The organism is Thalassotalea sp. Y01 (genome assembly GCF_012932945.1).
GTDB lineage: Bacteria > Pseudomonadota > Gammaproteobacteria > Enterobacterales > Alteromonadaceae > Thalassotalea_A.
The window spans coordinates 1-57,671 of the sequence record NZ_JABBXG010000012.1 but is presented as its reverse complement, the minus strand read 5'-3'; the positions used below and the strand labels follow the sequence as shown (position 1 = coordinate 57,671).

At 43.8% G+C, this 57,671-nt stretch carries 49 protein-coding genes and 3 tRNA genes (1 of these 52 running past the window's edge); 44 read left to right on the top strand and 8 right to left on the bottom strand.

The window, feature by feature from the left end; translation table 11 throughout:
* The 5 genes from HII16_RS15210 to HII16_RS15190 form a co-directional block, all read left to right on the top strand.
* A protein-coding gene (locus tag HII16_RS15210; RefSeq protein ID WP_169131456.1) for a PilT/PilU family type 4a pilus ATPase crosses the window boundary here: on the top strand, nucleotides 1-142 show its end. It extends 974 nt beyond the left edge of the window; the window shows 142 of its 1,116 coding nt (coding positions 975-1,116); its start codon lies beyond the left edge, outside the window; it ends in the stop codon at nucleotides 140-142.
* A gap of 276 nt (nucleotides 143-418) precedes the next feature.
* On the top strand, nucleotides 419-1,609 hold the full coding sequence (metK, locus tag HII16_RS15205) for a methionine adenosyltransferase (protein ID WP_169131454.1): 1,191 nt from the start codon (nucleotides 419-421) through the stop codon (nucleotides 1,607-1,609).
* A gap of 156 nt (nucleotides 1,610-1,765) precedes the next feature.
* The gene (rsmE, locus tag HII16_RS15200) at nucleotides 1,766-2,494 is read left to right on the top strand and encodes a 16S rRNA (uracil(1498)-N(3))-methyltransferase (protein ID WP_169131452.1); all 729 of its coding nucleotides are present in this window, start codon (nucleotides 1,766-1,768) and stop codon (nucleotides 2,492-2,494) included.
* A gap of 29 nt (nucleotides 2,495-2,523) precedes the next feature.
* The gene (gshB, locus tag HII16_RS15195; RefSeq protein WP_169131450.1) at nucleotides 2,524-3,480 is read left to right on the top strand and encodes a glutathione synthase; all 957 of its coding nucleotides are present in this window, start codon (nucleotides 2,524-2,526) and stop codon (nucleotides 3,478-3,480) included.
* A gap of 172 nt (nucleotides 3,481-3,652) precedes the next feature.
* Nucleotides 3,653-4,207: a YqgE/AlgH family protein gene (locus HII16_RS15190; RefSeq protein ID WP_135439323.1), complete on the top strand. Its 555-nt coding sequence runs from the start codon at nucleotides 3,653-3,655 to the stop codon at nucleotides 4,205-4,207.
* Nucleotides 4,208-4,389: 182 nt separating this feature from the next.
* On the opposite strand, the gene HII16_RS15185 is transcribed toward HII16_RS15190, so the two are convergent.
* Together HII16_RS15185 and ygfZ are read right to left on the bottom strand one after the other, a co-directional pair.
* Nucleotides 4,390-4,872, bottom strand: a complete 483-nt coding sequence (locus tag HII16_RS15185; protein ID WP_169131448.1) for a peptidylprolyl isomerase — start codon at nucleotides 4,870-4,872, stop codon at nucleotides 4,390-4,392.
* A gap of 26 nt (nucleotides 4,873-4,898) precedes the next feature.
* Entirely contained in the window at nucleotides 4,899-5,873 is a 975-nt protein-coding gene (ygfZ, locus tag HII16_RS15180) for a tRNA-modifying protein YgfZ (RefSeq protein WP_169131446.1), read from the bottom strand.
* A 169-nt stretch (nucleotides 5,874-6,042) separates the two neighbouring features.
* Between ygfZ and HII16_RS15175 the strand changes: the two genes are divergently transcribed.
* Nucleotides 6,043-6,294 (top strand): succinate dehydrogenase assembly factor 2, encoded by a 252-nt coding sequence (locus HII16_RS15175; RefSeq protein ID WP_135439326.1) that lies wholly within the window; start codon nucleotides 6,043-6,045, stop codon nucleotides 6,292-6,294.
* Nucleotides 6,227-6,763 carry a protein YgfX gene (locus HII16_RS15170; protein WP_348981433.1) on the top strand — a complete coding sequence of 179 codons (537 nt, stop codon included), beginning with the start codon at nucleotides 6,227-6,229 and terminating at the stop codon, nucleotides 6,761-6,763. Before HII16_RS15175 ends, HII16_RS15170 begins: the two co-directional genes overlap by 68 nt.
* A 17-nt stretch (nucleotides 6,764-6,780) precedes the next feature.
* On the opposite strand, the gene nadB is transcribed toward HII16_RS15170, so the two are convergent.
* Complete coding sequence (gene nadB / locus HII16_RS15165) at nucleotides 6,781-8,415, bottom strand: L-aspartate oxidase (protein WP_169131442.1); 1,635 nt, start codon at nucleotides 8,413-8,415, stop codon at nucleotides 6,781-6,783.
* A 284-nt stretch (nucleotides 8,416-8,699) separates the two neighbouring features.
* Between nadB and rpoE the strand changes: the two genes are divergently transcribed.
* From rpoE to acpS, 11 genes are all read left to right on the top strand, one after another.
* Nucleotides 8,700-9,278 (top strand): RNA polymerase sigma factor RpoE, encoded by a 579-nt coding sequence (rpoE, locus tag HII16_RS15160; RefSeq protein ID WP_135439331.1) that lies wholly within the window; start codon nucleotides 8,700-8,702, stop codon nucleotides 9,276-9,278.
* A gap of 144 nt (nucleotides 9,279-9,422) precedes the next feature.
* A complete protein-coding gene (locus HII16_RS15155; RefSeq protein WP_169131440.1) occupies nucleotides 9,423-10,016 on the top strand; it encodes an RseA family anti-sigma factor in 594 nt (197 codons plus the stop codon).
* A gap of 3 nt (nucleotides 10,017-10,019) precedes the next feature.
* Nucleotides 10,020-11,030, top strand: coding sequence for a MucB/RseB C-terminal domain-containing protein (locus HII16_RS15150; protein WP_169131438.1), 1,011 nt, complete (start codon nucleotides 10,020-10,022; stop codon nucleotides 11,028-11,030).
* A 64-nt stretch (nucleotides 11,031-11,094) separates the two neighbouring features.
* Nucleotides 11,095-11,598 carry a SoxR reducing system RseC family protein gene (locus HII16_RS15145; RefSeq protein ID WP_169131436.1) on the top strand — a complete coding sequence of 168 codons (504 nt, stop codon included), beginning with the start codon at nucleotides 11,095-11,097 and terminating at the stop codon, nucleotides 11,596-11,598.
* A gap of 217 nt (nucleotides 11,599-11,815) precedes the next feature.
* Nucleotides 11,816-13,606 (top strand): translation elongation factor 4, encoded by a 1,791-nt coding sequence (lepA, locus tag HII16_RS15140; RefSeq protein WP_135439336.1) that lies wholly within the window; start codon nucleotides 11,816-11,818, stop codon nucleotides 13,604-13,606.
* Nucleotides 13,607-13,612: 6 nt separating this feature from the next.
* Nucleotides 13,613-14,533, top strand: coding sequence for a signal peptidase I (gene lepB / locus HII16_RS15135; RefSeq protein ID WP_169131434.1), 921 nt, complete (start codon nucleotides 13,613-13,615; stop codon nucleotides 14,531-14,533).
* 19 nt (nucleotides 14,534-14,552) lie between these two features.
* Nucleotides 14,553-15,218: a ribonuclease III gene (gene rnc / locus HII16_RS15130; protein ID WP_169131568.1), complete on the top strand. Its 666-nt coding sequence runs from the start codon at nucleotides 14,553-14,555 to the stop codon at nucleotides 15,216-15,218.
* Nucleotides 15,208-16,119 (top strand): GTPase Era, encoded by a 912-nt coding sequence (gene era, locus HII16_RS15125; RefSeq protein WP_169131432.1) that lies wholly within the window; start codon nucleotides 15,208-15,210, stop codon nucleotides 16,117-16,119. Before rnc ends, era begins: the two co-directional genes overlap by 11 nt.
* Nucleotides 16,120-16,139: 20 nt before the next feature.
* Nucleotides 16,140-16,898 (top strand): DNA repair protein RecO, encoded by a 759-nt coding sequence (recO, locus tag HII16_RS15120; RefSeq protein WP_169131430.1) that lies wholly within the window; start codon nucleotides 16,140-16,142, stop codon nucleotides 16,896-16,898.
* Entirely contained in the window at nucleotides 16,895-17,635 is a 741-nt protein-coding gene (gene pdxJ, locus HII16_RS15115) for a pyridoxine 5'-phosphate synthase (protein WP_169131428.1), read from the top strand. Before recO ends, pdxJ begins: the two co-directional genes overlap by 4 nt.
* Before the next feature lie 14 nt (nucleotides 17,636-17,649).
* A complete protein-coding gene (gene acpS / locus HII16_RS15110; RefSeq protein ID WP_169131426.1) occupies nucleotides 17,650-18,030 on the top strand; it encodes a holo-ACP synthase in 381 nt (126 codons plus the stop codon).
* 63 nt (nucleotides 18,031-18,093) lie between these two features.
* On the opposite strand, the gene barA is transcribed toward acpS, so the two are convergent.
* Entirely contained in the window at nucleotides 18,094-20,913 is a 2,820-nt protein-coding gene (gene barA, locus HII16_RS15105) for a two-component sensor histidine kinase BarA (RefSeq protein ID WP_169131424.1), read from the bottom strand.
* Between the two features lie 101 nt (nucleotides 20,914-21,014).
* Between barA and rlmD the strand changes: the two genes are divergently transcribed.
* The 4 genes from rlmD (at nucleotide 21,015) to HII16_RS15085 (ending at nucleotide 26,606) form a co-directional block, all read left to right on the top strand.
* Nucleotides 21,015-22,352 (top strand): 23S rRNA (uracil(1939)-C(5))-methyltransferase RlmD, encoded by a 1,338-nt coding sequence (gene rlmD, locus HII16_RS15100; protein ID WP_169131422.1) that lies wholly within the window; start codon nucleotides 21,015-21,017, stop codon nucleotides 22,350-22,352.
* An 8-nt stretch (nucleotides 22,353-22,360) separates the two neighbouring features.
* A complete protein-coding gene (relA, locus tag HII16_RS15095; RefSeq protein ID WP_169131420.1) occupies nucleotides 22,361-24,556 on the top strand; it encodes a GTP diphosphokinase in 2,196 nt (731 codons plus the stop codon).
* Nucleotides 24,557-24,621: 65 nt separating this feature from the next.
* Nucleotides 24,622-25,377 carry a nucleoside triphosphate pyrophosphohydrolase gene (mazG, locus tag HII16_RS15090; RefSeq protein WP_248289646.1) on the top strand — a complete coding sequence of 252 codons (756 nt, stop codon included), beginning with the start codon at nucleotides 24,622-24,624 and terminating at the stop codon, nucleotides 25,375-25,377.
* Nucleotides 25,378-25,457: 80 nt separating this feature from the next.
* Nucleotides 25,458-26,606 (top strand): DUF3083 family protein, encoded by a 1,149-nt coding sequence (locus tag HII16_RS15085; RefSeq protein ID WP_169131418.1) that lies wholly within the window; start codon nucleotides 25,458-25,460, stop codon nucleotides 26,604-26,606.
* An 85-nt stretch (nucleotides 26,607-26,691) separates the two neighbouring features.
* Here HII16_RS15085 and HII16_RS15080 read toward each other — a convergent pair whose 3' ends face one another.
* On the bottom strand, nucleotides 26,692-27,111 hold the full coding sequence (locus HII16_RS15080; RefSeq protein WP_169131416.1) for a secondary thiamine-phosphate synthase enzyme YjbQ: 420 nt from the start codon (nucleotides 27,109-27,111) through the stop codon (nucleotides 26,692-26,694).
* Nucleotides 27,112-27,481: 370 nt separating this feature from the next.
* Here HII16_RS15080 and HII16_RS15075 point away from each other — a divergent pair, with 370 nt between their 5' ends.
* The 12 genes from HII16_RS15075 to rpoS all read left to right on the top strand — a co-directional run bounded on the left by HII16_RS15075 (nucleotide 27,482) and on the right by rpoS (nucleotide 37,906).
* Nucleotides 27,482-29,119, top strand: a complete 1,638-nt coding sequence (locus tag HII16_RS15075; protein ID WP_169131414.1) for a CTP synthase — start codon at nucleotides 27,482-27,484, stop codon at nucleotides 29,117-29,119.
* Nucleotides 29,120-29,215: 96 nt separating this feature from the next.
* Complete coding sequence (gene eno, locus HII16_RS15070) at nucleotides 29,216-30,508, top strand: phosphopyruvate hydratase (protein ID WP_169131412.1); 1,293 nt, start codon at nucleotides 29,216-29,218, stop codon at nucleotides 30,506-30,508.
* A gap of 281 nt (nucleotides 30,509-30,789) precedes the next feature.
* Nucleotides 30,790-31,440, top strand: a complete 651-nt coding sequence (locus HII16_RS15065) for a hypothetical protein (protein ID WP_169131410.1) — start codon at nucleotides 30,790-30,792, stop codon at nucleotides 31,438-31,440.
* Nucleotides 31,441-31,563: 123 nt separating this feature from the next.
* Complete coding sequence (gene ftsB / locus HII16_RS15060; RefSeq protein WP_169131564.1) at nucleotides 31,564-31,842, top strand: cell division protein FtsB; 279 nt, start codon at nucleotides 31,564-31,566, stop codon at nucleotides 31,840-31,842.
* Between the two features lie 2 nt (nucleotides 31,843-31,844).
* Nucleotides 31,845-32,555 (top strand): 2-C-methyl-D-erythritol 4-phosphate cytidylyltransferase, encoded by a 711-nt coding sequence (ispD, locus tag HII16_RS15055; RefSeq protein ID WP_169131408.1) that lies wholly within the window; start codon nucleotides 31,845-31,847, stop codon nucleotides 32,553-32,555.
* The gene (gene ispF, locus HII16_RS15050; RefSeq protein WP_169131406.1) at nucleotides 32,546-33,019 is read left to right on the top strand and encodes a 2-C-methyl-D-erythritol 2,4-cyclodiphosphate synthase; all 474 of its coding nucleotides are present in this window, start codon (nucleotides 32,546-32,548) and stop codon (nucleotides 33,017-33,019) included. Before ispD ends, ispF begins: the two co-directional genes overlap by 10 nt.
* The gene (locus HII16_RS15045; RefSeq protein WP_169131404.1) at nucleotides 33,012-34,070 is read left to right on the top strand and encodes a tRNA pseudouridine(13) synthase TruD; all 1,059 of its coding nucleotides are present in this window, start codon (nucleotides 33,012-33,014) and stop codon (nucleotides 34,068-34,070) included. Before ispF ends, HII16_RS15045 begins: the two co-directional genes overlap by 8 nt.
* Nucleotides 34,051-34,803: a 5'/3'-nucleotidase SurE gene (gene surE / locus HII16_RS15040; protein ID WP_169131402.1), complete on the top strand. Its 753-nt coding sequence runs from the start codon at nucleotides 34,051-34,053 to the stop codon at nucleotides 34,801-34,803. The genes HII16_RS15045 and surE overlap by 20 nt, the downstream gene beginning before the upstream one ends.
* Entirely contained in the window at nucleotides 34,800-35,456 is a 657-nt protein-coding gene (locus HII16_RS15035) for a protein-L-isoaspartate(D-aspartate) O-methyltransferase (protein WP_169131400.1), read from the top strand. The genes surE and HII16_RS15035 overlap by 4 nt, the downstream gene beginning before the upstream one ends.
* Nucleotides 35,453-36,031 carry a YqaA family protein gene (locus HII16_RS15030; protein ID WP_169131398.1) on the top strand — a complete coding sequence of 193 codons (579 nt, stop codon included), beginning with the start codon at nucleotides 35,453-35,455 and terminating at the stop codon, nucleotides 36,029-36,031. Before HII16_RS15035 ends, HII16_RS15030 begins: the two co-directional genes overlap by 4 nt.
* Before the next feature lie 46 nt (nucleotides 36,032-36,077).
* On the top strand, nucleotides 36,078-36,908 hold the full coding sequence (locus HII16_RS15025) for a peptidoglycan DD-metalloendopeptidase family protein (protein ID WP_169131396.1): 831 nt from the start codon (nucleotides 36,078-36,080) through the stop codon (nucleotides 36,906-36,908).
* Nucleotides 36,909-36,982: 74 nt separating this feature from the next.
* Complete coding sequence (gene rpoS, locus HII16_RS15020) at nucleotides 36,983-37,906, top strand: RNA polymerase sigma factor RpoS (RefSeq protein ID WP_248289645.1); 924 nt, start codon at nucleotides 36,983-36,985, stop codon at nucleotides 37,904-37,906.
* An 87-nt stretch (nucleotides 37,907-37,993) separates the two neighbouring features.
* Here rpoS and mutS read toward each other — a convergent pair whose 3' ends face one another.
* Nucleotides 37,994-40,561, bottom strand: coding sequence for a DNA mismatch repair protein MutS (gene mutS / locus HII16_RS15015; protein ID WP_169131392.1), 2,568 nt, complete (start codon nucleotides 40,559-40,561; stop codon nucleotides 37,994-37,996).
* 392 nt (nucleotides 40,562-40,953) lie between these two features.
* Here mutS and recA point away from each other — a divergent pair, with 392 nt between their 5' ends.
* A complete protein-coding gene (recA, locus tag HII16_RS15010; RefSeq protein ID WP_169131390.1) occupies nucleotides 40,954-41,979 on the top strand; it encodes a recombinase RecA in 1,026 nt (341 codons plus the stop codon).
* Between the two features lie 78 nt (nucleotides 41,980-42,057).
* Here the strand turns inward: recA and HII16_RS15005 are convergent, their stop codons facing one another.
* A complete protein-coding gene (locus HII16_RS15005; protein WP_169131388.1) occupies nucleotides 42,058-44,013 on the bottom strand; it encodes a prolyl oligopeptidase family serine peptidase in 1,956 nt (651 codons plus the stop codon).
* Between the two features lie 194 nt (nucleotides 44,014-44,207).
* Here HII16_RS15005 and metA point away from each other — a divergent pair, with 194 nt between their 5' ends.
* Nucleotides 44,208-45,119: a homoserine O-succinyltransferase gene (metA, locus tag HII16_RS15000; RefSeq protein ID WP_169131386.1), complete on the top strand. Its 912-nt coding sequence runs from the start codon at nucleotides 44,208-44,210 to the stop codon at nucleotides 45,117-45,119.
* Between the two features lie 39 nt (nucleotides 45,120-45,158).
* Entirely contained in the window at nucleotides 45,159-48,845 is a 3,687-nt protein-coding gene (metH, locus tag HII16_RS14995) for a methionine synthase (RefSeq protein ID WP_169131384.1), read from the top strand.
* A gap of 151 nt (nucleotides 48,846-48,996) precedes the next feature.
* Here the strand turns inward: metH and HII16_RS14990 are convergent, their stop codons facing one another.
* Nucleotides 48,997-52,284 (bottom strand): S41 family peptidase, encoded by a 3,288-nt coding sequence (locus HII16_RS14990; RefSeq protein ID WP_169131382.1) that lies wholly within the window; start codon nucleotides 52,282-52,284, stop codon nucleotides 48,997-48,999.
* Between the two features lie 226 nt (nucleotides 52,285-52,510).
* On the opposite strand from HII16_RS14990, the gene HII16_RS14985 reads away from it, so the two are divergent.
* From HII16_RS14985 to HII16_RS14955, 7 genes are all read left to right on the top strand, one after another.
* Nucleotides 52,511-52,972: a regulatory protein RecX gene (locus HII16_RS14985; RefSeq protein WP_211183534.1), complete on the top strand. Its 462-nt coding sequence runs from the start codon at nucleotides 52,511-52,513 to the stop codon at nucleotides 52,970-52,972.
* A gap of 14 nt (nucleotides 52,973-52,986) precedes the next feature.
* Nucleotides 52,987-55,608 (top strand): alanine--tRNA ligase, encoded by a 2,622-nt coding sequence (alaS, locus tag HII16_RS14980; protein ID WP_169131380.1) that lies wholly within the window; start codon nucleotides 52,987-52,989, stop codon nucleotides 55,606-55,608.
* Nucleotides 55,609-55,624: 16 nt separating this feature from the next.
* A complete protein-coding gene (locus HII16_RS14975) occupies nucleotides 55,625-56,842 on the top strand; it encodes an aspartate kinase (RefSeq protein ID WP_169131378.1) in 1,218 nt (405 codons plus the stop codon).
* Nucleotides 56,843-56,977: 135 nt separating this feature from the next.
* Nucleotides 56,978-57,172 (top strand): carbon storage regulator CsrA, encoded by a 195-nt coding sequence (csrA, locus tag HII16_RS14970; protein WP_135439374.1) that lies wholly within the window; start codon nucleotides 56,978-56,980, stop codon nucleotides 57,170-57,172.
* A 173-nt stretch (nucleotides 57,173-57,345) separates the two neighbouring features.
* Nucleotides 57,346-57,438: transfer RNA gene (locus HII16_RS14965), tRNA-Ser, on the top strand.
* Between the two features lie 16 nt (nucleotides 57,439-57,454).
* Nucleotides 57,455-57,531 (top strand) — tRNA-Arg (locus HII16_RS14960).
* A 58-nt stretch (nucleotides 57,532-57,589) separates the two neighbouring features.
* Nucleotides 57,590-57,666: transfer RNA gene (locus HII16_RS14955), tRNA-Arg, on the top strand.
* Nucleotides 57,667-57,671 lie beyond the last annotated feature (5 nt).

The window sequence follows — 57,671 nt, the reverse complement described above, 5'->3', positions numbered from 1 at the left end:
TGAATCCGGTGATATCAGTTACACCGATGCATTGCATCACGCCGATTCACCAAACGATCTACGCTTAATGATCAAACTTCGCAGTAACGATCAAACTGGTATTGGTGGCTTAAAAGGCGCAACACTGGACGGCGTTGAATAAACACTGATCCATACTGGTCTTTATATAGTAATTAACAGAGCACCTTAGGGTGCTCTTTTGCTTATTTCAAGGGGGCAGAACACTTGAAAAAGAGAACAAGTGTTCTGACCCCTTGAAAAAGTTTAGACGTCTAGACGTAAAAGTGTAGATTTATGAAAGAAAGCAAGGTAAAATTCTCTCAATTTCGAATTCCTTGTCTATTATTTAGGCATTTATCAGTAGGCAAACGTAACGACGTTATCCCTGCTGAGAGTATAGTTTTTAAAAAGAGGCGTCATGGCTAAACATTATTTTACTTCTGAGTCTGTATCTGAAGGTCACCCTGATAAAATTGCTGATCAGATTTCTGATGCAGTACTTGATGCGATTATCGCCCAGGATAAGCACGCTCGCGTTGCATGTGAGACCATGGTTAAGACAGGTGTGGCAATCATTTCTGGCGAAGTCACCACAGAAGCGTGGGTTGATTTGGAATCTATCACCCGTAAAGTGATTACCGATATCGGTTATACCTCATCAGATGTTGGTTTTGACGGTGAAACCTGTGGCATCATGAACTTGATTGGCCAGCAATCACCTGAGATTGCGCAAGGTGTCGATCGTGCTAAGCCAGAACAACAAGGTGCAGGTGATCAGGGTTTAATGTTTGGATATGCAACCAGCGAAACGCCATCACTTATGCCAGCTCCGCTTTATTATTCACATCGTTTGGTAGAGCGTCAGGCTGAAATGCGCAAATCTGGCGTGCTGCCTTGGTTGCGCCCAGATGCAAAATCGCAAGTAACGTTCGTTTATGAAGATAACAAGCCAGTGGCCATTGATGCGGTTGTATTATCAACCCAACATAACCCTGATATCAGCCAAGAAGATTTGTATGAAGCGGTAATGGAAAACATCATTAAGCATGTGTTACCAGCTGAGCTATTAACCAAGCAAACCAAATACTTCATCAACCCAACAGGACGTTTTGTTATTGGTGGTCCGGTAGGTGATTGTGGTTTAACCGGTCGTAAAATCATTGTTGATACATACGGTGGTATGGCTCGTCATGGTGGTGGTGCTTTCTCAGGTAAAGATCCATCTAAAGTTGATCGCAGTGCCGCCTACGCTGGTCGCTATGTTGCTAAAAACATTGTTGCATCAGGCCTTGCTGAGCGTTGTGAGATTCAAGTGTCTTATGCGATTGGTGTTGCAGAGCCGACCTCTATTTCTATTGAAACCTTCGGCACAGGTAAGGTTGATGAAGATACATTGATTAAATTGGTACGAGAGAATTTTGACTTGCGTCCATACGGCATTACCAAAATGTTGGACTTACTGCATCCGATGTATCAAATGACAGCAGCGTACGGCCATTTTGGTCGCGAACCATTTGAAATGACGGTGGGTGATGACAGCTTCACCGCCTTTAGTTGGGAAAAAACCGATAAGGCAGATGCATTACGCGACGCATCCGGCTTAAAGTAAGCCGTTAAAATATATCATTGTTTTAAATAAGCCAGATTCATATCTGGCTTATTTTTTTGTCTTTAATCTAATCATATATTTGCCTCTCTATCTCTTGTTTTTTGCATCCATCGCCCCTATCTTGTAAGGCAGATAGCAGCAATAAGTGTCAATTCAGTGAGCAACAATCGATTCTACCAACCTGGAGCATTAACAACCGGCAGCGAAGTCGCCCTTAGCGATGATGTTTTTGGCCATGTGATCAGGGTACTGCGCTTAAAAACCGACGATATTATTTATCTGTTTAATGGCGATGGTCATGACTACCAAGCGAAGCTGACCCAAGTCAGTAAAAAGCAGGCTTTTGCCCGTATAGAAAACTCGGTTGCCGTGGATAATGAGTCACCATTGCGCATTCATTTAGGTCAGGGCATTTCTCGTGGCGATCGAATGGACTTTACCTTACAAAAGTCTGTTGAACTGGGGGTCAATCAAATTACCCCATTGTTTACCGAGCGTTGTGGTGTCAAACTCAGTGGCGAACGCCTTGAGAAAAAGCGTCAACAATGGCAAAAGATTGTCATCAGTGCTTGTGAACAAAGTGGTCGTGCTCAAGTGCCAGAAGTGATGCCGGCGCAACCGTTATCACAATGGCTGAACGAGAACACCGATGAATTGAAACTAAATCTACACCCCAAAGCACAATACTCTATCTCGACACTACCTATGCAAGCGGATGCGGTAAGGTTACTTATCGGTCCGGAAGGTGGTCTTTCAAATGATGAAATCAGTGACGCAGGACATGCCGGATTCACCGATGTTTTGCTTGGCCCTAGAGTATTAAGAACGGAAACCGCGGCTCTTACCGCGATTACCGCATTACAATGCAAGTTTGGCGATTTATAAAGACAAGCCAACCCTAGTTAGGAATTATTATGACGTTAAAAATTGGCGTGGTTATGGACCCGATTGAAAACATTAATGTCGCGAAAGACTCAAGTCTGGCGATGATGTTGGAAGCACAAAGTCGCGGCCATGAGTTGTACTACATGCAAATGCAGGATTTGTATATGTTGCACGGCGAAGCTCGCGCAAGTGTTAGCAAAGTGACCGTCTTTGATGACGCTAAGCATTGGTATGATATTGAGTCGACAGATGATGTCGCTCTGGCCGATATGGACGCGATTTTAATGCGCAAAGATCCGCCATTTGATACCGAATTTATTTACGCAACATATATGCTTGAGCGAGCAGAAGAGCAAGGCACATTAATCGTTAATAAGCCACAGAGTCTGCGCGACTGTAATGAAAAACTGTTTACTGCTTGGTTCGCAGAATTCACACCTAAAACCTTGGTCACTCGCAATGCAACGCGTATTCGCGATTTTCACGCGCAACACAAAGATGTGATCATCAAGCCGCTAGATGGCATGGGTGGCTCATCAATCTTTCGCATGAAAGACGGCGAAGCCAATGTCGGGGTCATTATCGAAACCTTAACCGCGCATGGCTCTATGTATGCCATGGTGCAAGAATACATGCCAGAGATTGTCGATGGTGATAAGCGTATTCTTATCGTTAATGGTGAGCCTATGCCGTATTGTTTAGCGCGTATTCCTGCACAAGGCGAAACCCGAGGCAATCTTGCCGCGGGTGGTCGTGGCGAAGCTCGACCTTTGTCGGCGTCGGATAAATTAATTGCCGAGACCATAGGCCCAGAATTGAAAAAGCGCGGCTTATATTTTGTTGGCCTTGATGTTATTGGCGATAAAATCACTGAAATTAATGTCACCAGCCCAACCTGTATTCGCGAAATTGAAAAGGCCTATCCAATAAATATTAGTGGTAAATTATTTGATGCAATCGAAGAAATAGTCGCTAACGCCAAGTAACGTATAGGGTTTGTGTTTTTTTGCCTGTTTTGCCTTAAAACAGGCAGCTTGAAAAAATCTGTTTTTAGCGCCATGTTTATTAATAGGCAGAGAGAATTGTTATCGATATTAGCCGGTCATACTCTCTATAAGATAATTTCAAAACACAATGCCTAGCATTTAAGGAGGGGACATGGATAGTTTGGAAAACCATCTATTGATTGCCATGCCAAACATGCAAGACCCTTATTTTCACAAGACAGTAACCTACATCTGTGAACACAATGACCAAGGCGCTATGGGCTTGGTTATTAACGTGCCTGTGCGCATAACCCTTAGTGAATTGTTAAAACAAATAGACGCTGAAAAAGTCACCGCTGGCCGATTAACGCAGCGGGTTCTTGCCGGTGGTCCTGTTGCACCTGATCGTGGATTTGTATTGCACAATAGTCAAGGCGGTTGGAATAGCTCAATGGAACTGAGCTCAGATATTATGATCACCACCTCAAAAGACATTCTTGAAGCCTTAGGGACAGAAAGTGCACCGGATCAATTTTTGGTGACCTTAGGTTATGCAGGGTGGGGCGCTGGTCAATTAGAGCAGGAAATTAAAGACAATTCTTGGTTGATTACACCGGCAGATAAAGAAATTTTATTTGATACACCGGTTGAACTGCGCTGGCAAAAAGCGGCAGAAAAACTGGGTATCGATTTAGGCCATTTATCGACTGATGTCGGCCATGCTTAACCGCTGATGCATTAATAGCCCATGAAAAAATCCCGTACAGTAACTCTGTACGGGATTTTTTAGTATGTGAACCGCTTTGTAACGCTGTAAACGTGGCGGATGAACCAACCCTTTTACTTATTCTGCGCTCAGCTGTTTATCTGGTGTCATTGATGACGTAAGCAATGCCCTAAGTAATGGCGTTAGTGGCCACAACCGCCTTCACCATGAACATGGCCGTGCGCTAATTCGTCTTCGCTGGCATCACGTACTTCGATGATTTCAACATCAAATTTCAAGTCCATACCGGCTAAAGGATGGTTACCATCAACGGTGATTTCTTCTTCGTCCATACCAATAACGATAACCGTCTGTTCGCCTTGGTCCGTTTGGGCACGCAATTGCATACCAACATCAAGATCGTCAATGCTTGCAAATAGCGCTTTAGGTACTGTTTGTACTAAACCGTCGTGGCGCTCACCGTATGCGTCTTCAGCGGCAATATCGACGATAAAGCTGTCACCAACTTGCTTGCCTTCTAGTGCACCTTCAAGACCTGGAATAAGGAAACCTGAACCATGGATAAACGCCAATGGTTTGTGATCGTACGAGCTATCGATTAGGTTTTCATCTTTATCCATAACCGCGTAGTGCATGTTGACAACTTTGTTATTTGCAATTTTCATATTAGATCCAATGTTAATTATGCCGGTTACTCGGCTAATGAATAAGGTAAAGACATCAGCTTAAAGGTGACATCCGTGTGTTCTTTTAAGCGAAATACCGCGTCTGGCTCGGTATCACTAGCGAGTACCGCTTGTATATATAGTTCACCGCTGTCTGCTTGATAATGACTGATAACATTGCCACCACGGCGCCAATTTTCACCCATTTGTAGCTCTAGCATCGCGTCATCTGCAATAGTTACAACTTGGTCGATATGGCCTTGCAAAGCAAATAATGCACGTTTATTTTTACCTAAATATTTCATACGTGCCACTGTTTCTTGGCCCATATAACAACCTTTAGAAAAGCTGATGCCATTAACCAATTGCAGATTGACCATTTGCGGTACATAGTCACCTGCTGCTAGCTCATTTAAGTGGACAAAACCAGACTGAATTTCTATCGCCGTCCACAATGTATGATCATAAATCGGTAACTGACATTGCTTAGCAATATCGTTCAGTTGCGCTTTATCGCTGACCATTAGGTAGCGGTCAAGGCTGCCGGGAATATAGATAATACTGGTGCCTTGCTCAGCAACGACTGGGTTAAAAGAGTCAGGTACTTTGCCAAACTGTTGCTCTAAAAAAGCCACGCCTTGTTGGCCAACCAGTGCCAGAAACGCTAAATCATCAGCTTCATTAATGTCTACTTTGGCAAACACGCCGTACTTTTGCAATTGCGTTAATGAGCTTGGTAAACAGCCTTTACTTTGGATCATTAAACGATCCTGATTATGGGTGATAAGCCTAAATGCTGAAAACATTTTGCCTTTGGCATCACAATGACCACCGATTAATAGCTGTTTTTCAACAAGCTGACTAAGGTCACAGGTAAGTTGGCCTTGCAAATAGCTGTTGGCATCATCACCACTGACGCGAATCGCTGAGATATTATCGGCAACGATGGCGAAACTTTCGGGTAACTGCTCTAGCGCTGGGTGCTGAGATTGAAGATTCATAGGCATATACTAAGGTTATGATAACTTGCTTTGGTTATCTTTGTTTAACTACTGTGGCTATTAATAGGGGCGATAGTCATAAAAATCAAGGATGTTGGTGATATTTGTAGTCATAAAGCATAGCAAGGGCTACAATAGCGCCAATTTTTCTCTTCGCAGTGGGGGCACAATGTCTTTATCACATAACAAAGCAAGATTACGTTGGGCTTGTCGTCGTGGCATGTTGGAACTAGACGTGCTGTTTTTACCTTTTGTAGACGAAGCCTGGGATAATTTAAACGACCAGCAAAAAGTGGATTTCGACCGTTTACTTGAATGTGACGATCCTGAGTTATTTGCTTGGTTTATGGGACATGAGGAATGCAAGGATGAAGCACTCAATGCCATGGTACAACACATTCTCAAGCGAGTTAAAGTATAAGCTTAATTTCCAAAAATCGGTCAATTCGAGACGATATATAGCGGTGGTGATGAGCGGATTTTTTATCACCACCTTTGCCTTATTAGCTACCAGTCAGCCGTTACAATCTTTCTCTATCACATTTGCCATGGCGTTTATTGTGGCAATAACCAGCGCCGCCATGTGCTTTTATATCGTCTCTAGCTCTAGCCTCAAAGGTGTTTTTTATGCAGATGATTCAGGTAATTTACGCGCACTAGATCATAAACTAGAGCAACAGTTTAGCATTGCCCCTGGTAGTCGAGTATTACCTTATGGCTGCTTACTTTTGTTGCAACAGATAACCTCTACCTCGTCTCTTGGCGAGTCGAAGGGGCATGCCATGCATCGCTATTATGTATTTAGCGATGCTTTATCTCTGGCTGAATATCGGCATTTATGTCGTTTAGTGATTGGCGCAGGGAGAGCTGCAAACAAACTAGACAAGTAAAATAACAGCAATTGTCGTTAACTACTGGCGTCGTCTACTTTTGCTGGCTGGGCGATGTCACCATTACTGCTGGCTAAAATGGTTGGTCCGGACTTGCTACACTGCTCAGGGTAATCGAGGGTATAATGCAAACCTCTCGATTCTTTGCGTTCCATCGCGCTTAAGATGATCAGCTCAGCCACTTGCACTAAGTTACGCAGCTCTAACAAATTATTACTGACTCGGAAATTCTTATAATATTCGTGAATCTCCGTTTGTAATAAATTGACTCGATTTAGCGCTCGTTCTAAGCGTTTTGTGGTGCGAACAATGCCGACATAATCCCACATAAATAATCGCAGTTCGTGCCAGTTATGTTGAATGACAACCTCTTCATCAGAGTTGGCAACACGGCTTTCATCCCAGGCTTTTATTTTGTGAATTTTGGCTTTGACGTTCAATTGGTTTTTTATTTGTTCAGCGGCAGAGCGTGCAAATACCACACATTCAAGCAATGAATTACTGGCCATGCGGTTCGCACCATGCAAACCGGTATATGAGACTTCACCAATTGCATATAAATTGCTGACATCGGTTTGGCCAAATCGGTCGGTCATCACACCACCACAGGTATAATGCGCCGCAGGCACCACCGGCAGTGGCTGTTTGGTCATATCAAAGCCAAGTTTTTCGGTGCGTTTATATATGGTTGGAAAGTGCGACTTAATAAAGTCTTCATCTTTATGACTGATGTCGAGGTACATGCAGTCTGCACCAAGACGTTTCATTTCATAATCAATCGCTCGCGCAACCACATCACGAGGCGCAAGTTCGGCACGCTCATCAAATTCGGGCATAAAACGAGAGCCGTCTGGGCGGCGTAAAATAGCGCCTTCGCCACGTAAGGCTTCGGTAAGTAAATAGGTACCGGCTTGTGGATGGAACAAGCACGTTGGGTGGAATTGATTAAATTCCATATTGGCGACTCGACATCCTGCACGCCATGCCATAGCGATACCATCGCCACTGGCAATGTCTGGATTGGATGTGTATTGATACACCTTAGACGCACCACCTGTCGCTAAGATGGTCTTTTGCGCATGCACCGCTTCTACTTTTTCAGCGTTACGGTTCCACACATAAGCGCCAATGCACTGGCGATCGCCCTGAATTGTTTTTTGAATCAAATCAACGGCATTAAAACGCTCAAACACACGGATACGTGAATGCTTACTTACTCGCTCAGCCAGTGTCAGTTGTACTGTCTTGCCGGTTGCATCTGCCGCATGAAGAATGCGACGGTGGCTATGGCCGCCTTCACGCGTTAGGTGATATTGCGCCTGTCCTAGCTCATCGGTTTGTTGATCAAAGTCGACACCTTGATCAATCAGCCATTCCATTGCCGACTTAGCATTTTGTGCGGTAAAAGAGACGATATCACGATCACAAATACCGTTACCGGCAATCAAAGTGTCTTCGACATGGGATTCAATCGAGTCGTTTTCATCAAAAACAGCGGCAATACCGCCTTGGGCATAAAAAGTAGAGCCTTCATTAATAGGCCCTTTACTTAATAAAATGACATCGGCGCTGGCAGCCAGTTTCAATGCCAAAGTCATTCCGGCAGCGCCACTTCCAATTATCAGAACATCGCAGTTATGTTGCTGTTTCATACGGTTTTATTATCGTTACTTGTGATCGAGGCAATTTTAACTTACTTTAAGCGCTAAAGGCAAAAACACACAGTATAGGTCATCGAAAATAAAAAAATTTCAGCTTTAGCGAACTTTTTCAAAAATGCCCAGTCCTAACCAATGTGTTTGTGATGAGCCAACAAGCTAAGTTGATAAAAGCCAGTAGCAAAGTAGTACCGTGGCCACACCCAGAACGTTAGCAAATAATAATGGGTAACAGGTTGCACGGCTTGGCCAGTCAGAAGTAAGGAGAAACGGCTCGGATGAGCAAACAGAATGTCGACCAGATGTTGGTAGAGCAGGTTCAACAGGGTGATAAGAACGCTTACAACCTGTTAGTTCGAAAATACCAGCAGAAAGTGATGAATCTGGTGTCGCGTTATGTAAAGAATCAGGCCGATGTGGCTGATGTAACTCAGGAAGCATTTATAAAGGCCTATCGTGCCTTAGCAAACTTCCGGGGCGACAGTGCATTCTATACTTGGTTATATCGCATTGCGGTGAATACGGCTAAAAACCATTTAATGGCAAGCAGTCGCAAACCACCAGGCAGCGATGTTGAAGTAGAGGAAGCCGAATTTTACGATAGCGGAGATGCCCTAAGAGAAAATGCATCACCAGAGCGCTTGCTTTTAACGGAAGAAATCAGATCAATGATTTTTAAGACCATAGAGCAATTACCTGAAGAATTGCGCATTGCAATTAATCTAAGGGAAATGGATGGTCTGAGCTATGAAGAGATAGCCGAAGTTATGGATTGCCCAGTGGGCACGGTTCGTTCACGAATCTTCAGAGCTCGAGATGCAATTGATAAGAAAGTTCGTCCGTTAATGCAAAGATAGCTAGCGAATGAGTGTAAATTTAGCGTGCAAAGGTGACAAAATAGCCTTTGCAGATAACAATAAAGGTAACGGTTGCTAAACTGCTGGTTAACTTTTCAATGAAAACGCAGTAAGATTTAAGCAACTATATATGTGAGTATAGGTATGAGTGATAATAAGTTTGAAACAGTATCATCGTTACTTGATGAGCAGAGTGTCGATACAGATACACTCGATCAATTAAAACACGATGATAGACTGGCGCAGACCTACGGTCGTTATCAGCTGTATGGTGATATCATGCGCAATGAAAGCGCTGATTTTATCGACAATGAATTGGCCGATGACATTGCTATGGCAATTGCTGCCGAGCCTACAGTGTTGGCTCCTAAAAAATCCTCAAGCCTACAACAGTGGGCGAAAGCTAAGGTTGTTCAATTGGCCAAACCTGTCGGCCAAATGGCTATTGCCGCATCAGCAGCCGGTTTGATGGTGCTAGGTGTGCAACAGGCCAATACCAGCGATGATAAGCCACTTACTCCAACTCAGGTATGGCAACCATTACCTATTGGTGGTGTCGCTGACCCGGTGAGTTATAACTACCCACAACCAAGCATTGGTCAACAACGCCAGCAAGCAGCCGATCATCACAAAAAGCTGCAGTCATTGCTAAATGATCATCAACTGCAAATAAAAATTCAAAACAGCGAAACTGCGGAGCAGCAACAAACCGTTAATCCGCAAGGCGCTGGCCATTAATTAATGAAAAAACTTTATATTTTCCTGATGGCGGCGCTACTGGCCGCCAACGCGCATGCCGAGCAGGCGCCTTCTCTTCCACAACCTGCAACCTCAGAATCAGAAAACGAAGCCAATAACGACGCTAGCGAAGAAAGCAAAGCCACTGCTCAGCAGTGGATGGAACGCTTAAATCAAGCGATGCGCACACTCAATTTTGATACCTCATTTGTTGTTGTCCGGAACAACCGAGCTGAGCCATACCGTTGGCTGCACGGCATCAAAGAAGGGGAGCAATTGGAGTTGATCACCTTACTCAATGGTGCTCGACAAGAGGCAATCCGTTATAACTCAACGGTGAGTTACTTTGAACCTGATCGTGTTCCCTATTCGGTGCAAAGCAATACGATTCGTGGGCCGATACCTGCGTCTTTGTATACCGATTACAGCCTATTGCAACAGACTTATCGATTTATCTTAGTGGGCAAAAGTCGCATTCTAGGACGTCAGGCGCAATTAATTCGCCTTGAAAGCAAAGATAAAAATCGCTTTGGTTACTGGCTGTGGCTCGACGCCGAAACAGGATTAATGTTGAAAATTGCGGTCGTCTCTAAGGATGCTGAGATTTTAGAGCAGATTCAGTTTACCCATTTGCAACTAAAAGACGATGCCACTGAGCTGTTCGCGCAAATGCAGGAAATCAGCTTACCTAAATTGGTTAACGACAATAGCGCCGATGTGAGTCTGCCGTGGACGGTAACCTATCTACCCAAAGGCTTTGAGCAGGTCAGTTCACAAATTAGATACATCGCCAAAATTGGTGAGCGCGTACAAGCGATGATGTTTAACGACGGCTTAGTCGATGTTTCAGTGTACGTTACACCAAGTGCGGAACAACCAAGAGCGGCGACGGTAAATCAAACTGGCGCGACGGTATTATTGTCTTTGTTACGCGAAGGCCATGAAATAACCGTGATTGGTAAAATCCCTGCGAAAACAGCAGCGCATATTGCAGAGTCGGTGGTTTTTAATTAAACCACGGATTTTATGTTAAACTAGCGCATCTGCAAGACTACGCGAACTGGCTAAACAAACCTTAATGATTGAAGAAACCGCATTTGTCACCCGTATTGATGGCGCTCGTGCTGACGTTGAAAGTCAGGTGAAATCGAGTTGTCATGGCTGTCAGCAACAAGATAATTGTGGCAGCGGCCAGGTGGCTAAAGCGTTTCCTCATCGCCGTATGACGCTTACCGTTGAACATAATATCAACGATCTTCAGGTCGGTGATGAAGTGGTTATCGCCCTTGATGAAAAATCATTAATCAGCAGTGCTGCGGTGGTCTACTTATGGCCTTTAATGGCGTTGATATTGGGTGCTGCCGTGGCGCAACTGTATTTGGTAGAGCAACTTGGTATGGCTGAGCCATGGGCATTATTGATGGCGTTAAGCTGCGCCTATATGGGCTGGTCTTTAGCTAGGCGACAGCAGCGTGGCAAATTAAATCAGCAAAACTTACAACCCAAAATACTGCGTCGTTGTCATGACAAGTTGATCACAAAGGTCAAAATTGAACCCGCCAACAGCGATAAATCAATCTAATTAACGCCTCGCCAGCGTTGCTTATCAATAAATACTTACAAACTTTTAATTAGCGCCCTGTTGATAATTAATGTAAAATTCGCGCTAAGAATATTTATTAACCTATTTTAAGACGATAGCGAGACAAAATCTTACCTCTGGAATGGTTTTTGTCGATTAAATCGAACGCTTTAAAAATATTATGGTCTTAAAAGCTAATATGAAAAAATTAATGTAAATGAAGCATATACGCAACTTTTCAATTATTGCCCACATTGACCATGGTAAATCAACGTTATCCGATCGTTTGATTCAATTTTGTGGTGGCCTAGCGGATCGTGAAATGGAAGCTCAGGTTCTTGATTCCATGGATATCGAACGTGAACGTGGAATTACCATCAAAGCGCAAAGTGTCACCTTAGACTACAAAGCCAAAGATGGCGAAACTTATCAACTTAACTTTATCGACACACCGGGGCACGTTGACTTCTCATACGAAGTATCGCGTTCATTAGCAGCCTGTGAAGGCGCACTGTTGGTTGTTGATGCGGGTCAAGGTGTCGAAGCGCAAACTCTTGCCAATTGTTACACCGCCATCGAAATGGACTTGGAAGTTGTTCCGATTCTAAACAAGATTGACTTGCCACAAGCCGATCCTGATCGTGTCAGTGAAGAAATCGAAGATATCATCGGTATTGATGCCACCGGCGCGGTGCAATGTTCAGCAAAAACCGGTATTGGTATTGAAGAAGTTCTAGAAAGCATTGTTGCCAATATTCCCCCACCAGTTGGCGAGACCGAAGACAATCTGCAAGCGCTGATCATCGATTCTTGGTTTGACAACTATCAAGGCGTTGTGTCCTTGGTTCGTGTTGTTAATGGTGAAATTAAAAAAGGTGACAAGATGACCGTTATGTCGACGGGTCAAAGTCACATCATTGATAAAGTCGGAATTTTCACACCAAAGCAAACCGATACTGGCATTTTAAAAACCGGTGAAGTTGGTTTTATTATCGCGGGTATTAAAGAGATTCATGGCGCACCGGTTGGTGATACCTTGACTTTAACGCGTCATCCGGCAGAGCAACAACTACCGGGTTTCCAAACCGTTAAGCCGCAAGTATACGCCGGTATTTTCCCGATAAGTTCTGATGATTTTGAAAATTTTCGTGATGCGTTAAACAAGTTAAGTCTGAATGATGCGTCATTATTCTTTGAACCAGAAAGTTCAGGTGCCCTTGGTTTTGGTTTCCGTTGTGGTTTCCTTGGCATGTTGCACATGGAAATTATTCAAGAACGCTTGGCGCGTGAATACGACCTTGACCTTATCACCACAGCACCAACGGTAAACTATGAGATTTTGACCACAGATGGTCAGGTATTGACCATAGATAACCCTGGTGATTTACCTGCGGTTAATAACATCGATGAAATTCGTGAGCCAATTGTTGAGGCCAATATTTTGGTACCACAGGAGCACCTTGGTAATGTTATTACCTTGTGTGTTGAGAAGCGTGGTGTGCAAAAGAACCTGACTTATCATGGCAATCAGGTTTCCGTTAAATACGAATTGCCAATGGCCGAAGTGGTTATGGACTTTTTCGACAAATTGAAGTCTACCAGTCGTGGTTACGCATCGTTGGATTACAGCTTTGTTCGCTTCCAAGCATCAGACATGGTGCGTTGCGATATTCTAATCAATGGCGATCGCGTTGACGCATTAGCTATGATTACTCACCGTACCAATTCGGTATCACGAGGTCGTGAGTTGGTGGACAAGTTGAAAGAGCTGATTCACCGTCAAATGTTTGATATCGCAATTCAAGCAGCAATTGGTAACAACGTTATTGCCAGAACTACGGTCAAGCAACTGCGTAAAAACGTTATTGCAAAATGTTACGGTGGTGACGTTTCTCGTAAGAAGAAATTGTTGCAAAAGCAAAAAGAAGGTAAGAAGCGCATGAAGCAAGTAGGTAACGTTGAAGTACCTCAAGAAGCGTTTCTGGCAGTATTAAAATTAGGGAAATAAAACAATATGGCAGCCTATTTTTCAATTTTGTTGGTGCTGGTGACAATGATCACCGGTTTTGTCTACGTGTTGGACAAAATGCTATATGCACCTAAACGCAAAGAAAATCTCAAAGCGACACAGCAGCAGTGCGCACAGCCTTTAGATCAGGCTGCCGTTGATAAAATTTTAACGCCCAATGCTTGGATAGATACCTCAGTACAGGTATTTCCGGTTATTGCTTTTGTTTTGGTTTTGCGTTCGTTCCTGTGGGAACCGTTCCAAATTCCATCGGGTTCGATGATGCCAACGTTATTGGATGGCGACTTTATTCTGGTTAATAAGCACACGTATGGTTTGCGTGATCCAATCGCCAGAAATAAATTCGTCGAAATGGGCGCACCAGAGCGCGGAGACGTTGTGGTATTCAAATACCCAATGCAGCCACAAATAGATTACATCAAGCGTGTTATCGGTTTGCCAGGCGACCGCATCATTTACAAAAACAAATCGCTATATATTCAGCCAAAGTGTGTTGATAAAAGCCAACCATGCCCGAAAATGACGCAGGTTTTAACTGACTTTAAACAAACCGGTGAATACTTCCACAACGGTATGGCACTGACTCGTTATGAGTCGCGCATGGGTGAGAAAACCCATGAGATTTTGATCAACAACAACACGCCGGCGCAAACCATGCGCTTTTTCAATCAGCCGGGCCGCAATAAAGGTGAATGGCTGGTACCAGAAGGCGAGTACTTTGTTATGGGGGATAATCGCGATAACTCTCTTGACGGTCGTTTCTGGGGCTTTGTGCCTGAAGAAAACCTGGTAGGTGAAGCGGTAGCAATCTGGATGAGCTTTGACTTTGAACGCAATGAAAGTGATTTCTTGCCGACATGGATCCCAACTGGCGTTCGTTTTTCTCGAATTGGCGGTATTGAATAACTTGAGCAAATCATTGTTAATGCAGCAACTGCAGAAAAAACTAGGTTACCAGTTTAATGACCAAAAGTTACTGGTCACGGCCCTGACGCATCGCAGCGCCAAAGGCGACAACAATGAACGTCTGGAATTTCTTGGTGACTCTATTTTAGGCTATATCATCGCCAGAGCATTATTCGATCAATTTCCGCAAGCATCGGAAGGTGAATTGACTCGTATGCGCTCAACGTTAGTGCGAGGCGTAACCTTGGCAGAACTTGGCCGTGACTTTGAGTTAGGTGAAAGTTTGGTGCTTGGTCCAGGCGAGCTAAAAAGCGGTGGTTTTCGCCGTGACTCGATACTCGAGGACGCCATAGAAGCCATTATCGGCGCAGTGTTCCTTGATTCTGATATGGACACTTGCCGCGATTTAGTGCTCAGTTGGTTTACACCAAGGCTGGCACAAATTAGTCCGGGACAATCGCAAAAAGATCCGAAAACACGCTTGCAAGAATACCTACAAGGACGAAAGTTGGCGTTGCCTAAATACGACGTTATCGACACCAGTGGTCAAGCTCATAATCAGCAGTTCACGGTCAGTTGTCAGGTCGAGTCGATCAAAAATGCTATTATTACCAAAGGCACATCTCGCCGTAAGGCTGAACAGGCCGCCGCAGAGCAGGCGCTGGAGCAGTTGAATGTCAAATAATGAAAATTACTGTGGTCTGGTGGCAATTGTCGGCCGACCAAATGTAGGTAAATCAACACTACTTAATGCCATGTTAGGGCAGAAAGTGAGTATTACCTCGCGTAAACCGCAAACTACCCGTCATCGCATTCTAGGTATCCTTACCGAAGGCAATCGTCAGGCGGTATTGGTAGACACCCCAGGTTTACACCAAGAAGAAAAGCGCGCCATTAACCGCTTAATGAATCGTGCGGCATCAAGTTCAATTGCCGAAGTTGAATTGATCATCTTTATGGTCGAAGGCACGAATTGGACTGATGACGATGAAATGGTGCTGGGCAAAATTCAGCAGTCAAAGCGCCCGACCATTCTTGCCGTAAATAAAGTCGATAATGTTCAGGATAAGGAAGAGTTATTACCTCATCTGCAACAGCTCGCAGCTCGCTATGACTTTCAAGAAATTGTACCAATCAGTGCCACCAAAGGTGATAAAGTTGGTCGCATTCGCGAGATTTGTCTGGAAAGCTTACCGCAAAGTGATTTTTGGTTCCCAGAAGATTACATTACCGATCGTTCGTCTCGTTTTATGGCGTCAGAAATTCTGCGTGAAAAGCTGATGCGATTTACCGGTGATGAATTACCGTATTCAACCACCGTTGAAATAGAGCAGTTTCGTTCCGATGAAAAAGGCATATTGCATATCAACGCCCTAGTTTTGGTTGAGCGCAATTCACAAAAGCGTATGGTCATCGGTAACAAAGGCGAAAAGATGAAAGTTATTGGTCGTGAAGCACGCCGTGACATGGAAGAGCTATTCGAGCGAAAAGTCTATTTAGAAACTTGGGTTAAAGTGAAATCCGGTTGGGCTGATGACGAGCGTGCGCTACGTAGCTTGGGCTACGGGGACGATTACTCCGGTTAATTTAGATGAGGAGTAAGCCAGTGCAATTGCAGCGAGCTTATTTGCTGCATTCCAGACCATATCGCGATAACAGTCGCTTACTCAATCTGTTTACCGAAAATGATGGCCATATCGGCGTCATCGCCTATACCTCATCCAGTGGCAAGAATGCCAAAGCAGGGCAGCTGCAACCCTTTGCAGCGCTCGAGCTTGAGCTCAAAGGCGATGCATCGCTAAAAACCTTATCCAAAGTAGAGCGCGCTGAAAAAAGCCTAATGCTGCAGCAAGAGTATTTATACAGCGGCTTTTATTTGAATGAGCTTTTGGTTCGCTTACTTCCTGAAAATATAGCCGCTAACGAACTTTTCTATCTTTACGCGCAAACCCTAAATGCCCTTGCTGATGGTCAGGCGATGGAACCATTATTGCGTCGTTTTGAAATGACCTTGTTGCAAGAGTTAGGGCAGGGCATCGATTTCTCTGAGTTACAGCAGATGGCAGAGGCTCTGGACGTGCCGACAGAGGGGCATGTTGCCCAGCCTGATGCCGGCTATTCATCAGGCAATGAATTATTTTATCATTACCGCTCACAAAGTGGTTTTGTGGTTGCGGATAACAGCAAAGAAGCCCGCTATGCCAGCTCACATTTGCAACAAATTGGGCTTGGTAATTTATCCCAACCAGACGTATTATTGACGTGTAAGCGTTTGATGCGACAAGTATTAAATCAACAATTGGGCGATAAACCACTGCACAGTCGCAGTTTGTTCGCCAGTCATTTAAACAAAGGCAAAAAATGAACGATATTTTATTAGGTGTTAATGTAGATCATATTGCAACCTTGCGTCAGGCGCGCGGTACAACCTATCCTGATCCGGCACATGCCGCGGCTGTTGCTGAGCATGCGGGCGCTGACGGTATCACCATTCACCTTAGAGAAGACCGACGTCATATCTGTGATCGTGATGTTGACGTGATGGCGCATACCATTCAAACGCGCATGAACTTGGAAATGGCGGTAACCGACGAGATGCTCGACATTGCCTGTCGCATTAAACCTGCGTTTGTTTGCCTAGTACCAGAAAAACGTGAAGAGTTAACCACCGAAGGTGGCTTAGATGTCGCAGGGCAACTGGATAAAGTCAGCGCCGCGGTTAAACGTTTAGCGGATGCAGGTATTACCGTCAGTTTGTTTGTTGATGCGGATACCGCGCAACTTGATGCCTGTCAGCAAAGTGGTGCACCTTTTATTGAAATTCACACCGGTCATTATGCAGATGCAGAAACGGAAGCTGAGCAAATGGCAGAACTGGCGAAAATTGAGCAAGGTGTGGATTACGCCGTGTCGTTGGGTTTAAAGGTCAATGCAGGACATGGTTTGCATTACTTTAACGTTAAGCCGATTGCTGCCATAAAAGATATTATTGAGCTAAATATTGGTCATGCGATTATTGCCCGTGCCGCCATTGACGGCATGGACAAAGCGGTACGCGATATGAAACGTTTGATGGTTGAAGCTCGTAGCCAAAACCTATAATTAAGGAGACGCAGGTGTCAGTACTGGGCATAGGCAATGACATTGTTGAAATTGAACGCATTGCATCGATGAGTGAGGCGGCGCAAGAGCGACTGGCCAAACGCGTGCTCACCGAGCGTGAATATCAGCGCTACCTGTCTCTTAATTTTAAGGCTCCTTATTTAGCCAAACGCTGGGCAGGTAAAGAAGCGGCGGCGAAAGCCCTTGGTCGTGGCATTGCCGATGGTGTTTCCTTTCAGCATTTTGATATTGTCAGTCTTGACTCGGGGCAACCAACACTGCACTTAACCGGTCGCGCTGAGCAAATTGCAATGCAGATGGGTGTTGCGTCAGTGCACATTAGTTTGTCCGATGAAAAACACTACGCCATGGCGTTTGTGGTACTTTCCCGTTAAGCAGCAGAATACGCTAATAAAAACCAATACAGCCTAAAGCAACACAAATTATGACCTTAGCGGTTATGGTTTGTGTTTATGCGACTCGATACTCTTTTCGACTTTTTGTAAAAAGTCTTGTTGATGGGTCATGACCGATTCGATTTGATCAAACAACTCAAAAAACTCCGGCTCTAGATCCGCTAATATCGCCCCTTTCTTAATTTGCGTTTCAATATCATTGACAACCTTTTCAAGTCGCGGAATACCTACATAGCAACAGGCGCCATTTAGCTTGTGAATCAAGCTGGCAATACTGGTCAAATCGTCGACGTCGATATAGTGGCGTAACTCAACCGTGGTCTGCTCTAATGAATCGAGCAACATCTTAAACATCTCCAGCGCCAATTGTGGATTGGTACCACTGCGTTGCAATGCTAATGGCCAATCAAACACCGGTGAAGTTGGCCCAACATCGACCATACCTTGCTCATGCTCAACCATGGTTCTTTCCATACGTGGCGCAGCAAACGTCGGTGCGTATTCAAAAATGATGTGTTCGAGTAAGCCTTCATCGATGGGTTTTGCTAAATAGCTATCAAAGCCATCTTTAATGAATTTTTCTTTTTCACCAGGCAGGGCGTGCGCGGTAACAGCGATGATTGGCGTATCCACATTAAGCGTGTTATCACGGATTTTTTCCATCGCCATGCTGCCGTCCATAATCGGCATTTGTACATCCATTAGGATCAGGTCGTATTTATGGAAACGACATAGCTCCAGTGCCGCACGGCCATCAGTGGCGGTATCTAAGTCACTGACTTTTTGTTTAAGTAAGCTCATTAACAGTTTAAGGTTGGCTTCGTTATCATCAACCGCCAATACCTTCATATTGGTTAAATCTTCGCTGTTGTTATCACCTAAGGCGATGGCTTCTACATCCGTGTCTGGGACGCCAAGCAAGGCACGTCGTAAGTTTTTATAGGTTATTGGTTTACTGATCACGTCGCGAGCGCCGGCTTTGATAAAGGTCTCTTTCATTTTAAGTGATGAAGAGTTAATCGCTAACGTGGTACGCGGTATAACGCTGGCAATGGATTCTGTTAGCGCCTTAATATCACCGATATTGACCGGCGACACTTGGGTGCCAATCAAAGCATAATCGTATTTATGAGCGTGCAGTATTTCCACTAAACGAGACATTTCACTGACTTCAACAACATCCATATGCCAATGCTTGAGTTGGCGGCTGATCGCTGAGCGGGTATTGTGCTGCGGCTCGTAAAAGAGAATGCGTTTTTGCTCAAGCTCAAACGGCTCGATAATGGCATCAACCGGCAATTGGTTAATGCTACTGTGGAAACTGAACTTAAAGGTAGACCCTTGGTGAATTTTACTGATGTAGTTAATATCACCGTCCATTTCATTGGCCAACCGTTTGGCAATGACCAAGCCTAAACCGGTACCACCATATAGGCGAGTGATACTCTTATCGGCTTGGTTAAACGCCTCAAATAACGTTTCGGCTTGCTTGTCAGATATACCAATACCGGTATCGCGAATGTCGGCGGTAATAAAAATGTCTTCTTCGTCAAGCAACTCATAATCAATATCGACAGCGACATGGCCTTGCTCAGTAAACTTGATGGCGTTACTGATCAGGTTGATAAGTACCTGCTTAATACGCAGCGCATCACCAATCAATGAGTTGGGCATGGTTGGGTTGATATTAATCGAAAATTCTAAGCCCTTGTTATTGGCTGACTCTGCTAACAATGCCGTGGCTTCATCAATGGCTTCACGAAAACTAAATGGCACTTTTTCCAGCGCCATTTTGCCAGAGTCGAGTTTTGAAAAGTCGAGAATATCGTTAATGATCGATAATAGGTTGTTGGCTGAATTTTCAATGGTATATAAGAATTCTTGCTGGTTGGTATCGAGCGGCGTTTTATACAACTGTCTGGTGAAACCAATAACACCATTTAATGGGGTACGCAGTTCGTGTGACATATTGGCAAGAAACTCAGACTTTACTTGGCTCGCTTCAACCGCGCGACGTTTAGCAAGTTCAAGCTGAACGTTTTGTGTTTCGAATTGCGATAAGTTTTGTCGCATTTCACGAGTAGACGACTCGATGTTCATTTCCATGTCCCGTTGGAAGTCACCCATGGTTTGCGACAGGTTATTAAGACCTAACCTTAATAGATCGACTTCCCCCTCGAACTTGCCGGAAATTTTTGTTCCGGCCTCACCATGGCGAATATTGAGAATGGCTTTGTTTAGCTCTTCCACCGGTCTTGATACAAAGCGAACGATATTATGCCCAAAGGCAATTGAGATAAGTACGGTAACAACGAATGCGGCAAACGAAAATGCAAAGGCGGCTCGCATTTCCGCCTGATATGGTAATTTACTGACTTCAAAGACCACGTAGCCCAAGTAGTTATAGCGAAAGTCGAGTCGGCCTTCACCTAAACCTTCTTTAACCATAGGTACGTAGTAGAGATAACTGTTTGGGGTTTGATAAACGCGGCTGTTCTGATAATTACCAGGTTCTGGTTCGCCAAAGGCACGCACCATAAGGTGTTCTTCAGGGTGAAACGTCGGTGTTGCATTGTATAATACGGTGTCGTCATCGGCGATAATCGCCAAGTTTTTAAGGATGCCGCTGTGACGAGATAACACGTATTGGTAGATCGGATGCAAATTTTCCAGCTTGCCTGATTCTATGATCAAACGGGTCTGCATGGTCAGTACATCAACCAAGGCTCCGGCTTTGTCTTCGATATGTTCATCAACGGTGACATAACGGTCCCAAGCGTAAAATAAACTAAGCCCGGAGCCGACAAAAAGCAAAGGAATAACGGTAAACAGGATAACCCAATCCCTGAGCGTTATTTTCATAATAATTTTACTCTATACGTGTTAAACTGATACTTTTAGCTGCGAGTCTATAATGACAGTTTTTGCAGCAAAGTCATAGCAAAAATACTCTGTAAAATTAAATGGTTAAAATTTATAAACCGAAAAAAGCCAAGGCCCTTGATAAGCAAACTCTGCAGCTGACAATCGAGCGGCTTGATATCAATGGTGATGGTGTTGCCCGTCATCAGGGAAAGCCTGTATTCGTCAGTAATGCTTTGCCCTCAGAAGTGGTTGAGGCGAAGGTTATTGAGCAAAAATCAAAATACCTCAGAGCTGACAGTAAAAAAATACTCACCTCAAATGCACAGCGGGTTAGCCCTGAATGTCGCCACTTTTATCAATGTGGAGGCTGTAATTTGCAACATCTCGAGTACCAAGCGCAGCTTGATTTTAAACAGCAAAAAGTAAGCGAGCTATTTCGTCGTAATACCAAGCTTGAGCAATTGCCTTGGCAAGCGCCCTTAGTTGCCAAGCCTTGGCATTATCGCCGCAAAGCGCGAATTGGTGTGCAATATGACCGACAAGGCCAAGTAACCTTAGGCTTTCGCAAAAAACAATCGAATGTATTAACGCCAATCAAGCAGTGTTTGGTATTGCCACAAGACGTCAGTGATGTATTTGTGCCGTTGCAACAGGTATTGCAAAAACTAAGCCCATCCAAAGCCATTGGTCATTGTGAGTTTATCGCTGCCGATCGTCATGTCTTGGTATTGCGTACATTAAAAAAATTGTCAGCGAAATCCATCGCCTTGTTATCGGCATTCGGCCAACAGCAGCAGCTGCAAATTATTTTGCAAGATGAGCAAGGCATCAGCACACTCGATGGCGAAGAAGTGGCTGATTTGTGGTTTCAAATGCACGGTTGCCAATTGTCTTTTTCGCATAACGATTTTTTACAGGTGCATGGCGAACTAAATGCGACAATGGTGCAGCAAGCTATGAGTTGGTTAGCACTTGAACAAGACGATCGGGTGGTTGATTTGTTCTGTGGATTTGGTAATTTCAGTGTGCCGATGGCAAAACAATGCCAGCAATTAGTGGGCGTTGAAGGTGTCGATAGCATGGTTGAACGCGCTCAAAAAAATGCTGAGGCCAATGATTTGCGCCATTGTGACTTTTTTCAAGCAGATCTTAACGATGAAAACGTGCCTTGGCCGTGGCTTGACCAATACCCAGTCGGGCATTTTAATAAATTGTTACTTGATCCCGCGCGAGCCGGTGCATCTGGTGCAATAAAACGAATCGTCAGCATGGCGCCTGAGGTGATTGTTTATGTTTCTTGCGATGCCGCGACCATGAGTCGTGACAGCGCCGAGTTACTTAACAATGGTTATCGACTCGAGAAAATTGCGCTTATGGATATGTTTGCGCAAACCCGTCATGTGGAAACCATGGCGTTATTTGTAAAGAATAAATAGGAACTCCAATGGTATCTGTTCGTAAATCTCATCAGCTATCAGCCGAAAATTTTGAAAGTTACTTGTCTGATTTAGCCCTAGCGAAGGACAAGGCGACCAGTTTGGAATCGGCTTTTAGTAAGCTCAAGCCATTATTTGCTGAGCATCTAACCTGCCAAAGCAAAGCTCTGGAAATGGTGGAGATCCTCGCAGGCCTAAATATGGATAGTGATTCATTAGTCGCTGCCATGTTGGTTCCCTTGTTGGAGCATCAGGTAATAAACCTCGAGTGGGTGCAAGAGCAGTTTGGTAACAACATTCATACCTTAGCAAGCGGCGTGCATCAAATGGACGCCATTCGCAGTTTACAGCAACCCTTAGGTACGCGCTTTGCTAGTGGACAAATAGATAATATTCGTAAGATGTTATTGTCTATGGTTGAAGATGTCAGAGCGGTGGTGATCAAGCTCGCTGAACGAGTATGTAACCTTAAAGATGTTAAAAATTCTGAGGAAGACGTTAAGGTACTTACCGCCAAAGAAACCGCTAATATCTATGCACCGTTAGCCAACCGCTTGGGTATTGGCCAAATCAAGTGGGAATTGGAAGATATCTCGTTCCGCTATTTGCATCCTGATACCTATAAAACCATCGCCAAATTACTCGATGAAAAGCGTCTTGATCGCGAGCAATATATGATTGACTTTGTGGCCGGCGTACAGCAACAACTGGACAATCTTTCGATCAAAGGCACCGTCTATGGTCGACCAAAACATATTTATAGCATTTGGAAAAAAATGCAAAAAAAATCGCTCGACTTTGATCAACTGTTTGATGTCAGAGCGATTCGCGTCATCGTCGACCAGCTACAAGATTGCTACGGTGCACTAGGCGCGATACATACCTCATGGAAACATTTGCCAAGTGAGTTTGATGATTATGTAGCGACGCCAAAAGCGAACGGCTATCAGTCAATACATACCGTGGTGTTGGGCCCAGCGGGTAAACCAGTTGAAGTGCAAATACGAACCCAGCAAATGCATGATGATGCAGAACTAGGTGTCGCAGCGCATTGGCGTTACAAAGAAGGCTCTGCGTCAGGTAAAGCCGGCGGTTTTGACGAAAAAATTAATTGGCTACGCAAACTGTTGCAATGGCAAGAAGATGTACAAAACTCCGATGAATTAGTGGATGAGATCCGCAATGAAGTGTTTGAGGATCGCATATATGTATTCACCCCAAATGGTGATGTCATTGATTTACCAAACGGCTCAACACCATTAGATTTTGCTTATTACATTCATTCAAATGTAGGACATTGCTGTATTGGCGCCAAAGTCGATGGTCGTATCGTACCATTTACCTACAAACTCCACACCGGTGAGCAGCTAGAGATATTAACCAGTAAAAAGCCAAATCCGAGCCCCGATTGGGTGAACCCATCTTTGGGTTATATCCATACCGCGAGAGCTCGCTCAAAAGTACAAAGTTTCTTTAAATCACAAGATCGCGAGAAACATCAACAAATTGGTAAAGAGCAATTAGAGCAAGAGTTACTTAAAAACAACCTGCAAGATGCTGACCTAAAACCGGCATTTAAGAAATTTAATGTTAAAGCTTTAGCGGATTTGCAAGCCGCAGTTGGTTCGGGTCATGTTAAAACCATTCAAGTTATTAACCTGCTAAATGCCATCGTTAATCGCAAAAAAGGTAAAGATGAAGTCGATCCTAAATTGCAGATTCGTCAAAGCAATGAAAAGTCGCGGGTCGACAAAAATGGCATTACGGTGTCTGGTGTGGGTAACTTATTAACGCATATGGCCAAATGCTGTCAGCCAGTGCCTGGTGATGACATTCTTGGTTTTATTACACAAGGGCGTGGTATCAGTGTCCATCGCAATGATTGTGAACAGTTAAAACATGCCTTGGAACAATCCCCTGAGCGTCAGGTTGAAGTTCAGTGGGGTAAAACCTCAGAGCAGAGCTATCAAGTCGCGATCAAAATTATTACTGGTGAGCGACAGGGCTTGTTGCGCGATGTAACCACAATCATAGCCAATGAAAAAGTGAATGTTTTAGACATGTCTTCCCGCAACGACACCAAGTTAAGCTGCAATGAAATGATGTTTAAATTGCAAGTGGCAAATTCAGATGTATTGTCTCGTTTGCTCAATAAACTGGATCAACTTGACGATATTATCAGTGTTAAACGGATGCGCAATTAATGACTCAAAGTAACCTGAAGTATATGCTTAACCAACCTGACAGCATTAATAAATTGGTGTGGATAATGAGTAAATTACGAGACCCTGATGGCGGCTGTCCATGGGATCTCAAACAAAGTTACCAGAGTATCGTACCATATACCTTAGAAGAAGCTTTTGAAGTAGCCGAGGCTATCGAAAATAAAGATTACCCCGAGCTGGAAAAAGAGCTCGGAGACTTGCTGTTTCAGGTGGTGTTTTATTCGCGTATCGCCGAAGAAGAGCAGCGTTTTGATTTTGCCGATGTGGTGTCTAGCATCTGCGAAAAGCTGATCCGCCGTCATCCCCATGTCTTTACTGATCAACAATTTGCCAATGAGCAAGACATAAAAGCCAATTGGGAAAACGAAAAAATCAAAGAGCGAGCCAATAAAAATCAGCAACAATCGTTACTTGATGATATCCCCAAGGCATTACCTGCGTTAATGCAGGCGGCAAAAATTCAGAAACGTTGCGCCCACATTGGTTTTGATTGGCATGACATCCGTGAGGTATTGTCAAAAGTTAAAGAAGAAGTTGGTGAAGTAGAGCAAGAACTGAACCATCGTGATATCAACAATGACGCATTGGCTGAAGAAATTGGTGATCTATTGTTTGCTGTGGTGAACTTAGCGCGTCATGGTAAATTTGATCCTGAACAGTTGTTGCGCCAGGCAAACAAAAAATTTACCCGCCGTTTTCAATTTATTGAACAACATCATATTGATAATAATATGGATATTCGTCAATCCAGTTTGCAATACCTTGAATCACTTTGGCTGCAGGCGAAAAGGCTGTCATAAAACGATCTTGATTCTGTCACCTTGCTGACATTTTAGACAATTAACCTTAGCTCGTATCTAAGACACAAGGAGCTAAGGTTATGCTACAAAGTCAATCGAGAATTGGGCTAATCCGCAAACGCAGCGCGCAACATAAGGTGTTGGTGCCAGCCAACGTTAGAGAAAACCAATACATACTAGTCGAATTTAAGCCAAATCTAGCGCTACTGGAGTTGATTGCCGGCAGTCACGGCCATGGCGTATATTTTACCGATTTTTATCGCAACCTATCACATAGCTTTTTCAATCTGTGTGAACGCCATGGTTTCGAAAATGTCAGCTTTATTGGTAAAAATAAATTAGTGCGGGTTATGTATGCTCAAGAACAGCAGGTGTTGGAGACGGACCAACAAATCCTGTTTATGTATGACCCGAGTATGCATACCGGCTTGACTACCTTTTTTAATGCTGATGTTTTGGCTGATAAAATTCAGCTGTTATTTTTAGCCACAGGTGATGAGTTACGATTTAATGCCCCGCAATTCCACGCCGGTGTTACGGCATTAATCGAAGAGTTTGCCAATTTATTGAAAGTCGATGTGGGTAGCTTCAAAGTACGCGATCACCAGCATCTGACCTACGACGTGTTTGCTAGAAAGAAGGGCTGTGATAAGTCGATAACACACAGTTTCCGCCCGATCACCAAACGCTATCAGCAACAATCATTGTTATTGCCTGCTGACAACAACGATATGACCTTTGCGGTGGTAAATTTGCCGATTCATCGACAATTGTTGCAGTTTTGTGAGATAGATGAAGCGGCGCCGGATCCATACAATCCACTGTATACCTTTGTCAGTGACAAATTTGTCAAAATCGCCAAGCAATATAATCTCAACCAATTAGCGATTATCGCCAATGGCAAAATTCCAATTATTCGCCGTGATAATGAAAACTATGTATTACCGAAAGGCGAGTTATTGAACCTTGGTTTTAAACCTGTTGGTTCAGAAGGGTTGTATGTAAGTCAGTGGGATAGTAAAAATTTGGTTGATAGTATACGTTTGGTGTTTATCGCATCGCAAAATGATATCAACAAATATGGTTATGGTCGTTTTGTTAACCATCTGAGTGAAGCGGTACGTCAACTGGCAAATGAATTAAATTACAGTCAGGTCAAAGACAGCATCGTGTTACGCTTTCATCAGCATTTAATGTACTCAATTCCAAGTAAAGCGAATAAAAACTAATCGAAAATTGAGGCAGTAACGACAGGGCTAGTTGGCCCTGTCTTTATGTTTTTCCGAGTGTGTGACATTGTCTTATCAGCGGTAATTATTGACCTTGCAAGGTGGCGATTAGGCGTCGGCCACCGCCATGATTGCGATGTTCGCATAAATAGATTCCTTGCCAAGTGCCTAGTGCCAATTGACCATCGCGAATGGGTAGTGTTAACTCACAACCTATGGTCGTTGATTTGATGTGAGCAGGCATGTCGTCACTGCCTTCATAGTCGTGTTGATAATAGGGCGCATCTTCGGGTACAAAACGATTAAAATGTTGCTCTAAATCATGACGCACGGTTGGGTCGGCATTTTCATTGACGGTGATTGACGCCGAAGTATGCTGCAAAAATAAATGCAATAAGCCCACATCAAGGTTATGTATTTGTGGACATTGTTGTATCACCTGATTGGTAATCAAATGAAAACCACGACCCATGGCCGAAAGTTGAATGATATTTTGTTGCCACATAGATTCTAAATTCCTTGTTTAACTTTTACACGAGCGGTTCGGTCTACTATTATGCTAGGACATGTTTATCTTTCGATGACTAATTTTGTTGAAACAAACAGTAATTTAATGTGTTTGCACTGATCTTAACGATTACATTGTTGGTTTGACGCAAACGTGTACAAACGGCAAACCAATACAGATAAAATAACGTTGTAAGAATTACATGGCCAGATATGTAAAAAGCATATTGTTGTCTAAGTCGGCTTTTGTTACAATAGCGCCCCGTCCTGCTACTTGGGTAGCTAACTGTAACTAAGCATTTGATTTTCTGTATTAACGCTAGTTATAGACACACGATTTCTGTTAATTCCTTAATTCCGGGTTTCACATGACAACGAGATATATTTTTGTAACAGGTGGGGTGGTATCATCCCTTGGTAAAGGTATTGCTGCGGCCTCTATGGCAGCGATTCTTGAAGCGCGAGGTCTGAAAGTGACCATGCTTAAACTGGACCCTTACATTAATGTTGACCCGGGAACCATGAGCCCTATTCAGCACGGTGAAGTATTTGTTACTGACGATGGTGCTGAAACTGATCTTGACTTAGGTCACTATGAGCGATTTATTCGCACCAAGATGACCAAAAAGAACAATTTCACAACGGGCCGTATTTACCAAGACATTCTAGCTCGCGAGCGTCGTGGTGAGTTCTTAGGTGCAACTATTCAAGTTATTCCACATATCACCAATGACATCAAACGTCGCGTTATAGAAGGCGCTGAAGGTTATGATGTTGCTATGGTTGAGATTGGTGGTACGGTTGGTGATATTGAATCACAACCATTCTTAGAAGCAATTCGTCAGCTAGGTGTTGAATTAGGCCGTGAACGTGCGATGTTCATGCATTTGACTTTAGTTCCTTACCTAAAAGCCAGTGGCGAAATCAAAACCAAGCCAACGCAACACTCAGTAAAAGAGTTGCGCTCTATTGGTATCTTCCCAGACATTCTGGTTTGTCGCAGCGAAGGCGCGATTCCAGCAAATGAGCGAGCTAAGATCGCATTATTCTGTAATGTCGAAGAAAAAGCTGTTGTGTCGATGCGCGATGTAGACAGTATTTATAAAATTCCAGCGTTACTGAAATCACAAGGCACTGATAATTTAGTTTGTCAACGCTTTGGTATTGAAGCACCAGAAGCTGATTTGCACGAATGGGAACAAGTATTGTTCCAAGAAGCGAACCCTAAAGGTGAAGTGACCATAGGTATGGTTGGTAAATATATTGAACTGCCTGATGCCTACAAATCGGTCAATGAAGCACTTAAGCATGCGGGTTTAAAAAATCAATTAACGGTCAATATTAAATACGTTGATTCGCAAAATGTCGAAGCAAAAGGTGCTGAAGAGTTACAAGGCTTGGACGCGATTCTGGTACCTGGCGGTTTTGGAGAACGTGGTGTTGAGGGGAAAATCCTTACTGCACAATACGCTCGTGAAAATAACATTCCATATTTTGGTATTTGTCTTGGTATGCAAGTCGCACTGATTGAGTTTGCACGCAACGTTGCTGGTCTTGAGCAAGCACATTCGACCGAGTTTAACAAAGCCACACAATATCCTGTGGTCGGTTTAATCGAAGAATGGTTAGACGAAGAAGGCAATGTTGAGACGCGCAGTGAAAACTCTGATCTTGGCGGTACCATGCGTCTTGGTTCACAACAGTGTCATCTGATTGCAGGCACTAAAGCGGAAAGCATTTACGGCGACAAGAGCGTTTATGAACGTCACCGTCACCGTTATGAAGTAAACAATCATTACCGCGACCAACTAGAGCAAGCTGGTCTAGTATTCTCGGGCTTATCACAAGACAAGAAGCTAGTTGAAATGATCGAAATACCAACTCACCCTTGGTTTGTCGCAGGTCAGTTCCACCCAGAGTTCACGTCGACACCGCGTGATGGTCACCCGTTGTTCGAAAGCTTTATTGCTGCAGCGTTTACGCATCAACAAAGCGACAATAAATAACCAAACTAAGCCGTAATTTGCCACACAAGTTACGGCTTTTTTTTCGGGGAGACTCGAAATAGCGTCAATTTTTATATTTATAACGTAGAGGTAAACATGTCGGAAATAGTTAAAGTTATTGCCCGTGAAGTGATGGATTCTCGTGGTAACCCTACAGTCGAAGCGGATGTTCGTTTGGCTTCAGGTGCATTTGGTCGTGCTTGCGCACCATCTGGTGCATCGACTGGTTCACGTGAAGCTCTTGAGCTACGTGACGGAGACAAGTCACGTTACTTGGGTAAAGGTGTATTAAAAGCCGTTGCTGCAGTTAACGATAAAATCGCTCCTGCTATACTTGGTAAAAACGCTGAAAACCAAGCTGAAGTTGATCAGCTTATGATCGATCTCGATGGTACTGAGAACAAGGAAAGCTTTGGTGCTAACGCCATTCTTGCCGTGTCTCTAGCGGTTGCCAAAGCTGCTGCAAATAGCAAAGGTGTCGAGTTATATGAACACATTGCTGATCTAAATGGCACACCTGGTCAATATTCAATGCCTGTCCCTATGATGAATATTCTTAACGGTGGCGAACACGCCGATAACAACGTTGATATTCAAGAATTCATGGTACAACCTGTCGGCGCTCCTTCTTTTAGAGAAGCGTTACGTATGGGGGCTGAAATCTTTCATCAATTGAAGAAAGAATTGGGCGCGAAAGGCTTAAATACTGCGGTTGGTGACGAAGGTGGATTCGCACCTAACCTTGCTTCTAACGAAGAAGCCTTGTCGATTATCGAGACAGCTGTTGGTAATGCCGGTTATAAAATGAACGTTGACGTTACCTTGGCACTAGATTGTGCCGCGTCTGAGTTTTATAAAGATGGTGTTTATGACCTATCTGGTGAAGGTAAGAAGTACGACTCTGAAGGTTTTGCTGATTATCTAGCCGATCTTGCGGCTCGCTATCCTATCATCTCAATTGAAGATGGTTTGGATGAAAGTGATTGGGATGGTTGGAAAGTTCTTACCGACAAAATTGGTGAGAAAGTACAGCTAGTTGGTGATGACTTGTTTGTGACCAACACCAAAATCTTAGCCCGTGGTATCGAGCAAGGTATTGGTAATTCAATTCTTATCAAGTTCAACCAAATTGGTTCTTTAACGGAAACCTTGAACGCGATCAAAATGGCTAAAGACGCTGGCTTTACTGCGGTTATTTCACACCGTAGTGGTGAGACCGAAGATGCAACAATTGCTGATTTAGCGGTTGGTACAGCAGCAGGTCAAATCAAGACCGGTTCATTGTGTCGTTCAGACCGTGTCGCCAAGTATAATCAATTGCTTCGTATTGAAGAGTTCCTAGGTGACAAAGCGGTTTTTAACGGCCGCAGTGAAATTAAAGGTCAGTAATTTTACCCCTTTGATTGAGCAAGCATAATGATGCCGATGACACTAGAAATTGCTAAGGTCATCGGCATTTTTGTATGTGCCGCTGCGTAATGGCAAAGCATTTATCTGCGGACTAATTCGCTGTCATTCAGATGCGCTGGCAAAAATGTGCTATACCAGAATAGTAAGCCTGAGAAATCGGTGCTTTTTAAATAATCAAATTTAGTTTATTATTCACTCGTTATATTTATTAGATATAAAGGCCTAATTCAAGTCCGTGATTTTGAATAGGATATACTAACATGCAAGATTTGTTGTCGGACGCGCTTGAACACTCGTCACAGTTCTCAGAACTGTGCAGTGCTTTGTATGAGCGGGAAATTCAATTACTTGCCAATCAGCCAAAAGATTTTGCGCAAAGCATTCAAGCGCGACTTAAAAGTCTACCTCACTATATCAAACAAACCGCCGGCTCTATGTTGGCCAGTGAAACGCCACTGGGACTCGACTTGCAAAATGCCAGTTGGAGTGAAAAGCAATCACATAAACTGCCGTTAACAGGCCAAAGCGAACAACAAGTTAGCCAATGGTACCGAAAGGCAGCGTTACCTTTGGGCTTAGTGGTGCCTGTTTTGTTGAATGAGGATGGCGTGCAGCGAATCGCCATCGATTGCATTGACCGCGTCGACACCGAACAGCAGCGAATCCGATTGAACTACAGTGGTTGGTTTGAGCTCGAGCCTGTCCCTGTAAATAAAGACTCGCGTTTTACTCTGCTTAAGCCATGTAAAAAAGCATTTGCTGCGGCTTGCAGTGGCCATCAATGGCGCGACGTAGCAAGAACGCAGCCTCACCCTTTGTCGTTACGCGAGTTATTATTGTCTTGCCAGATTAATTGGCAAAATATGCGTGCCACGGCATCTTTAAAATCAGGCTTTTTTTCACTAAAATAGCCCATCTTCGATCGCTAATGCGTCAACTTCTCCATTAAATTCACATTAAACGATTTTAATGATGGACTTGTGTTAATCGCATTTTATAATGTGGTTAATACCTATAATAAATTAGTGCAAGGCATGCGTATAATCACCGCCATTTTGGTTCTGTTTTTCATTTTGCTGCAATACCGTTTATGGTTTGGCAAAAACAGTGTGCCTGATTATTGGCAACAGGTGGAACGCATTGAGACACAACAGCAAGTCAATGAAAAATTAAGTCAGCGAAATCAACTGGTTTGGGCTGATATTAAAGACCTACGTCATGGTTTAGAAGCTGTTGAAGAAAGAGCTCGCAATGAGCTAGGTATGATAAAGGATGGCGAAACCTTCATCCGCGTAATTCCGCAAGAGAAATAATTTTGACTTTAACATCTACTCCGCTTGGGTATACCGTTGTTGTGCCGGCCGCCGGTGTTGGTTCTCGTATGCAACAACCCCTTGCCAAGCAATATCTACAAATCAACGGCAGTAGCATCATTGAGCACACCTTAAATCGCTTACTAAGCTGCGATAAAATAAGCCAAGTGATTGTCGTCTTAAGTAAAAATGACCAACAGTTTAGTAAATTAGCCATCGCAAGCCACCCGAACGTGCACACCGCCGTTGGTGGTAAAGAGCGTGCCGACTCGGTGTTGGCAGGCTTGCAAGCAATGTCAGAGCAAGATTGGGTATTAGTGCATGATGCCGCAAGACCTTGTGTCAGCCATGACGATATTGAACGCCTCATTGAATTTTGTGAACAAAGCCAAGAAGGCGCCATTTTGGCAACACCGGTGCGTGATACCATGAAACGTGCCAATAGCAGCGGCCAAATCGCCTATACCGAAGAGCGTGAAAATATGTGGCACGCATTAACACCACAAATGTTCCCTCATCGTCTGCTTATTGACGCATTAGCCAATGGCTTGGCAGAGAATGCAGCGATAACCGATGAAGCGTCTGCACTAGAGTATGCCGGTCAATCGGCCCACTTAGTCTCAGGGCGCGAAGATAATATTAAAATAACTCGGCCAGCGGATTTACCCTTGGCGGCGTTTATTCTTAGCCAACAGGAGTCATCATGCGAATAGGTCATGGTTATGACGTTCATAAATTTGGTGGACAAGGCCCGGTTACTCTCGCGGGTGTGCAAATAGATTACAGTGCAGGCTTTGTTGCTCACTCCGATGGTGATGTCGCGATTCATGCTTTGTGCGACGCCATATTAGGTGCCTTGGCGTTAGGCGATATTGGTAATCACTTTCCTGATACTGACAGCGATTATGAAAACATCGACTCACGTATTTTATTACGCCATGTGGTGTCGTTAATGACAAATAAGCATTATCAAGTTGGTAATGTTGATATAACTATCGTTGCCCAAGCGCCTAAAATAGCGCCACATTTACTCGCGATGCGCGAAATTATCGCCAGCGATTTACAAACCGACATTGATAATGTCAACGTCAAAGCTACAACAACCGAAAAACTTGGTTTTGTTGGCCGCAAAGAAGGGGTTGCCGTTCATGCGGTAGCACTATTAAAAGATGCATAACCTCGATGACCTTGCTTATGTCTATGGCAAGCCGCTAAGCACCGGCGACTTACGCAGTCGCCCTGAAGATTTTAAAGTAACTGAGCTATTACCCTTTTCCGCCAGTGGCGAAGGTGAGCACTTACTGGTTAATCTTCGAAAGACCGGTGCCAATACGGTGTATGTAGCCAAGCAATTAGCCAAGTACTTTAAAGTGAAACCGCACATGGTTACCTACGCTGGTCTCAAAGATCGAAATGCCGTTACCGAGCAATTTTTTGGCGTTCATGTACCGGGTAAAAAACAATATGATTTAAGTGACTTTGATTGTGAAGGTGTCGAGGTTTTGTCGTGGCAGCGACATAATAAGAAGCTTAAAACCGGCGCTTTACTGGGCAACCATTTTGAAATCACCTTACGCAATGTCACCGACATCGAGGCAATACAACAAAGATGGCAAAAGATTACCGCAACCGGTGTTGCCAACTATTTTGGCGAGCAACGATTTGGTATTGATGGCAACAACCTAAATGGCGCCAAGCAACTATTTGCCGGTAAACGTATTCATGATAGAAACAAACGTGGCTTTTATTTATCAGCCGCGCGTTCTCATGTGTTCAACCAAATGCTCGATGCGCGTATTAAAAACGGCCATTTTAGCAACCCCATTGATGGTGATGTGTTTATGCTAAGTGGCAGTCGCAGTGTGTTTCACTGCGATAAGATAGATGATCAGATTATCCAGCGCCTAGCTGAGCAAGATATTGCCGCGACCTTACCATTGTGGGGCGAGGGCGAGCTAATGAGCAGTGATCAAGCCAAACAGTTTGAATTGGCCATTGCTGAACAACTAAGCGATTACTGCGACGGCCTTGAGAAGTTTGCCTTAAAACAAGAGCGTCGAGCGATAAGTCTATATGTACAAGCGGCAAAAATGACGGTTGATGGTGACAATGCCACCGTAAGCTTTGTCTTACCGTCAGGCTGTTTCGCGACAACTGTGTTAAGAGAATTACTCGATTATACCGACATCAGCGTAAAAGAGCGTGAAAATGAACATTCTGATAAGTAACGATGATGGCGTTAGCGCCAAAGGCATTAAGGTTTTACATCAGCATTTAAGTCAGGTTGCCAATACCAAGGTCGTGGCACCTGATCGCAACTGCAGCGGTGCCAGTAACTCACTTACCTTGTTAAATCCGCTACGTACAGAAACCCTTGATAATGGTTTTATTAGCGTAAACGGTACGCCGACGGACTGCGTGCACCTGGGCATCAGTCAGTTGTATGAGCAAGAGCCAGACTTGGTTGTTGCGGGTATCAACCACGGTGCCAACCTTGGCGATGATGTGTTGTATTCAGGCACAGTAGCTGCGGCAACCGAAGGCCGTCATATGGGCTTACCGGCCATTGCGGTATCTTTGGTAGGTAAAGAGTATAAACACTTTGATACCGCAGCCGTGGTAGTATGTCGCTTTATTGCTCGATTAAAGCAACACCCACTGCAAAGTGATCAAATCATCAATATTAATGTCCCTGATGTCCCTCTTGAGCAGTTAAAAGGTATCAGCGTGACGCGTTTGGGCCATCGCCATAAAGCCGAAACGATGAAACGTAGCCAAGATCCATGGCAACGTGATATTTATTGGTACGGTACGCTTGGATCAGAGCTGGATGCTGGACCTGGTACAGATTTTCATGCGGTTGCCAATAACTATGCATCTGTGACACCATTAACCGTTGATATGACAGCCTATAACAGCATGAGCGAAATAAAAGACTGGATAAGTGAATTAGACATATGAATGCAACTCGAAGTATAAGTGGCAAATCATTGCGCAGTGGCGAATTATTAGCACGGCAATTACACAGCCAGGGCATAAGCAATGAGCGAGTCTTACACGCCATCGCCAGTAGCCCTCGTCATATTTTCGTTCCGGAAATTTTAGCGCATAAGGCTTATGACAACACGGCATTGCCAATCGGGCAAGGGCAAACCATTTCGCAACCATACATTGTCGCTAAGATGACGGAATTGTTATTGGCAGGCAATGACGCTGAAAATGTCTTAGAGATAGGCACCGGCTCAGGCTATCAGACATCCATTTTGGCGCAACTTTTTGGTAAAGTGTATTCGGTTGAGCGCATCAAGTCGTTGCAATTTCAGGCCAAACGTCGTTTGCAAAGCATTGATCAACATAATGTACAAATGAAGCATGGCGATGGCTGGAAAGGCTGGGCGAGCAAAGCTCCTTTTAAAGCAATTATCGTAACCGCAGCCGCCACTGAAGTGCCGCAAAAATTACTAGAGCAACTGGCCGATGGGGGTAAGTTAATCATTCCAGTGGGCCAAGATGCGCAAGTACTTAAACTTATCCAGCGCCAAGGTGATACGTTTAATGTTAGCCAAATTGAGGCGGTGCGATTTGTGCCTTTGGTACCTGGAGAATTGCTGTGAAGATATTCTCGCCTTTGTATCAATGGACGATGCGATGGGCTACCCATACTGCCGCTCCTAAAGTGTTGGCAGTATTGTCGTTTGCAGAGTCGGTATTTTTCCCAATACCACCGGATGTATTACTGGCGCCTATGGTGTTATCGAAACCTGAAAATGCTTGGCGTTTAGCAATGATCACCACCTTAGCGTCTGTGGTTGGTGGCGTACTCGGATACTTGCTTGGTTTTTGGCTATATGAACCGGTAATTAAACCATTATTGATAGAGTTTAATTACATGGATAAATTCCAACACGCCATGGATTGGTTCGAAGACTATGGGGTCTGGGTGGTGTTCTTAGCGGGCTTTTCACCAATACCTTATAAGGTGTTCACGTTAAGTGCTGGCTTTTTACAAATGATGTTTTTACCCTTTCTTCTTGCGTCGGCGATAGGCCGAGGAATGCGCTTTTATTTGGTCGCAGGACTGATTAAAGCAGGCGGTGAAAAAATGGAAGCGAAACTTAGAAACAGCGTCGATATTATCGGTTGGGCTGTGGTCTTTGCAGCAATAGCGTTATATTTTATACTGAGATAATTACCAATAAAAACTGTTAACTAACTGAATAAAAATAAATATTTTTATGAATTGGCGGGAACGAAAAAACAACTCTTACACTGTTGCAGTGATGATAACCGTGATCATGGCGTTATCGGCGTGCGCGGAAAGAACACGCCCAGCACCAGTCGTAAACCTAGAAACAAACAGCAGTTCACGCCAGGCTCAAACTCCGATCCAAGATAAGACATACAAGGTTAAAAAAGGCGAAACCTTATATTCTATCGCCTTTCGCGCGGGGACCGATGTGCGCACTTTGGCGCAATATAATAACCTTAAGCCGCCATATCAAATCTATCCAAATCAAACTTTACATTTGATAGCGCAAGCCAGTATAAATAACGGCTCGACAAACGCCAGTAAATCAATCGTTAAAACTGTGCAAAAAAACAGCAAGAAAACTGTTGCAAATGATAAGGCCGAGGAGTATGGTGAGGTTAAGGGTGGGAAATTCACTGCGGTGAAAGTTCCATCATTAAAGCAAAAAGTGAATCGTTGGATATGGCCTGTTAAAGGGCCTGTAATTTCAAACTTTTCAAGTGCCGAAAAAGGAAATCAAGGCATCGATATAGCAGGTAAGAAGGGGCAACCCGTCAAAGCTGCAGCCGATGGTTTGATAGTCTATTCTGGCAGTGCGTTACGCGGTTATGGCAACCTGATAATCATCAAACATAATGATGACTATCTCAGTGCTTACGCTCACAATGATGAGTTACTGGTAAAAGAACAAGAAACAGTAAAAGCAGGAAGTGTGATCGCGAGAATGGGCAATACTGGTACAGATCGTACTATGTTGCACTTCGAAATTAGATTTAGGGGCAAATCGGTAAATCCAATGCGTTATTTACCGAAATAATCGTTAATAAGTTAATAAAAAAAGAGGCACGAGTGAACGTTTAATAATAATTCCGAGGATATTGGGAGATGTCGATGGATAATGCAAGAAGTACTACAGGCGCTGCAGTTGCAGAAGCAACTAAGACTACTGAAAAGAAAATCAGCAGCGAAGACACAGCATCAAATTTAGATGCAACTCAGATGTATTTGAGCGAGATAGGTTTTTCTCCGCTACTAAGTGCAGAAGAAGAGGTTTTCTTCTCCAGAAAAGCACTTAAAGGCTGTGAAGCATCCCGAGCTCGAATGATTGAAAGTAATCTCCGACTAGTCGTAAAAATTGCACGACGATATAACAATCGCGGTTTACCATTATTAGACTTAATCGAAGAAGGAAACTTGGGCCTTATTCGCGCAGTCGAAAAATTCGACCCAGAGCGCGGCTTCCGTTTCTCTACCTACGCAACCTGGTGGATCCGTCAAACCATTGAACGGGCCATTATGAATCAAACCCGAACCATTCGCTTACCTATCCATGTGGTTAAAGAGCTAAACGTATATTTACGTGCTGCCCGCGAATTGGTGCAACAGTTAGATCATGAGCCAACCGCCGAAGAAATTGCCAGTAAATTAGAAGTACCTGTTGCTGATGTCAGCAAGATGCTCAAGCTAAATGAGCGTATCACGTCAGTTGATACACCGTTTGGTGGCGAATCAGACAAAGCATTGTTAGATGTTATTGCCGACGAGAAGAGCCAAGGCCCTGAATCTGATTTGCAAGACTCAGATATTCGTCAAAATATTGTACATTGGTTGAATGAACTAAATTCTAAGCAACGTGAAGTATTAGCTCGTCGTTTCGGTTTACTTGGCTATGAGCCGGCAACATTAGAAGATGTTGGTCATGAGATTGGCCTAACCCGTGAACGCGTTCGTCAAATTCAGGTAGAAGCATTAAAACGCTTACGTGATATCTTATCTGCGCAAAACTTGTCTATCGAGTCATTGTTTCAGCAGTAAGCTCAAGCACACTAGATTGAACAAAAAAGAGCCGCCAGTTTATTGAACTGGCGGCTCTTTCTTTTGCAGCTTATAGTCGCTATCTGGCTATAACGATTTTTTTAATTGATACAGTAAATCAAGTGCTTGTCTGGGGCTCAAATTATCGATATCTAGGCTGTCTAGCTGCTCAATGATGGGATGTGCCTCATTAAACATATCGGCCTGCATCGCATCGCTTGGCGCTTGTGACAATATTGTTGGTTTTGCCTGGCTTTCTAGCTCACCTAAACGCTGCTTCGCGCGAGTTATGACGACTTTAGGTACACCGGCCAATTGCGCAACTTGCAAACCAAAACTTTTCGACGCTGCCCCTTCTTGCACTGCATGCATAAAGACAATAGAGTCGCCGTGCTCAATGGCATCTAAATGCACATTAGCAAGATTATCCATTTGCTCGGCCAATTCGGTTAATTCAAAATAATGACTGGCAAATAAGGTAAACGCTTTTGAGTTTAAAGCCAGATATTCGGCACAAGCCCAGGCTAACGATAAGCCATCGTAGGTGGATGTACCACGGCCTATCTCATCGAGCAGTACCAATGACTTATCCGATGCATTATTCAAAATATTGGCTGTCTCGGTCATTTCGACCATAAAGGTTGAACGGCCACTTGCCAGATCATCTGAGGCGCCAATACGGGTAAAGATGCGATCTACTATGCCTATGGTCGCGCTGTCGGCAGGGACAAAGCAGCCAACATGAGCTAGCAGGGTGATCAATGCGGTTTGTCGCATATAGGTTGATTTACCGCCCATATTTGGACCGGTAATGATCAACATTCGACGCTCGTTATTTAACTCCACAGGATTGGCGATAAAGGCGTCTTTACTGACTTGCTCAACCACTGGATGACGGCCAGCATTAATGTGTATGCCGGATTCATTGGTCAATGTTGGCTTTTGATAATTTAATGTTTGCGACCGTTCAGCAAAGGTATTTAGCACATCGAGTGTGGCGACCGATTGCGCACATGTCTGCAATTGTTCGATATGATCTGCGATAAGATCAAACAACTCATCATAGAGGCGCTTTTCTAAGGCCAAATAACGACTTTGCGCGGTTAAAACCTTCTCTTCGTGCGATTTTAACTCTTGGGTAATAAAGCGTTCGTTATTCTTTAAGGTTTGCCGGCGAATATAATGATCGGGCACATCTTGTGATTGGTTGCGGCTGATCTCAATATAAAAACCATGAACTTTATTGTAGCCAACCTTCAAGGTAGAGATACCGGTTTGCTCTCGCTCTTTGGCTTCTAATTGCTCAAGAAACTCGCTAGCGCCTTTGCTTAAACCGCGTAATTCGTCTAACTCGCTGTGATAACCTTCGGCAATCACCCCGCCGTCTCGTATTAATACCGGTGGGTTATCGATAATCGCTTCGCTCAACAATTGCTGAACATAGTCTATCGGTGTGACTTGCTCTGATAATCGCTGCATCAATGTAGATTGGCAAAGGCCGCTCAATTCATTGAGCTCGGGTAATAAGGTCAGTGCATTGCGCAATCGAGCAAAGTCTCGTGGGCGTGCACTGCGCAAGGCGATGCGTGAGACAATACGTTCGATATCGCCCATACCCTTAATGACATCAAATAAGTCTTCTTGGACATCGTTATCTAGGATGCTACTAATGGCGTCTTGACGTTGCGCTAAGGTATCGATATCGCGTAATGGAAAATGGAGCCAGCGTTTTAGTAGACGCGAGCCCATAGCCGAGGCGCTTTTATCAAGTACCGATGCCAAAGTGTTATCGACCGTACCTGATAGGTTGACGGTTAATTCAAGGTTTTTACGAGTTGCTGCGTCAAGAATAACGCCTTGTGAATAGGCTTCGGCTTTGATACTGCGAATATGTGGCAGCGCTGAACGTTGAGTATCTTTAACGTACTGTAATAAACAGCCTGCAGCACACAACCCAAGCGGGTAATCGTCAACACCATAGCCTGATAATGCCGTTGTTGAAAACTGCTCATTTAGCACTTTTTTAGCCGTTGCTAAATCGTATTCCCAATCTGGTCGGCGTCGACTGCCTTTGATTTGTTCAATGAGTGCTTGTTGACTAAATGATTCTGGATACAGCAACTCGGCTGGGTTCAATCGCTGCAATTCCGCCTGTAATTGTTCTTCTGTATTGGGTTCACAGATAACAAAGCGACCTGAGCTCATATCCAAGTAAGCAACACCAAAGCTATCTTTATGCTCAAATACCGAGACCAATAGATTATCATGCTTGTCTTCAAGCAAAGCCTCATCTGAAATAGTACCAGGGGTGATAATGCGCACGACTTTACGTTCGACCGGGCCTTTGCTGGTTGCTGGATCGCCTATTTGCTCACAGATAGCAACGGACTCGCCCAATTGCACTAATTTCGCTAAATAACCTTCTACCGCATGATAAGGGACACCGGCCATGGGGATGGCATTGCCGCCGGATTTACCACGTGCGGTCAGCGAGATATCAAGTAAGTCTGCGGCTTTTTTAGCGTCATCATAAAATAACTCGTAGAAGTCACCCATACGATAAAATAGCAGAATATGTTTAAATTCAGATTTTATGGTCAAATACTGCCGCATCATCGGCGTCGGATTGGTATTTTTTAAGAGATCGTCTGTCATTTATTAGCTTATTTTTATTGGCTTGGCCCTAAATTGTTAATGCCGGCAAAGGCTTAGGAATCGTGCTACGGGGCCGAGAAATATCTAGTGAAATTGGTAATCTAAAGATGTTAAAATAATCTACAGTAAAGCGCAAAGTTGTTTTGCTCTACAACGCATAAGCTTTGCCAAGTAAAACTACTGTATAAATACTGAATCCCACTGTTGTAAACACTGTTTCAAATCGTCTTTTAGTACTTTTTGCGAAACTAGAGTGTATTTTTTATCATTATATTTCAATGTTTTAGGCTGTATATTGAACGATTTAAAGAAAAAGGTGTTGATACTGTACGATTATACAGTATACTATTTCTCAACTACTGGATAAATTATAAAAATTACTGGAGACAACAATGGATGCGAATAAAGAAAAGGCGTTAGCCGCAGCATTAGGCCAAATCGAACGTCAATTCGGTAAAGGTTCAATCATGAAATTAGGTGAGAACCGCAGCATGGACGTTGAAACAGTATCGACTGGTTCATTATCGTTAGACGTCGCATTAGGCGCTGGCGGTTTACCTATGGGTCGTATCATTGAAATCTACGGTCCAGAATCAAGTGGTAAAACCACATTAACGTTAGAAGTTATTGCTGAAGCACAGCGCAACGGCAAAGTCTGTGCGTTTGTTGATGCTGAGCACGCACTAGACCCTATTTACGCTGAAAAGCTTGGTGTTAATATCGATAACTTACTTGTTTCGCAACCAGATACGGGTGAACAAGCGCTAGAGATATGTGACATGCTGACTCGTTCAGGCGCGGTTGACGTTATCGTAGTTGACTCGGTAGCGGCGTTAACACCAAAAGCAGAAATCGAAGGTGATATGGGTGATAGCCACATGGGTTTACAAGCTCGTATGTTGTCACAAGCTATGCGTAAACTTACCGGTAACTTGAAACAATCAAACACCATGATGATTTTCATTAACCAAATCCGTATGAAAATTGGTGTGATGTTCGGTAATCCAGAAACTACGACCGGTGGTAACGCACTTAAATTCTACGCGTCAGTACGTTTAGATATTCGTCGTATTGGTGCGGTAAAAGAGGGTGACCAAATTACCGGTAATGAAACGCGTGTTAAGGTTGTTAAAAATAAAATTGCACCACCATTCAAACAAGCTGAGTTCCAAATCATGTACGGTGAAGGTATCAACAACATTGGTGAGTTGATTGACTTAGGCGTACAACATAAGCTGGTTGAAAAAGCCGGTGCTTGGTATAGCTGTAATGGTGAGCGTATTGGTCAAGGTAAAGCCAATGCATGTAAATTTTTGAAAGAAAACACCGCAATGGCAAAAGATCTTGATGCCAAACTACGAGCGATGTTGTTAACGACAGTTAAGGACAGCGAAGAAGAAGCCGTTGAAGTTGAATAACATTCACGCTTAATCTTAAAGATAAAAAAACCGCTCTTTTGAGCGGTTTTTTTGTCTTATTATATAGTGGTGTAGTGATTAACCACCAATGTGTTGATTAAGAAAGTCGATGACTTTTTTGTTTGCTTTAACACGATTAGATTCGATTCTAAAACCATGGTATTCATCATCCACAAACAAGGTTTCCACCTTACGATCCATATCTTCTAATCGACTGGCTAAATCTTCAGCATGCTCGATTGGTGTGCGATCGTCCTCAGAGCCATGAATTAATAGCACCGGTGTTTTCAGTTTGTCTAAATTGTAATATGGCGATTGGCTACGCAATGTTTTTTCATCATCACTGATCGCTTCATTTAGATAGTCGGCACCATAGGCTGAGTCTGGAATGTCACCGCGATCGTAAGCCGCTTCTAGTTCAAATATACCAGCTGCTGCAATAGAACACTTATACAAGTCTGGTTCCACTATAGAGCTTTGTAGTGCCGAGTAAGCGCCAAAACTCCAACCGTAGATACATAGTTTGTTGGCATCTGCGATACCGCTATTTACAGCCCATTTTGTGGCATCAATGATGTCATATTGAATCTCGGTGCCCCATTTTTTATCACCCATGTGCATGAATTTTTCACCGAAACCGTCTGAGCCTCTAAAGTTAACTTGTAATACGGCAAAACCATTAGAAGTTAAGGTTTGTACGTGAGAATCATAGCCCCAATAGTCTCGTGCTCTTGGGCCACCGTGTGGCATAACGACCAATGGTAAGTTCTTGCCGTCAGTATTATTCGGTAAGCTAATATAGCCTAATAATTCAACACCATCTCTTGCTTTAAACCTAAACGGCTCCATTGCCGATAGTTCTTTTGACTCTAACCACTCATAGCTCTTGAACAAAAATTTCGCTTTGTTTTCAACCGTATCGTATAAATAGAAGGTACCAGGATTTCTATCACCGTGTGTTAAAACAACCACGGTTGAACCGTCTTGTGTGGTACTTGTGATATCAACAGAGTCACCTTTAAAAGACTTATAAAGAATTTGATGAACGTTGGCTAATGGTACTTTTTTAGTAAACATTAGGTAATTTGAATAATCTTCATCAATTTTAATGCCGTAAGGTACGCGGTCTCTGTCATAAAGCATACGGCTTATAACGGCGGTCTCACTTTTAAAAACCTTACTAGATTTTTTCTTTTTAAAGTTATACGAGTACAGGGTACCGTTGTCGCCATCATCAAAGTGGGTGTAGTAAAGTTTGTTATTGTCTGCGCTAAAACCGTAGACGTCGACTTTGTCTTCGGCAAAATTCACATCGATATCAAATGGGAAATCGCCCCATTCACCGCCAGGTTCACGGTAATATAGCAAAATATCGTCATATCCGACCGTGCCTTTTGCAAAACGTACTTCATTATTGTGATCAAGCCAGAATCTATTACCACGACCTGGTGATTTTATAATGCGTTTTTGCGCACCGGTATAAACGTTAAGACGAACTAACTCTGGTGCACGTTGTTCTTGATGACTTGCTCTTAGCCAAGGGCGAACCATAATTAAGATGTTATCGTCGTCGCCATCTAGGGTATCAACGACCGTGCCGTAACCACTGAAGGTTTTACGCTTTGATGTTGAGCTAACATCACCGTTATGATTATTTGAGAAGATAGGCTCGCGTCTACTACCATCGTAGTTTATGGCAAATAAACGACCGGTCAGTGCCTCTACGCCTAACGCACCGGTCTCAGTCAATAGCGAGACTACGACACGTTCGTTATTCACCCAGTGGTAATTACCGACACTTTCTTTACCTCCCATGATTAAGGTAAATACTAGCTTTTTGGATTCTGTCTCCATAAATGCCAATACATATTCGCCTTCATGATAGGTTCTAACGGCCAGATGTTTTCCATCTGGAGAAATTTTTGCTGAGGTGTACATAGGCTTTTTGGCATACTTAGCTAGCTCCGTTAGATCGGCAGCCGATGCTTGCGCTCCTATGAACATAAACAAGAATAGGGTAATAAACTTCTTCATAACTTCCCTTTTTATTATTTTGGAATGTGATTGTATTCTTGAAATCTTCAAGAAAGTGTTTCAATTTTACACACATTTAACATTTCTTTACAAATTGACGATGCATTTATTTTGATGGACGTCTAAACGTTTAGATGTTGACATTTCCAGATGGTTAAGTAGTATTAAGCACAATGCAATATGGGAAATAGTCGATGCCAATAAAGATACCGGATCAGTTGCCAGCGCTAGCGGTACTGGCGAATGAAAACATTTTTGTGATGTCGGAGAACCGAGCGATAAACCAAGATATTCGCCCGATGCAAGTTGCTATTATCAATTTGATGCCAAACAAGATAGAAACCGAAGTGCAAATATTGCGCATGCTTTCCAATACACCGCTACAGATCAATGTTGATTTAGTGCGGTTGCATTTAAACGAGTCAAAGAATACCCCTAAGGCACACATGGACGCGTTTTATGTATTGTTTGAAGACATTAAACACAAAAAATATGATGGTTTAATTGTCACTGGGGCACCACTTGGTCAGCTCGATTATCAACAAGTGACGTATTGGCCCAAAGTCGAAGAGGTATTTGCGTGGGCGGATGCCAATGTGACGTCGACTATGTATTCATGCTGGGCGGCTCATGCGGCGTTGTATTACCATTATGGCTTGCAACGTGAGTTGAGAGAGCAGAAATTATCCGGAGTGTATTTACATCAAACGCTTGACGATTTAGAGCCGCTAACACGCGGCTTTGATGAAGAATTTAAAGTGCCACATTCACGATATGGTGAAGTGCCAATAGTTGATTATCATTCTATTGACGGTTTAAACGTGCTTGCCGAATCGAACCAAGCCGGTGTCTATTTATCCGCCAGTCATGATAAAAAACATGTATTTGTTACAGGCCACCCGGAGTATGATGCAAGTACCTTAAAGGATGAATATCAACGAGACATCAGCGCGGGTATCGATGCCTTTATTCCAGTTAACTATTTTATCAATAATGATCTCGAGCAAAAGCCAAGCAATAGTTGGCGCAGCCATGGCTGTTTATTGTTTAGTAACTGGCTAAACTACTATGTATACCAAATTACCCCATACGAACTTAATAATTAACTCAAGGCGCAGCCTTTTACCTGCTTTTCGGAAGTAACAGTGAAATCAGCAACCAGCATTTTATTAGAGCAACAATTAGCTCAGCGTATCTTAGTTTTGGACGGTGCCATGGGCACGATGATCCAACAGCATAAGTTTGAAGAAAGTGATTATCGCGGTGAGCGTTTTGCCGATTGGCACTGTGACGTAAAAGGTAATAACGATTTATTGGTACTTAGCCAACCTGAAGTCATTGCTGATATTCATCGCCAGTATTTATTGGCCGGTGCCGATATTATAGAGACCAATAGCTTTAACTCAACCACCATCGCAATGGCAGATTACGACATGGAGTCGTTAAGTCGTGAGATTAACTTGGTATCAGCACAGATAGCAAGACGTGTAGCGGATGAAGTGACAGCGCAGCAGCCTCATAAACCTCGCTTTGTTGCAGGTGTGTTAGGGCCCACTAACCGTACCTGTTCAATTTCACCTGATGTCAACAATCCGGCATTTCGGAACGTCTCATTCAATGAGTTGGCCGAGGCGTATGTTGAGTCGACCGAAGCATTGATTGAGGGTGGCGCCGATATCATCATGATAGAAACCATCTTTGATACCCTTAATGCCAAGGCGGCCATTTTTGCCATTGAAGAGGTGTTTGCCAAACGTGGTGAGCGACTACCAATAATGGTATCAGGAACCATAACTGACGCATCGGGTCGTACCCTGTCGGGACAAACGACCGAAGCATTTTACAACTCTATGCGTCATGCCAATCCGATATCATTTGGTCTTAACTGTGCACTCGGTCCCGTTGAGCTGCGTCAATATGTTGAAGAGCTAAGCAATATCTCTGATTACGCGGTCAGTGCTCACCCAAATGCCGGTTTGCCTAATGCTTTCGGTGAATATGACTTCACCGTTGAGGACATGAATGCGCACATCAAAGAATGGGCCGAGTCTGGCTTTTTAAATATTGTAGGTGGCTGTTGTGGTACAACGCCTGAACACATTAAAGGCATCGCGGACACCGTAGCAAATATAAAACCACGACCTATTGCGCCTCGTAAAACGGCGTGTCGATTATCAGGTTTAGAAGCATTAACCATTAGTCAAGACAGTTTGTTCGTAAACGTAGGTGAGCGCACCAACGTCACCGGCTCGGCGATTTTTAGACGCCTTATTACCGAAGAAAAGTATGATGAAGCGATTTCTGTAGCTTTACAACAAGTTGAGAATGGCGCACAAATCATCGATATCAATATGGATGAAGGCATGCTTGATAGTCAGGGCGCCATGGTTAAGTTTTTGAACTTAATTGCCGGTGAGCCTGATATAGCTAAAGTACCTATCATGTTGGATTCGTCTAAATGGGAAATCATTGAAGCCGGGTTGCAGTGTATTCAAGGTAAAGGCATCGTTAATTCCATTTCATTAAAAGAAGGCGAGCAAATATTCCGCCACCAGGCGGAGCTTATTCGTCGTTACGGTGCGGCGGTTATCATCATGGCTTTTGATGAAGTAGGGCAAGCGGATACGAAACAACGCAAAGTGGAAATTTGTACTCGAGCCTACAATATTTTGGTTAATGAACTGAACTTTCCACCGGAAGATATTATTTTCGATCCAAATATTTTCGCCATTGCCACAGGTATTGAAGAGCATAATAACTACGCTGTCGACTTCATTGAAGCAACCAAAGTTATCAAAGACACCTTGCCTTATGCCATGGTGTCTGGTGGTGTATCTAATGTGTCTTTCTCGTTTCGTGGTAATAACCCAGTGCGAGAGGCGATTCATGCGTCGTTTTTATATCACGCCATTAAAAACGGTATGGACATGGGGATTGTTAACGCTGGCCAATTAGCCATATATCAAGACATTCCTGAAAACCTATTAAAGGCGGTTGAAGACGTCGTACAAAACAGTGATGACGGCGCAACCGAGCGCTTGCTTGATGTCGCCGAGGAGTTTCGCGGTCAAGCTGGTAGCAAAACCAATACGGTTGATTTAGCGTGGCGTGAATTGCCCGTAAAAGAACGTTTGCAGCATGCCTTAGTCAAAGGCATTAATGAATTTATCGTCGAAGATACCGAACAAGCTCGTGTTGAAGCGAGCAGACCATTGGACGTTATCGAAGGGCCATTGATGGATGGCATGAACGTAGTAGGCGATTTATTTGGTGAAGGGCAAATGTTCCTACCGCAGGTGGTAAAATCCGCTCGTGTTATGAAACAAGCTGTCGCCCACTTACAACCGTATATTGAAGCCGAAAAAACCGAAGCCTCAACCAATGGTAAAGTGCTGTTAGCAACCGTTAAAGGCGATGTGCACGATATTGGTAAAAACATCGTCGGTGTGGTGTTGCAATGCAATAATTATCAGGTTATCGACTTAGGAGTGATGGTGTCCTGCGATAAGATATTGCAGGTAGCAAGAGATGAAAACGTCGATATAATCGGTCTGTCTGGCTTGATCACACCAAGCTTAGATGAAATGGTTCACGTTGCTAAAGAGATGCAGCGTCTCGACTTTGACTTACCTTTATTGATCGGTGGCGCAACGACATCTAAAGCCCATACCGCCGTTAAAATAGAGCAGCAATATCAACATCCTGTGGTCTATGTGCCAAATGCATCGCGCTCAGTATCCGTGGTTAACTCATTGCTGACACCAGAGTTGAAAGGCGATCTCGTTGCTAAAATCGACAAAGAATACGAAACCGTGCGTGCACGCCACAATAAAAAGGGGCCACGCAGCGATTTGTCGACCTTTGATGAGGCGAAAGCCAATAAATTTTCCTTATCTTTCGACCAGTACACACCACGTAAACCAAACAAAACCGGTGTCACGGTATTAGATAATCTGGATTTAAATGAAGTTAGAAAGTACATCGACTGGACACCGTTTTTCTTAACCTGGCAATTGTCCGGCAAGTATCCGAAAATTCTTGAACATGAGCTTATAGGCGAAGAAGCAAGAAAGCTGTTCGCCGATGCAAATGCGATGATAGATCGGGTTATCGCCGATAAGAAGCTGCAAGCCAAGGCGGTTATTGGTTTGTTTCCAGCAGCCAGTATCGGTGAAGATATAGAAGTATATAGTGCTGATGACAAAAGCCATCGATTGACAACATTGCGCAACCTTCGTCAACAAACGAAAAAGAAAGCAGGGCAATATAACCGTTGTTTAGGTGATTATATTGCCAGTAAAGACAGCGCTATTGACGACTACATTGGTGCCTTTGCGGTGTCTTCTGGCTTTGGTGCGGATGAGCTGGTGGCTGAATATGATGCTAAGCACGATACGTACAATTCCATTTTATTAAAAGCAGTGGCAGATCGTTTAGCTGAAGCGTCAGCCGAATATTTGCACGAACGTGTGCGCAAAGAGTTTTGGGGTTATGCCAGCGATGAAAACTTTGATAACGAAGCGCTTATTCGCGAATCTTATCAAGGCATACGCCCTGCGCCTGGCTATCCTGCTTGTCCAGAACATACCGAAAAACGTACCTTATGGGAGTTGCTCGATGTTGAGACCAATATCGGTATGGAGCTGACCTCTAGTTTTGCCATGTGGCCAGGTGCTGCGGTGAGCGGTTGGTACTTTGCCCACCCAGACAGTAAATATTTTGCTGTCGCGAAAATCGATAAGCAACAAGCGCAAAGTTATGCGCAGCGAAAAGGTATGACCTTAGCCGATGCAGAAAAGTGGCTAGCGCCTAACTTGGATTACGAGCAGTAACATTATTTTTCAAGGGGTCAGATCACTTGATAAATATTAACAATGTCATATGTTCAAGTGATCTGACCCCTTGAAAGCAAAATCAACCAATCACACAGTAAAAAAGGGCATCGAATGATGCCCTTTTTGTTGTCTTACTCTTCCACTGTGACTAGTTAATTTTATTGATATCCGCTGCTGGACCTTGTTTTGCCATAGGCTTGGCATTAAGAGGCTTAATTGGTTGGCTTTTAAGCTTGTTCAATAAGTACTCGATACCAGCATCTAGCTGCGCGTCACTGCCCATAAACGTTGCATACGGCAGGTTCTCTACTTCGATATCAGGTGAGACACCCGTTCCTTCAACAACCCATTCACCTTGCAGTGAGTATTGTGGCAGTTCGGCAACACGAGCCATTCCATTGTCGGTTAAACGGTTGCGACCGGTTAGCCATACACCTGCACCAGAGGTTTGTTTACCAATAAGCGGTGCAAGCCCAAGTGATTTAATGCCCGCTGAAAAGGTTTCACCGTCAGAGTAGGTTAACTGATCGGTTAGCACGACAAGGTGACCGCGGAATGTTTGCTGCATATTTGTGTAAGGAGCACTATTGCGCTCTTGCCAAAACATCCACGCTTGACGTAGTAGCTTTTCAATAATCCAACTGTCAATGTTACCACCTCGATTACGTCGTACATCAATGATCAAGGCGTCTTTATCAAAATTAGCATAAAACTCACGAGCAAAACTGTTGATATCATTGGCGGTCATCGCATTCATATGTAGGTAACCAATATCACTGTTGCTGCTAGCAACTTTATTGCGATTGTGATCAACCCAATCAAGATAACGCAGGGCGGCGTCCGTGCGCGCCGAAGTTGGCACCACGACTGTTTTGTGCGTCTTACCGTTGCGCGCTAGTGTCAATAGCACTTGTTTTTTCGCTTGGTTACGCAACGCTTGGTGCATCTCAACCAAGCTATTCACTTTTTTATTGTTGATGTGGGTAATGACATCCCCTTCAGCGGCATTTACTTCAGCCTTGGCAAGCGGTGCCGCAAAGGCTGGTAAGTCTTTATCGCCATCGTAAATGTCGTCAATCAATACACCGTTTTTCACTTCACTAAAACGAGCACCTAAGGTACTGCCTTTGGCGGAGTCTTTATCGATTGGCACATCGCCGCCACGCACTTGTGAGTGCAAAGCGTTTAACTCGCCCATCATTTGCGCAAAAATATCATTTAATTCGCTACGTGCGGTAATGCGGTCAACTAATGGTTGGTACTTTTTCTTGGTTGCTGCCCAGTCTAGACCGCGCATATTGGCATCAAACAAAAATTCTCGGTGCATTAGCCATGCATCTTGGAACATTTGTTGCCACTCATCCGCTGGGGAGAACGCCATTTGCCAGTGATTCGAGTTTATTTTCGATTTTTTCAGATCTTTTGGGGCTTTGGCATTGGCATCAACGATGTATGTTTCCACCACATCTTTTGCGCGCTTGGCAAACAAGATTTGTTCACCATTAGCAGCCAGTTGATATCCAAGTACACCGCCAGCAAAGGTTTCAGGCTTCGGCTCGATGTTGTCAAACTTAATGTACTTAATATTTTTCGCCGAACCGGCGTTCTCTAATACATACAAGCCTTTTTTACTTGCCGCAAGTGACGAGTAATTATTATTCGATACAGGCACTTGATACAACTTATCAGTTATGCCCTCCCAGTTGATGCTGACACTCTTGCTTTGTTTTTTGCTGTCTTTGTTGTCGTCTTTAGCATCTTTGCTTTTGCTGCCATTAACCTTGTCTAATTCCGTTGGTTTGCTAAACGGGAATTTGTCATCCTTGGTTAAGGCGTAGGCGAATATTTGTCCGCGCTTATCAAACGCTGGTCCCATATTACGATCACCCCATGGTGAACGTGGATTAGAGCTAAAGTGTCTGTTGGAAATAAAGTACAACCATTTACCATCAGCTGAGAAGGTCGGCGAGAAAGCTTCGTATTTATCGGAAGTAAGAAATTGCTCTTTATCGCCCGCCAGTGAATACAAGCGTATGCTAGAGCGTTGACGATCAACATGGCTGCCAGCAAAGGCAATTAGCTTGCTATCTGCAGACCAAGTGACCGAATCAAAGGCGCTAAAACCGCCGCCATTTTCTGCTATTTTTTGGTTCTTTTGTGTTTTTAGGTTAAGCAACCACAAGTTACCATCACGGTCATCATGGGCTAAATAGTTACCATTTGGTGATGGGTAAAGATTCCAACGAAAGCTACCACCGTCTTTGGTTAATTGTTTGCCTTGGCCTGATCCATCAGCGGCAAAGCGCCAGATTTCGTTTTCGCCACTGGCATCATTAATGGCGTAAACATATTTGCCATCAATGGATAAAACTGCAGAACGCGTGCGACTTTGTGCTGGCGTATCGATTTCAACCAAACGAGTATTATTTAAGCCAGCCACCGCCAGTTTGCCACGAGCGGTGATAACGACTTTTTTAGCCTTGCCTGCGATGGCGGCGTTATTAAAGTACTTCATCGGCTTGTTTTCCCAGCGCTCTTGGCGCTCGGCAAAGTCTGATACAAGAGAAATATCTAATGTTTTGTCAGTGTTGTTATCCAGATTAAACTGATGGATATCCGCACCTAATTGATAGACAACTTGGTTGCCTTGATTTGAGGCAAGGCGAATTTCCCAATCTTGATGTTTGGTCAGTTGTTGTTTGTTATTGCCATCAAAGTCCATTGACCACAAATTATCACTGCCACTGATGTCGGAGATAAAGATAACTTTGTCTTTATACACCATAGGCTCGCGTACTGATGCCATATGACCTTTGGTCAACGGTGTGGCTTCTTGTTTCGAGTTTAATGCCCAACGCCAGATTTGACCTTGTGCACCACCTCGGTAAACTCGCGAGTTGTCGCCAGTTACTTGCAAACCAAAACGGGTAAAAAATAGATATTTACCATCGCTGCTCACCGCACCCTCGATGGCGTCAGATAATGGCAGTTCGGTGGTTTTCAAAGTGTTTGGATTAACGGTTTTAAGCGTCCAATAATTGGCTGGGCCAAAACCAGATGTGGTGGCATAAATTACTTCGCCTTCATGACTCCAGCCTTGAACACGAACGCGCGCATTTTCAAAGGTCAGTCGTTTTGGTTGACCGCCATTGATTGGCATTGTGTAGGCTTCAAACGTTCCTTGGTAATTGGCAATGTATGCAATAGACTGGCCATCAGGGGAAATACTGGCCATGGTCTCTTCACTTTCGTGAGTGGTTAAACGTTTGGCTGTTCCTACATTGGTATAGGTGTGCCATAAATCACCTTCGGCAGTAAAAACGACAGAATTATCATGGATGCTCGGCGCGCTGAAATAGCCAAGCTTATTGTCGGCTGCGGTAGTGGCTGAGGCGAATGCCATCAAACATAGGGCGATTGATTTTTTCAATTTCATAATATCCCTTAAAAACGATCTCTTGTTATTTTGAGCGCTTAGCGCTGATTATAATTGTGAATTTTTATTGACCCGATTGTAGCTTGTAAAGTTGTTAATTTGTCAAAAATTAAAGGTTTTTTACATTTTTTCTCTGCCAAGTAGCAAAAGCATGGCGGCGCTACCTGTTTTTTTATTTTTATGTAGGTAAAATAGGCCAGTTTTCAATCATAAAAACAGGATACTCGTGTCAGACGATTTAGCGCCAGTTATTAACAAGGAAGTCAAAAAAGCCGCGTATAACTATTTGGCAAGGCGAGAACATTCATGTCATGAGCTTAGGCAAAAGCTCAAACAGAAAGATTTTGAATTGGATGATATTAACCTTGTTTTAGAAAAACTGATTGAACATGATATTCAAAGCGATCTTCGATATGCACAATGTGTTATCAGGCAACGCCTTGCAAAAGGCTACGGTCGTACCTATATCAGTAACGAATTAAAACAAAAAGGGCTTGCTTCAGATATCTCAAGTCAGGCCTTTGCCAGCGAACCAGTAGACTGGTTTGAATTGGCACAACAGGTTTATCATAAGCGTTTTGGCGATGTGCCAATTCGTGATCAAAAAGATAAAGCCAAACGAGTAAGATTTTTGCAATATCGTGGTTTTGATTTTGAACAAATCAGTGCCACGATGACACTAGACTAAATTGGACGATGAAAATGATTAAATCCAGTGCCCAAATAAGACAGGCATTTTTAGACCATTTTGCTAAAGAGCAACACCAAGTCGTAGCAAGCAGCTCACTGGTGCCGGGTAATGACGCGACCTTGTTGTTTACCAACGCTGGAATGGTGCAATTTAAAGATGCCTTTCTGGGTGCGGAACAGCGCAGTTATACTCGCGCAACATCGTCGCAACGCTGTGTTCGCGCCGGCGGTAAACATAATGACCTAGAAAACGTCGGGTATACCGCTCGTCACCATACCTTTTTTGAAATGTTAGGTAACTTTAGTTTTGGTGATTATTTCAAGCATGATGCGATTCGTTTTGCTTGGTCATTCTTAACGGAAACCTTGCAGTTGCCAGTGGATAAACTATTGGTCACCATTTATGACACCGATGATGAAGCGTTTGCTCTTTGGAACGAAGACATTGGCGTGCCAGCGGACAGGATCATACGCATTGGTGATAAGCAAGGTGGTAAGAAGTTCGAATCGGATAACTTCTGGTCGATGGGTGATACTGGTCCATGTGGTCCTTGTACAGAAATTTTCTATGATCACGGTGAACATATCTGGGGTGGTCCTCCAGGTACGCCTGAAGAAGACGGTGACCGTTTCATCGAAATCTGGAACTTGGTATTTATGCAGTTTAATCGCCATGCTGATGGCACCATGGAACCACTGCCAAAGCCGTCAGTTGATACTGGTATGGGGCTTGAGCGTATTGCTGCCATTATGCAAGGTGTTCACTCCAACTATGAAATTGATATTTTTCAAGGCTTGATTAAAGCCACCGCCGAGTTGCTAAATGTCGATGATTTAGATAACAAATCATTGCGCGTTATTGCCGATCACATTCGTTCATGTAGCTTTTTAATTGCTGATGGTGTGATGCCATCGAACGAAGGTCGCGGCTATGTATTGCGCCGTATTATTCGTCGTGCAATTCGTCATGGTCACATCATGGGTGCCAAAGATGTGTTCTTCTATAAATTAGTTGCTGCTCTTATCGAGCAAATGGCTGACGCATACCCTGAGCTTGTTCAGCAACGCAGTGTGCTAGAAAAAATCCTTAAGGTGGAAGAAGAGCAATTTCGCAGAACCCTTGACCGTGGTATGAATTTATTAAGCGATGTCATTGCCAACCTGAAAGGCAAAACCATTGATGGCAAAGATGTCTTCAAACTTTACGACACCTATGGTTTCCCAGCGGATTTAACCGCCGATATCGCCCGTGAAAACAACATTGAAATCGACCAATCAGGTTTCGACAAAGAAATGCAGGCACAGCGCGAACGTGCGCAAAAAGCCAGTAACTTTGGTTCAGATTACAATGAGTCGTTAAAGTCAGATAAAACCTCGCATTTTGAGGGATACGACAAGCACCGTTATAACGCCACGATTGTTGAAGTGTTCAACAGTGATGGCGTGGTAAATACACTTAAAGCCGGTGAGAAAGGTGTCGTGGTTCTAGATAACACGCCGTTCTACGCAGAATCTGGTGGTCAGGTTGGCGATACGGGTACCATCACGACCGATGCTGGTGTATTTGTTGTTAGCGATACGCAAAAGTTAGGCAATGCTATTGCTCATCACGGTCAAGCGCAAGCGGATATTCAGCTTAACGCTGCTGCTGAAGCCATCATTGACTCTGAGCGTCGCAATAACATCATCAAAAATCACTCAGCGACACATTTATTACACTCAGCATTACGTACCGTATTGGGTGATCACGTGACGCAAAAAGGGTCTTTGGTTGATGATCAAAAGTTACGTTTTGACTTCTCACATTTTGAAGGTGTAACCGCTAAAGAATTGCGTCAAGCCGAACGTATGGTTAATGAAGAAATTCGTAACAATCATCCGCAACACGCTGAAAATATGCATATCGATACCGCCAAAGAAAAGGGCGCGATGGCTTTATTTGGTGAAAAGTATGAAGATGAAGTACGAGTTGTCACCTTAGGCTGCACCTCTACTGAGCTTTGTGGTGGTGTGCATGTTGAGCGTACCGGTGATATTGGTGTCTTTAAAATCGTATCGGAAGGTGGTATCGCCGCCGGTATTCGTCGTATTGAAGCGGTAACCGCGGATGTGGCTCTTGATTTTATTGATGCTCAAGCTGACAAATTAGCCGCGATTGCGGGCATGGTTAAGTCAGATGCCGCGAACACCTTGACAAAAGTCGAGCAGGTTATTGGTAAATCAAAACAGCTGGAAAAAGACATCACCACTTTGAAGCAAAAACTAGCCGCTGCAGCAGGCACTGATTTGCTATCGCAAGCTATTGATATCAATGGTGTTAAAGCATTGATTGCCGATGTTGAAGGCAGTGATCCAAAAGCATTACGAGATATGGTTGACGATCTGAAAAATAAAATGGGATCTGGCGTTGTTATGTTGGCACTGGCCAATAACGGCAAAGTGAACCTTATTGCGGGTGTTACCAAAGATCTAATCGGCAAAGTTAAAGCCGGTGATTTAGTGAAAATGGTTGCCGAGCAAGTTGGTGGTAAAGGCGGTGGACGTCCTGATATGGCTCAAGCCGGCGGTAGTCAACCTGAGAATATAGCGCCAGCGCTTGCCAGTGTTGAGTCTTGGCTAGCAGACAAGTTGTAATGGACGTAACTGCTTAATGGCAATCGTTGTACAAAAATATGGGGGAACCTCTGTAGGTTCCCCTTCTCGTATAGAGAAAGTGGCAGAGCAAATCATTGCCACGAAAAATCAAGGGCACTCTGTGGTCGTGGTCGTTTCTGCTATGGCTGGAGATACCAATCGCCTAGTTGATTTAGCGTCTCAAGTCGACCAAAACCCATCTCCTCGAGAATTAGATATGTTACTTGCTGCAGGTGAGCAAGTGTCTATTTCGCTGTTGTCGATGGCGCTTATTAAGCGAGGTTATTCAGCTATCTCGTTGCTAGCACATCAGGCTGGGATTCATACCAATAACCGATTCAATAAAGCGCGCATTAAAGACATCGATACTCGGCGCATGTTAATCGAACTTCAGCAAGGCCATGTGGTGGTCGTTGCTGGTTTTCAAGGCATGGACAGTGAAGGCAATGTCACCACGTTGGGGCGAGGCGGTTCAGATACAACGGCGGTAGCAATTGCCAGTGCATTACATGCTAAAGAGTGCCAAATATTTACCGATGTTGATGGCGTCTACACCACAGATCCTAGAATCGAGGCCAGCGCGAAAAAACTCGATCATGTCAGTTTTGAAGAGATGCTGGAAATGGCCAGTTGTGGTGCAAAAGTACTGCAACCTAGATCCGTAGAATTTGCCGGACAAAATAAAATGCCGTTGCGGGTGCTGTCGAGTTTTACCGATGGTGATAGCGATGGCACGCAGATTTGTTATGAGCCAGAAGTTGATCGTCAACATCCGGTCACAGCGATTGCATGTCAAGACGATGAAATACTGTTCTCGGTTAAATCAATGCTGCCACTTAGCGAGCTCAGAACACGTTTGTTCGCCGAGTTGGCCGAAGCTGATGTCGAAATTGATATGATTTCTCATCAAGCTAGTGCGCAATCAAAGGATCTTAATTTTACTATCGCACGTAAGGACTTGGTAGCCGCAGAGGATATCTGTAAAGAATTCGTCAGCGTGAAACTTATTAGTGCTTACCACTGTCTTAAACAATTGAGCAAGGTATCTGTGATAGGTAATGGGATGCGTTCTCATTGTGGCGTAGCGGCAGGTGTGTTCGCGACTTTGCAGCAACAGGCCATCGATGTGTTTTTAGTCTCTACCGCAGAAATAAAATTGTCGGTACTGATGAAACAATGCGATGCGCGGCTTGCGATTAGCTCATTAACTAAAAAGTTTAATTTAAATGACTAGTTTTATTAGGCTTTTAGGATATTTTTGCTAAATTTACTCTTAGTGGTAGGGAAAATAAATCAGTGCTGTTCATCGGCTACTGATTCTTGTTAATATACCGCTTGATTTCTGACAAAATGAAAAGGGAGCAGTAGGATGCTTATTTTAACACGTAGAGTTGGTGAAACTCTTATGGTAGGTGATGACGTAACTGTCACCGTTTTAGGGGTCAAAGGGAACCAAGTTCGCATTGGTGTCAATGCGCCGAAAGAAGTTTCTGTACATCGTGAGGAAATCTACATGAGAATCCAAGCCGAAAAGGGCGATCCGGATTCTGTAGGCAACCAATAATCTTTCTCAATAGCAAAGGGCGTCACGTTACATTACGTTAATGCGTTGTAACCCTTTCATGCATTTGGGCTCGAAAAATATGCTGTCTGTTTGAAATATCAGCAATCAGTAAAAAAGACGAAAAAATCCGTTGACATATTTTTCCAATCCATTAATATGCACGCCATCGAAACGGTGAGGTGGCCGAGAGGCTGAAGGCGCTCCCCTGCTAAGGGAGTATACAGTTTGTAGCTGTATCGAGGGTTCGAATCCCTCCCTCACCGCCATTCGATAATAGATTGCGGACACGTAGCTCAGCTGGATAGAGTACCTGGCTACGAACCAGGCGGTCGCAGGTTCGACTCCTGCCGTGTCCGCCACTTTTCTCAAAGTGGTTAAATAAATGAGAGTGAGGTATCACTTTAATCTACCGACCGCGGACACGTAGCTCAGCTGGATAGAGTACCTGGCTACGAACCAGGCGGTCGCAGGTTCGACTCCTGCCGTGTCCGCCACTATT

Bases quoted from the DNA above. Each gene is read 5' to 3' on its own strand.
- metK (WP_169131454.1), top strand. From the start codon at position 419: ATGGCTAAACATTATTTTACTTCTGAGTCTGTATCTGAAGGTCACCCT.
- gshB (WP_169131450.1), top strand. From the start codon at position 2,524: ATGACGTTAAAAATTGGCGTGGTTATGGACCCGATTGAAAACATTAAT.
- HII16_RS15190 (WP_135439323.1), top strand. From the start codon at position 3,653: ATGGATAGTTTGGAAAACCATCTATTGATTGCCATGCCAAACATGCAA.
- HII16_RS15185 (WP_169131448.1), bottom strand. From the start codon at position 4,872: ATGAAAATTGCAAATAACAAAGTTGTCAACATGCACTACGCGGTTATG.
- ygfZ (WP_169131446.1), bottom strand. From the start codon at position 5,873: ATGAATCTTCAATCTCAGCACCCAGCGCTAGAGCAGTTACCCGAAAGT.
- HII16_RS15175 (WP_135439326.1), top strand. From the start codon at position 6,043: ATGTCTTTATCACATAACAAAGCAAGATTACGTTGGGCTTGTCGTCGT.
- HII16_RS15170 (WP_348981433.1), top strand. From the start codon at position 6,227: ATGAGGAATGCAAGGATGAAGCACTCAATGCCATGGTACAACACATTC.
- nadB (WP_169131442.1), bottom strand. From the start codon at position 8,415: ATGAAACAGCAACATAACTGCGATGTTCTGATAATTGGAAGTGGCGCT.
- rpoE (WP_135439331.1), top strand. From the start codon at position 8,700: ATGAGCAAACAGAATGTCGACCAGATGTTGGTAGAGCAGGTTCAACAG.
- HII16_RS15155 (WP_169131440.1), top strand. From the start codon at position 9,423: ATGAGTGATAATAAGTTTGAAACAGTATCATCGTTACTTGATGAGCAG.
- HII16_RS15150 (WP_169131438.1), top strand. From the start codon at position 10,020: ATGAAAAAACTTTATATTTTCCTGATGGCGGCGCTACTGGCCGCCAAC.
- HII16_RS15145 (WP_169131436.1), top strand. From the start codon at position 11,095: ATGATTGAAGAAACCGCATTTGTCACCCGTATTGATGGCGCTCGTGCT.
- lepA (WP_135439336.1), top strand. From the start codon at position 11,816: ATGAAGCATATACGCAACTTTTCAATTATTGCCCACATTGACCATGGT.
- lepB (WP_169131434.1), top strand. From the start codon at position 13,613: ATGGCAGCCTATTTTTCAATTTTGTTGGTGCTGGTGACAATGATCACC.
- rnc (WP_169131568.1), top strand. From the start codon at position 14,553: ATGCAGCAACTGCAGAAAAAACTAGGTTACCAGTTTAATGACCAAAAG.
- era (WP_169131432.1), top strand. From the start codon at position 15,208: ATGTCAAATAATGAAAATTACTGTGGTCTGGTGGCAATTGTCGGCCGA.
- pdxJ (WP_169131428.1), top strand. From the start codon at position 16,895: ATGAACGATATTTTATTAGGTGTTAATGTAGATCATATTGCAACCTTG.
- barA (WP_169131424.1), bottom strand. From the start codon at position 20,913: ATGAAAATAACGCTCAGGGATTGGGTTATCCTGTTTACCGTTATTCCT.
- rlmD (WP_169131422.1), top strand. From the start codon at position 21,015: ATGGTTAAAATTTATAAACCGAAAAAAGCCAAGGCCCTTGATAAGCAA.
- relA (WP_169131420.1), top strand. From the start codon at position 22,361: ATGGTATCTGTTCGTAAATCTCATCAGCTATCAGCCGAAAATTTTGAA.
- mazG (WP_248289646.1), top strand. From the start codon at position 24,622: ATGAGTAAATTACGAGACCCTGATGGCGGCTGTCCATGGGATCTCAAA.
- HII16_RS15085 (WP_169131418.1), top strand. From the start codon at position 25,458: ATGCTACAAAGTCAATCGAGAATTGGGCTAATCCGCAAACGCAGCGCG.
- HII16_RS15080 (WP_169131416.1), bottom strand. From the start codon at position 27,111: ATGTGGCAACAAAATATCATTCAACTTTCGGCCATGGGTCGTGGTTTT.
- HII16_RS15075 (WP_169131414.1), top strand. From the start codon at position 27,482: ATGACAACGAGATATATTTTTGTAACAGGTGGGGTGGTATCATCCCTT.
- eno (WP_169131412.1), top strand. From the start codon at position 29,216: ATGTCGGAAATAGTTAAAGTTATTGCCCGTGAAGTGATGGATTCTCGT.
- HII16_RS15065 (WP_169131410.1), top strand. From the start codon at position 30,790: ATGCAAGATTTGTTGTCGGACGCGCTTGAACACTCGTCACAGTTCTCA.
- ftsB (WP_169131564.1), top strand. From the start codon at position 31,564: ATGCGTATAATCACCGCCATTTTGGTTCTGTTTTTCATTTTGCTGCAA.
- ispF (WP_169131406.1), top strand. From the start codon at position 32,546: ATGCGAATAGGTCATGGTTATGACGTTCATAAATTTGGTGGACAAGGC.
- HII16_RS15045 (WP_169131404.1), top strand. From the start codon at position 33,012: ATGCATAACCTCGATGACCTTGCTTATGTCTATGGCAAGCCGCTAAGC.
- surE (WP_169131402.1), top strand. From the start codon at position 34,051: ATGAACATTCTGATAAGTAACGATGATGGCGTTAGCGCCAAAGGCATT.
- HII16_RS15035 (WP_169131400.1), top strand. From the start codon at position 34,800: ATGAATGCAACTCGAAGTATAAGTGGCAAATCATTGCGCAGTGGCGAA.
- HII16_RS15025 (WP_169131396.1), top strand. From the start codon at position 36,078: ATGAATTGGCGGGAACGAAAAAACAACTCTTACACTGTTGCAGTGATG.
- rpoS (WP_248289645.1), top strand. From the start codon at position 36,983: ATGGATAATGCAAGAAGTACTACAGGCGCTGCAGTTGCAGAAGCAACT.
- mutS (WP_169131392.1), bottom strand. From the start codon at position 40,561: ATGACAGACGATCTCTTAAAAAATACCAATCCGACGCCGATGATGCGG.
- recA (WP_169131390.1), top strand. From the start codon at position 40,954: ATGGATGCGAATAAAGAAAAGGCGTTAGCCGCAGCATTAGGCCAAATC.
- HII16_RS15005 (WP_169131388.1), bottom strand. From the start codon at position 44,013: ATGAAGAAGTTTATTACCCTATTCTTGTTTATGTTCATAGGAGCGCAA.
- metA (WP_169131386.1), top strand. From the start codon at position 44,208: ATGCCAATAAAGATACCGGATCAGTTGCCAGCGCTAGCGGTACTGGCG.
- HII16_RS14990 (WP_169131382.1), bottom strand. From the start codon at position 52,284: ATGAAATTGAAAAAATCAATCGCCCTATGTTTGATGGCATTCGCCTCA.
- alaS (WP_169131380.1), top strand. From the start codon at position 52,987: ATGATTAAATCCAGTGCCCAAATAAGACAGGCATTTTTAGACCATTTT.
- HII16_RS14975 (WP_169131378.1), top strand. From the start codon at position 55,625: ATGGCAATCGTTGTACAAAAATATGGGGGAACCTCTGTAGGTTCCCCT.
- csrA (WP_135439374.1), top strand. From the start codon at position 56,978: ATGCTTATTTTAACACGTAGAGTTGGTGAAACTCTTATGGTAGGTGAT.